This window comes from Sphingobacterium detergens (genome assembly GCF_003610355.1).
GTDB lineage: Bacteria > Bacteroidota > Bacteroidia > Sphingobacteriales > Sphingobacteriaceae > Sphingobacterium > Sphingobacterium detergens.
Genome location: NZ_RAPY01000001.1, coordinates 2,606,556 through 2,664,226, shown reverse-complemented (window position 1 = coordinate 2,664,226; position 57,671 = coordinate 2,606,556). Strand labels below are relative to the sequence as shown.

50 protein-coding genes and 1 riboswitch (2 of these 51 cut by a window edge) are annotated in these 57,671 nt (G+C 42.5%); of the genes, 23 read left to right on the top strand and 27 right to left on the bottom strand.

Annotated features, from left to right (window positions below; all coding sequences use genetic code 11):
- The 5 genes from DFQ12_RS11410 to DFQ12_RS11390 all read left to right on the top strand — a co-directional run.
- Positions 1–617, top strand: partial view of a solute:sodium symporter family transporter gene (locus tag DFQ12_RS11410; protein ID WP_120259039.1) — the 3' portion only. The gene continues 979 nt to the left of window position 1, outside the view; only the last 617 of its 1,596 coding nucleotides appear in the window; the start codon falls outside the window, past its left edge; it ends in the stop codon at positions 615–617.
- 21 nt (positions 618–638) lie between these two features.
- The gene (locus DFQ12_RS11405; RefSeq protein ID WP_167457245.1) at positions 639–2,879 is read left to right on the top strand and encodes a glycoside hydrolase family 95 protein; all 2,241 of its coding nucleotides are present in this window, start codon (positions 639–641) and stop codon (positions 2,877–2,879) included.
- 12 nt (positions 2,880–2,891) lie between these two features.
- Entirely contained in the window at positions 2,892–5,090 is a 2,199-nt protein-coding gene (locus tag DFQ12_RS11400; protein ID WP_244211717.1) for an alpha-galactosidase, read from the top strand.
- A 97-nt stretch (positions 5,091–5,187) separates the two neighbouring features.
- Positions 5,188–7,173 carry a sialate O-acetylesterase gene (locus DFQ12_RS11395; protein WP_120259037.1) on the top strand — a complete coding sequence of 662 codons (1,986 nt, stop codon included), beginning with the start codon at positions 5,188–5,190 and terminating at the stop codon, positions 7,171–7,173.
- Between the two features lie 6 nt (positions 7,174–7,179).
- A complete protein-coding gene (locus DFQ12_RS11390) occupies positions 7,180–9,531 on the top strand; it encodes a glycoside hydrolase family 95 protein (protein WP_120259036.1) in 2,352 nt (783 codons plus the stop codon).
- Positions 9,532–9,691: 160 nt separating this feature from the next.
- Here DFQ12_RS11390 and DFQ12_RS11385 read toward each other — a convergent pair whose 3' ends face one another.
- The gene (locus DFQ12_RS11385) at positions 9,692–9,958 is read right to left on the bottom strand and encodes a 5-oxoprolinase (protein WP_120259035.1); all 267 of its coding nucleotides are present in this window, start codon (positions 9,956–9,958) and stop codon (positions 9,692–9,694) included.
- 67 nt (positions 9,959–10,025) lie between these two features.
- Positions 10,026–10,119, bottom strand: a riboswitch (SAM-I-IV-variant riboswitch).
- A gap of 210 nt (positions 10,120–10,329) precedes the next feature.
- Here DFQ12_RS11385 and DFQ12_RS11380 point away from each other — a divergent pair.
- Positions 10,330–11,094: a DUF3050 domain-containing protein gene (locus DFQ12_RS11380; RefSeq protein WP_120259034.1), complete on the top strand. Its 765-nt coding sequence runs from the start codon at positions 10,330–10,332 to the stop codon at positions 11,092–11,094.
- A 60-nt stretch (positions 11,095–11,154) separates the two neighbouring features.
- On the opposite strand, the gene DFQ12_RS11375 is transcribed toward DFQ12_RS11380, so the two are convergent.
- The 3 genes from DFQ12_RS11375 to DFQ12_RS11365 all read right to left on the bottom strand — a co-directional run bounded on the left by DFQ12_RS11375 (position 11,155) and on the right by DFQ12_RS11365 (position 14,383).
- Complete coding sequence (locus DFQ12_RS11375; protein ID WP_167457244.1) at positions 11,155–12,624, bottom strand: N-acetylmuramoyl-L-alanine amidase; 1,470 nt, start codon at positions 12,622–12,624, stop codon at positions 11,155–11,157.
- Positions 12,617–12,988, bottom strand: a complete 372-nt coding sequence (locus tag DFQ12_RS11370) for a BlaI/MecI/CopY family transcriptional regulator (RefSeq protein ID WP_120259032.1) — start codon at positions 12,986–12,988, stop codon at positions 12,617–12,619. Before DFQ12_RS11370 ends, DFQ12_RS11375 begins: the two co-directional genes overlap by 8 nt.
- Positions 12,989–13,090: 102 nt before the next feature.
- Positions 13,091–14,383 carry a serine hydrolase domain-containing protein gene (locus DFQ12_RS11365; RefSeq protein ID WP_120259031.1) on the bottom strand — a complete coding sequence of 431 codons (1,293 nt, stop codon included), beginning with the start codon at positions 14,381–14,383 and terminating at the stop codon, positions 13,091–13,093.
- A gap of 172 nt (positions 14,384–14,555) precedes the next feature.
- On the opposite strand from DFQ12_RS11365, the gene DFQ12_RS11360 reads away from it, so the two are divergent.
- From DFQ12_RS11360 to DFQ12_RS11350, 3 genes are read left to right on the top strand one after another with little or no spacing between them, the layout of a single operon-like run.
- Positions 14,556–15,938, top strand: coding sequence for a TolC family protein (locus DFQ12_RS11360; protein ID WP_167457243.1), 1,383 nt, complete (start codon positions 14,556–14,558; stop codon positions 15,936–15,938).
- Positions 15,938–16,996: an HlyD family secretion protein gene (locus DFQ12_RS11355; RefSeq protein ID WP_120259029.1), complete on the top strand. Its 1,059-nt coding sequence runs from the start codon at positions 15,938–15,940 to the stop codon at positions 16,994–16,996. Before DFQ12_RS11360 ends, DFQ12_RS11355 begins: the two co-directional genes overlap by 1 nt.
- A 2-nt stretch (positions 16,997–16,998) precedes the next feature.
- Positions 16,999–18,576, top strand: coding sequence for an MFS transporter (locus DFQ12_RS11350; protein WP_120259028.1), 1,578 nt, complete (start codon positions 16,999–17,001; stop codon positions 18,574–18,576).
- 5 nt (positions 18,577–18,581) lie between these two features.
- On the opposite strand, the gene DFQ12_RS11345 is transcribed toward DFQ12_RS11350, so the two are convergent.
- The 5 genes from DFQ12_RS11345 to DFQ12_RS11325 form a co-directional block, all read right to left on the bottom strand.
- Entirely contained in the window at positions 18,582–19,865 is a 1,284-nt protein-coding gene (locus DFQ12_RS11345; RefSeq protein WP_120259027.1) for a TolC family protein, read from the bottom strand.
- Between the two features lie 67 nt (positions 19,866–19,932).
- Positions 19,933–23,058: an efflux RND transporter permease subunit gene (locus tag DFQ12_RS11340; protein ID WP_120259026.1), complete on the bottom strand. Its 3,126-nt coding sequence runs from the start codon at positions 23,056–23,058 to the stop codon at positions 19,933–19,935.
- Positions 23,059–23,083: 25 nt separating this feature from the next.
- Entirely contained in the window at positions 23,084–24,229 is a 1,146-nt protein-coding gene (locus DFQ12_RS11335) for an efflux RND transporter periplasmic adaptor subunit (RefSeq protein WP_120259025.1), read from the bottom strand.
- A 162-nt stretch (positions 24,230–24,391) separates the two neighbouring features.
- Positions 24,392–25,768: a HAMP domain-containing sensor histidine kinase gene (locus DFQ12_RS11330; protein WP_120259024.1), complete on the bottom strand. Its 1,377-nt coding sequence runs from the start codon at positions 25,766–25,768 to the stop codon at positions 24,392–24,394.
- Positions 25,768–26,448 carry a response regulator transcription factor gene (locus DFQ12_RS11325; RefSeq protein WP_120259023.1) on the bottom strand — a complete coding sequence of 227 codons (681 nt, stop codon included), beginning with the start codon at positions 26,446–26,448 and terminating at the stop codon, positions 25,768–25,770. Before DFQ12_RS11325 ends, DFQ12_RS11330 begins: the two co-directional genes overlap by 1 nt.
- 224 nt (positions 26,449–26,672) lie before the next feature.
- On the opposite strand from DFQ12_RS11325, the gene DFQ12_RS11320 reads away from it, so the two are divergent.
- Positions 26,673–27,197, top strand: coding sequence for a DinB family protein (locus tag DFQ12_RS11320; RefSeq protein WP_120259022.1), 525 nt, complete (start codon positions 26,673–26,675; stop codon positions 27,195–27,197).
- 63 nt (positions 27,198–27,260) lie between these two features.
- Here DFQ12_RS11320 and DFQ12_RS11315 read toward each other — a convergent pair whose 3' ends face one another.
- A complete protein-coding gene (locus tag DFQ12_RS11315; RefSeq protein WP_120259021.1) occupies positions 27,261–27,953 on the bottom strand; it encodes an HAD family hydrolase in 693 nt (230 codons plus the stop codon).
- Positions 27,954–28,220: 267 nt separating this feature from the next.
- On the opposite strand from DFQ12_RS11315, the gene DFQ12_RS11310 reads away from it, so the two are divergent.
- From DFQ12_RS11310 to DFQ12_RS11295, 4 genes are all read left to right on the top strand, one after another.
- Positions 28,221–28,787 carry a Crp/Fnr family transcriptional regulator gene (locus DFQ12_RS11310; RefSeq protein WP_120259020.1) on the top strand — a complete coding sequence of 189 codons (567 nt, stop codon included), beginning with the start codon at positions 28,221–28,223 and terminating at the stop codon, positions 28,785–28,787.
- 224 nt (positions 28,788–29,011) lie between these two features.
- Entirely contained in the window at positions 29,012–30,520 is a 1,509-nt protein-coding gene (locus DFQ12_RS11305; protein WP_120259019.1) for a sensor histidine kinase, read from the top strand.
- A gap of 190 nt (positions 30,521–30,710) precedes the next feature.
- Positions 30,711–31,385: a LytR/AlgR family response regulator transcription factor gene (locus DFQ12_RS11300; protein WP_120259018.1), complete on the top strand. Its 675-nt coding sequence runs from the start codon at positions 30,711–30,713 to the stop codon at positions 31,383–31,385.
- Between the two features lie 96 nt (positions 31,386–31,481).
- Positions 31,482–32,543, top strand: a complete 1,062-nt coding sequence (locus DFQ12_RS11295; protein WP_167457242.1) for a serine hydrolase domain-containing protein — start codon at positions 31,482–31,484, stop codon at positions 32,541–32,543.
- Between the two features lie 74 nt (positions 32,544–32,617).
- Here DFQ12_RS11295 and DFQ12_RS11290 read toward each other — a convergent pair whose 3' ends face one another.
- From DFQ12_RS11290 to DFQ12_RS11280, 3 genes are all read right to left on the bottom strand, one after another.
- Positions 32,618–34,558 (bottom strand): oleate hydratase, encoded by a 1,941-nt coding sequence (locus tag DFQ12_RS11290; protein ID WP_120259318.1) that lies wholly within the window; start codon positions 34,556–34,558, stop codon positions 32,618–32,620.
- Between the two features lie 96 nt (positions 34,559–34,654).
- The gene (locus tag DFQ12_RS11285) at positions 34,655–35,551 is read right to left on the bottom strand and encodes a helix-turn-helix domain-containing protein (RefSeq protein WP_120259016.1); all 897 of its coding nucleotides are present in this window, start codon (positions 35,549–35,551) and stop codon (positions 34,655–34,657) included.
- Positions 35,552–35,603: 52 nt separating this feature from the next.
- Positions 35,604–36,095, bottom strand: a complete 492-nt coding sequence (locus tag DFQ12_RS11280) for a GNAT family N-acetyltransferase (RefSeq protein WP_120259015.1) — start codon at positions 36,093–36,095, stop codon at positions 35,604–35,606.
- A 212-nt stretch (positions 36,096–36,307) separates the two neighbouring features.
- On the opposite strand from DFQ12_RS11280, the gene DFQ12_RS11275 reads away from it, so the two are divergent.
- The gene (locus tag DFQ12_RS11275; protein ID WP_120259317.1) at positions 36,308–36,757 is read left to right on the top strand and encodes a VOC family protein; all 450 of its coding nucleotides are present in this window, start codon (positions 36,308–36,310) and stop codon (positions 36,755–36,757) included.
- An 82-nt stretch (positions 36,758–36,839) separates the two neighbouring features.
- On the opposite strand, the gene DFQ12_RS11270 is transcribed toward DFQ12_RS11275, so the two are convergent.
- The 5 genes from DFQ12_RS11270 to DFQ12_RS11250 all read right to left on the bottom strand — a co-directional run bounded on the left by DFQ12_RS11270 (position 36,840) and on the right by DFQ12_RS11250 (position 40,569).
- Positions 36,840–37,202 (bottom strand): DUF4180 domain-containing protein, encoded by a 363-nt coding sequence (locus DFQ12_RS11270; RefSeq protein ID WP_120259014.1) that lies wholly within the window; start codon positions 37,200–37,202, stop codon positions 36,840–36,842.
- 51 nt (positions 37,203–37,253) lie between these two features.
- The gene (locus DFQ12_RS11265) at positions 37,254–38,177 is read right to left on the bottom strand and encodes a Dyp-type peroxidase (protein ID WP_120259013.1); all 924 of its coding nucleotides are present in this window, start codon (positions 38,175–38,177) and stop codon (positions 37,254–37,256) included.
- A gap of 71 nt (positions 38,178–38,248) precedes the next feature.
- On the bottom strand, positions 38,249–39,064 hold the full coding sequence (locus tag DFQ12_RS11260; protein ID WP_120259012.1) for an alpha/beta fold hydrolase: 816 nt from the start codon (positions 39,062–39,064) through the stop codon (positions 38,249–38,251).
- Between the two features lie 10 nt (positions 39,065–39,074).
- Complete coding sequence (locus DFQ12_RS11255; protein ID WP_120259011.1) at positions 39,075–39,860, bottom strand: class I SAM-dependent methyltransferase; 786 nt, start codon at positions 39,858–39,860, stop codon at positions 39,075–39,077.
- 151 nt (positions 39,861–40,011) lie between these two features.
- Positions 40,012–40,569: a YdcF family protein gene (locus tag DFQ12_RS11250; protein WP_208642506.1), complete on the bottom strand. Its 558-nt coding sequence runs from the start codon at positions 40,567–40,569 to the stop codon at positions 40,012–40,014.
- 235 nt (positions 40,570–40,804) lie between these two features.
- Between DFQ12_RS11250 and DFQ12_RS11245 the strand changes: the two genes are divergently transcribed.
- Entirely contained in the window at positions 40,805–41,638 is an 834-nt protein-coding gene (locus tag DFQ12_RS11245; protein ID WP_147420389.1) for a YgdI/YgdR family lipoprotein, read from the top strand.
- Between the two features lie 57 nt (positions 41,639–41,695).
- Positions 41,696–42,733: a linear amide C-N hydrolase gene (locus tag DFQ12_RS11240; protein WP_120259009.1), complete on the top strand. Its 1,038-nt coding sequence runs from the start codon at positions 41,696–41,698 to the stop codon at positions 42,731–42,733.
- Positions 42,734–42,879: 146 nt separating this feature from the next.
- Here the strand turns inward: DFQ12_RS11240 and DFQ12_RS11235 are convergent, their stop codons facing one another.
- From DFQ12_RS11235 to DFQ12_RS11225, 3 genes are read right to left on the bottom strand one after another with little or no spacing between them, the layout of a single operon-like run.
- Positions 42,880–43,977 (bottom strand): efflux RND transporter periplasmic adaptor subunit, encoded by a 1,098-nt coding sequence (locus DFQ12_RS11235; protein ID WP_120259008.1) that lies wholly within the window; start codon positions 43,975–43,977, stop codon positions 42,880–42,882.
- The gene (locus DFQ12_RS11230) at positions 43,974–47,264 is read right to left on the bottom strand and encodes an efflux RND transporter permease subunit (protein ID WP_120259007.1); all 3,291 of its coding nucleotides are present in this window, start codon (positions 47,262–47,264) and stop codon (positions 43,974–43,976) included. The genes DFQ12_RS11235 and DFQ12_RS11230 overlap by 4 nt, the downstream gene beginning before the upstream one ends.
- A gap of 10 nt (positions 47,265–47,274) precedes the next feature.
- A complete protein-coding gene (locus DFQ12_RS11225; RefSeq protein WP_120259006.1) occupies positions 47,275–48,663 on the bottom strand; it encodes a TolC family protein in 1,389 nt (462 codons plus the stop codon).
- A gap of 171 nt (positions 48,664–48,834) precedes the next feature.
- Between DFQ12_RS11225 and DFQ12_RS11220 the strand changes: the two genes are divergently transcribed.
- Both DFQ12_RS11220 and DFQ12_RS11215 read left to right on the top strand, forming a co-directional pair.
- Positions 48,835–49,845 (top strand): sensor histidine kinase, encoded by a 1,011-nt coding sequence (locus DFQ12_RS11220; RefSeq protein WP_120259005.1) that lies wholly within the window; start codon positions 48,835–48,837, stop codon positions 49,843–49,845.
- 2 nt (positions 49,846–49,847) lie between these two features.
- On the top strand, positions 49,848–50,543 hold the full coding sequence (locus tag DFQ12_RS11215) for a LytR/AlgR family response regulator transcription factor (protein WP_120259004.1): 696 nt from the start codon (positions 49,848–49,850) through the stop codon (positions 50,541–50,543).
- 2 nt (positions 50,544–50,545) lie between these two features.
- Here the strand turns inward: DFQ12_RS11215 and DFQ12_RS11210 are convergent, their stop codons facing one another.
- Positions 50,546–51,016 (bottom strand): OsmC family protein, encoded by a 471-nt coding sequence (locus DFQ12_RS11210; protein ID WP_120259003.1) that lies wholly within the window; start codon positions 51,014–51,016, stop codon positions 50,546–50,548.
- Between the two features lie 370 nt (positions 51,017–51,386).
- Here DFQ12_RS11210 and lpdA point away from each other — a divergent pair, with 370 nt between their 5' ends.
- On the top strand, positions 51,387–52,790 hold the full coding sequence (lpdA, locus tag DFQ12_RS11205; protein WP_120259002.1) for a dihydrolipoyl dehydrogenase: 1,404 nt from the start codon (positions 51,387–51,389) through the stop codon (positions 52,788–52,790).
- A 123-nt stretch (positions 52,791–52,913) separates the two neighbouring features.
- A complete protein-coding gene (locus DFQ12_RS11200) occupies positions 52,914–53,483 on the top strand; it encodes a Crp/Fnr family transcriptional regulator (RefSeq protein ID WP_120259001.1) in 570 nt (189 codons plus the stop codon).
- Between the two features lie 7 nt (positions 53,484–53,490).
- Here DFQ12_RS11200 and DFQ12_RS11195 read toward each other — a convergent pair whose 3' ends face one another.
- Positions 53,491–54,387 (bottom strand): LysR family transcriptional regulator, encoded by an 897-nt coding sequence (locus DFQ12_RS11195; RefSeq protein WP_120259000.1) that lies wholly within the window; start codon positions 54,385–54,387, stop codon positions 53,491–53,493.
- 97 nt (positions 54,388–54,484) lie between these two features.
- Here DFQ12_RS11195 and DFQ12_RS11190 point away from each other — a divergent pair, with 97 nt between their 5' ends.
- Both DFQ12_RS11190 and DFQ12_RS11185 read left to right on the top strand, forming a co-directional pair.
- Positions 54,485–55,096, top strand: coding sequence for an NAD(P)H-dependent oxidoreductase (locus DFQ12_RS11190; protein WP_120258999.1), 612 nt, complete (start codon positions 54,485–54,487; stop codon positions 55,094–55,096).
- Positions 55,093–55,383 carry a putative quinol monooxygenase gene (locus DFQ12_RS11185; protein ID WP_120258998.1) on the top strand — a complete coding sequence of 97 codons (291 nt, stop codon included), beginning with the start codon at positions 55,093–55,095 and terminating at the stop codon, positions 55,381–55,383. The genes DFQ12_RS11190 and DFQ12_RS11185 overlap by 4 nt, the downstream gene beginning before the upstream one ends.
- 116 nt (positions 55,384–55,499) lie before the next feature.
- Here DFQ12_RS11185 and DFQ12_RS11180 read toward each other — a convergent pair whose 3' ends face one another.
- The 4 genes from DFQ12_RS11180 to DFQ12_RS11165 form a co-directional block, all read right to left on the bottom strand.
- Complete coding sequence (locus DFQ12_RS11180) at positions 55,500–55,817, bottom strand: hypothetical protein (protein WP_120258997.1); 318 nt, start codon at positions 55,815–55,817, stop codon at positions 55,500–55,502.
- Positions 55,818–56,159: 342 nt separating this feature from the next.
- On the bottom strand, positions 56,160–56,891 hold the full coding sequence (locus DFQ12_RS11175) for a glutamine amidotransferase-related protein (protein WP_120258996.1): 732 nt from the start codon (positions 56,889–56,891) through the stop codon (positions 56,160–56,162).
- Positions 56,892–56,902: 11 nt separating this feature from the next.
- The gene (locus DFQ12_RS11170) at positions 56,903–57,637 is read right to left on the bottom strand and encodes a YggS family pyridoxal phosphate-dependent enzyme (protein WP_120258995.1); all 735 of its coding nucleotides are present in this window, start codon (positions 57,635–57,637) and stop codon (positions 56,903–56,905) included.
- A gap of 9 nt (positions 57,638–57,646) precedes the next feature.
- On the bottom strand, positions 57,647–57,671 hold the 3' end of the coding sequence (locus DFQ12_RS11165; RefSeq protein ID WP_120258994.1) for a GNAT family N-acetyltransferase. The gene runs 515 nt beyond the window's last position; the window shows 25 of its 540 coding nt (coding positions 516–540); its start codon lies off the right edge, out of view; it ends in the stop codon at positions 57,647–57,649.

Sequence of the window (57,671 nt, the reverse complement as noted above, 5' to 3'; positions counted from 1 at the left end):
TTGGCTTTTCCTTGGCATTGGTCTTTGGTGCTGCAATGACTACCTATACTGCCGGCCTTCAGAGCTGTGGTAGCTTATTCATTTTTAATATCTACAAGCCTTATTTGGAATATAAGAAAAGAGACCTTAATGAAAAAGAACTGGTCAGAAAAGGGAAACTGTTTGAATTGATCATCTCTATCTCGGCCATGTTTATTGCACCTTTTATTCTCTTTGCTCACGATGGTTTTTATACGTACTTACAAACGGTATCGGGGCTGTTCAATATGCCGATCTTCACCATTATGATCTTGGGGATTCTCTCCCGCCGTGTAACACCAAGGATGGCACAAATTGGCTTGTTCCTGTATATGTTTAGTTATTTTCTGCTGGTGTTTGTATGGAAGACAGAACTACACTATCTGCACCTATTCGCACTACTATTTATCGCTGTTGCGCTGGTCATCTGGTGTGGAAGTAAATTGAGCCAGCCAAACTACCTATCGGTCTATCAATTTGAGTTTTCAGGTCAGGACAAAGGTAGTTATTGGAAGGGGAGGTATGGGGTCGGCACCTTTCTCATTCTATTGATGATTGTCATCTATTTTGTTTTTTCACCATTGGGCATCGCTCAATAAATTGTATAAGTCGCTATGTTAATGCACAGAAAAATTAAATACCTCATCTTTACATGCTTGACCCTTTGCTCAGCCACAAGCTATGCACAACGCTATTACCTCTGGGATAATAAGCCCGCTACGGACTGGATGACCGAAGCTTACCCCATCGGAAATGGACGAATTGGCGCCATGATCTTTGCTGGAGTAAATCAAGAACATATTCAATTTAATGAAAATAGCCTATGGACTGGTGATGAACAGGAAACGGGCGCTTATCAGGCTTTCGGTGATCTTTTTGTTCGCTTTGATTCCGATGTTAACAAGTCTTTTACAGCTTATAGCCGGAAATTGAATTTGGATAAGGGGCTGCATGAAACCGCCTATCAGCAGGATGGACAGCAGATCAATCGACGGTATTTTGCCAGTCAGCCGGATCAGGTCATGGTATTTGACTATACAAACAGTAGAAAAGGGAAACTGAATGCCGTAATTGCACTTCAGGATACACATGGACAGACCGTACAAGTGGAAGATGGCCATTTGCGGTTTCAGGGTAAGCTAGCCAATGGCATGCAGTATGCTGCCCAGGTGCAGGTACAGGTGGTCGGTGGCTCACTTTCCGAAACAAAAGATGAAAAAGGACAGGCTGTCCTTACGGTAAAATCTGCTGATAGAATCGTTCTGCTGCTGAGTGCGGCAACAGATTATGCCAATACGCGGGCAACAAAATGGAAGTCGGCTGAAAATCCAGTACACGCCAATGAACGTTATCTGAACCAAGCGAGAAAATATGGCGTAGATAAACTATTGGCAAGGCACGTCGCAGATTATACGGCACTGTTCAACCGGGTGGATCTGGATCTTGACCATAGTCAGTTGGATGGCAAACAGACAACAAAAATGTTGTTGGAAGCGTATAAAAAACAGCCGATCCCGGCGCTAGAAGCCTTGCTGTACCAGTATGGACGCTATCTTTTAATCAGCTCCTCCCGAAAAGGTGGCCTGCCAGCAAATTTACAGGGACTCTGGAACAACAGCAACAATCCGCCATGGCGCTCGGACTACCATTCCAATATCAATGTGCAGATGAACTATTGGCCTGCCGAAGTGGCCAATCTGAGTGAATCGGCCTGGCCTTACCTCGATTATATCAATAGCATGCGCGAGGTAAAGAAAGTAAATACACAAAAGGAATTTCCGGGCGTACGGGGCTGGACCGTAAAGACCGAAAATAATATCTTCGGTGGCGAGAGTTTTCTTTGGAACACCCCTGGAAGTGCTTGGTATGCGCAGGCCCTGTGGGAACATTATGCCTTTAATAAGGATGGGAAGTATCTACGCGAGTTTGCATATCCAATTTTAAAAGAAGTAAGTGAATTTTGGGATGATCGTCTGGTACGAAGACCGGACGGAACTGTGGTGGCACCACAGGGTTGGTCGCCAGAACATGGCCCCACGGAGGATGCCGTGAGCTATGACCATCAGATTATTTACGATCTCTTTAACAACTACATCCAGGCAAGCACAGTTTTAAATATTGACGCTGACTATCGTAAACATATTACGGCACTTCGCGATGCATTGCTCAAACCCAAGATTGGTCAATGGGGGCAGTTGCAGGAATGGGAAACCGATCGTGATGATCCACAGGACAAACATCGCCATGTATCGCATTTGTTTGGCCTATATCCCGGCAATCAATTCTCGGTTTTGAAAACACCGGAACTTGCCAAGGCTGCACGAGTCACCCTGACCGCACGTGGCGACGAATCTACCGGTTGGTCCATGGCCTGGAAGGTTGCCTTTTGGGCGAGATTACAGGATGGAAATCATGCCTATAAGATTTTAACGAATTTCATTAACCTCGTCGGCGGAGAGGGCATCGATTATAACAATGGAGGCGGAGTGTATGCCAACTTGCTCTGTGCGCATCCACCCTTTCAGATTGACGGCAACCTCGGTTATGTGGCTGCCCTGAGTGAAATGTTGCTACAATCGCAAACTGATGTTCTGGAATTACTTCCTGCCTTGCCCGATCGTTGGTCTGCCGGGACAGTCAAAGGACTCAAAGCCCGGGGCAATGTACAGCTAGATAAGATGGAATGGAATAACAGAAGTATTACGCAGCTCGTCCTTTCTTCGCCAAAGGATCAAACAATTCAGGTATTAAGTCCTTCCAGATTAGAAGGTCTTGCATTGCAAGAGCAAGTCAATGGCAAATACCTTTACAAGATTCAACTGAAAGCAAACAAAATAGTCAAGTTCGTTAACAAATCCTAAATCTATTTATATATGCCAACCCATCATTTTAAACATGTTGTACTCGGGCTCTTGATGACTCAAGGGCTTGTCCATCTGGATGTGCAGGCGCAGTCCAAACAGATTCCCATTGAAACCAGATCAAATGCGCTTGTATTGGAGTACGATTCCACGAAAACACTGAAAATGCTCTATTACGGTGAAAAATTGAGTGATTCAAAAGAGTATGCGACCATTGCAAGCGGTTATAGACAATTGACAGACTATAGTGGCCTATCCAATGCGGCTTATACCCCTTCAGGTTCAAAAAATCTACTGGAACCTGCCATTAGTCTTGTCCATGCCGATGGTAATCGCTCCCTGGACTTGCGCTATGAAAAGCATGCGGTGAAAGACCTGGATGCCAATGTTAAACAGCTTGATATCACGCTGAAAGATCCAGTATATGATATTTACGTCGTGTTACACTACAAATCATTTTCGAATGAAAATATCATTGAGCAGTGGGCAACTATCCAGAATAAAGAAAAAAAAGTTGTTACCCTCGAAAAGTTTGCTTCGGCCAACCTGACCCTGCGCTCAAAAGCGTATTGGTTGCGGCAGTATCATGGCGACTGGGCAAAAGAAATGCAGGTGGAAGAGACCCCATTGACGCACGGCATCAAAGTGTTGGACAGTAAACTCGGAACACGCGCAAACTTATTCCAACCGCCTTCCTTTATGGTGTCATTGGGCAAGGCGGCATCCGAAGATGAAGGAACCGTCCTGATGGCAAGCCTTGGGTATAGCGGAAATTTTAAGGTGGATTTTGAAGTCGACTACCTCAATAACTTACGTATTATCGCCGGAATAAATAATTATGCTTCCAATGTGAAACTGGCCAGCAACCAAGAGTTTACAACGCCCAAATTGATTTATACCTTATCGACGAAGGGAAAAGGAGAGGCTTCCCGGAACTTGCACAACTGGGCTCGTAAATATCAGTTGTTGGATGGAAATGGCGAACGCCTGACTTTACTTAATAATTGGGAGGCGACCTACTTTGATTTTAATGAGCAAAAATTGAAAGGACTGCTTCAGGATACCAAGAAACTAGGAGTAGACCTTTTTTTATTGGATGATGGCTGGTTTGGAAATAAATATCCGCGTAATAGTGATCACTCGAGCTTGGGAGATTGGCAACCTAACCGCACAAAATTGCCCAATGGTATTGCGACGCTTGTGGAAGAAGCGACTAAACAAGGTGTTAAATTTGGTATCTGGGTAGAACCCGAAATGGTCAGCCCCAAATCCGAACTCTACGAGCAACATCCGGATTGGGTCGTTAAACAGCCGCAGCGTGAAGAACATTACTTCCGCAATCAGCTAATCCTGGATCTGACAAATCCCAAGGTGCAGGATTTTGTTTTTCATATCTTGGACGACCTGTTTACCAAAAATCCGGCATTGGCATACATTAAATGGGACTGTAATGCGGTGATATACAATGCACATTCCGCATTTCTGAAAGATCAGGGCGCCTTTTATATTTCGTATGTCGAAGGCCTTTATAAGGTGTTGGAACGTATTCGTGCGAAGTATCCAAAGGTGCCGATGATGTTATGTTCGGGTGGCGGTGGCCGCGTGGACTATGCAGCGCTTCGGTACTTTACCGAATTCTGGCCTTCGGATAATACAGATCCCCTGGAACGTATTTTTATGCAGTACGAATATTCGTACTTTTTTCCGGCAATTAGTACCTCAAACCATGTGACAGACTGGGGAAAACAGTCCCTCAAATTCCGTACGGATGTAGCCATGATGGGCAAACTGGGTTTTGATATTGTGGTGAGTCACCTGAATGAGCAGGATCTGTTATTCTCCCAGCAGGCGGTAAAGAATTACGAGGCGCTTAAAGCAACAATCTGGCATGGGGATCAGTATCGTTTGGCCGATCCGCGTGAAGGTGACTTTGCCGCCCTGAGCTATGTGAATAGCAAAAAAACAGAAGCTGTCATCTTCAACTATCTGGTCAATAACCGTTATGGCATAGGTTCAACGGATCCAGTGCGTTTAAAAGGACTAGATGCCCAAAAACAATACCGGGTGGAGGAGATCAACTTGTATCCGAGAACCAAGTCGAGCTTAGGCCAGGGACAAACCTATTCGGGCGATTACCTGATGAAAGTCGGCGTGAATCCTGATCTGAATAGCAACCGTACCAGCGTTTTGCTGAAGATCTCGGCACTTTAAAAAAATAACTGTGGCACATCCGAAGCTCCGATTCCAACAGTCTGGACTTCGGATGCGCCAAATTTATAAACCCAATTGAGCAATAAACTCAAAAATCATGATAAAACCTAAACAGTATAAGAGGACTCTTCTGGCCCTGCTACTCAGCGTTGCCAGTGGATTTTCTACCCTACAGGCCAAAGTACAGCTGCCTGCCTTTATTGGCGATAATATGGTACTGCAGCAGAAAGAAAAGGTCAAGATCTGGGGAACCAGTACCGCAGTAGGCAAGGAACTTAGCGTAAACAGCAGCTGGAATAACAAAAACTATCAGGTAGAAGTCGATCAACAGGGGAGATGGCAAGTCTTCTTGGAGACACCGAAATACGGTGGACCCTACCAAATTACAATCAATGATGGGGATCAATTGATCCTAAATAATATTTTGATCGGTGAAGTCTGGTTCTGTTCGGGGCAATCAAATATGGAAATGCCCCTGGCGGGTTGGGGTAAGATCAATAACTTCGAGCAGGAAATCAAAGCAGCCAACTTCCCCAATATTCGCATTTTGCAGATTCCAAAAGCAACGGCCAATCAACCTAGTACAGCAGTTAAGGTGGAGTCTGGTGGATGGAATCCTGTAACGCCACAAAGTATTCCAGAGTTTTCGGCGACGGCCTATTTTTTTGCACGTGAGATCTACGAGAAAACAGGAATCCCCATCGGTTTGATCCATTCTTCCTGGGGCGGAACAATTATTGAAGCCTGGATGAGCCGAGAGGCACTTACACCGTTTTCAATCTATACGGCGGCCATCGAAAAAATCCAACGCCCAGATGCAGAGGAAGTCTATGCGAAGGATTTGGCAGAATGGAATCGCGTCGCCGAACAGCAGGATCAGGTGAAGACAGCAACGCAGGGCGAGTGGTTTGCGCCACAATTGGATAAAAGTACCTGGTCTACGATTACAATTCCCAGCTTTTTTGACCAAAACCTGTTTCCGGGTATGGACGGTGTCGTTTATTTTGGCAAAGACGTCGCGCTGCCGGCACATTGGCAGGGTAAACCCCTCAAGTTGATTTTGGGAGCGATAGACGATAATGATATCACCTATGTCAATGGCACAAAGGTGGGCGAAACTGTCGGTTACAACCAGATTCGGAAATATACTGTGCCTGCAGCGGCAAACAATGGCGGCCTGTTGCATATTGCCGTTCGGGTATTTGATGGCGCTGGAGACGGAGGAATATATGGCGGTACAGAACAGCCACGACTGGAAGGACCGAATGGGGAGCAGATTTCTCTCGTTGGAGACTGGAAATGCAAAGTAGGTTATGATCTGACTAAGCTGCCCGCAAAGCCTAACGCGATGGAGGGCCCCAATAGACCGACTGTACTCTACAATGCTATGGTTAAACCTTTTGTGGATCTTAAAATAAAAGGAGCTATTTGGTATCAGGGAGAAAGTAATGCTGATTCAAAAGATGCACCTTACGAGCAACTGTTGCCAGCGCTGATTCAGGATTGGCGCCAACAGTGGAACAACGAAAAGATGCCTTTTTATTTTGTGCAATTGGCAAATTATAAGGAGAAGAAGTCGGCACCGCAATCTTCTTCCTGGGCGAGATTACGAGAGGCGCAGCGGCAAACGCTCAAACTGCCTTACACAGGTATGGCTGTTATTGCTGATATCGGTGATGCAGTGGATATTCATCCAAAAAATAAACAGGATGTCGGTAGAAGGCTAGGCTGGATTGCAACAGCGCAGCTTTATGGAAAGAAGATCCCTTATTCGGGGCCTGTCCTCGAACATTGGATCACAAAGGGAACAGAGATGCAGCTCAGCTTTAACCCCATGGGCAAAAAACTGGTGCTGAAAGATGCGGATAAACTGAAAGGTAGTTTTACCATTGCTGGCGCAGATCAGGTCTTTTACCCCGCTGAGGTCAAACAGGTGGGAAATAAGCTGATCGTATCTGCCAAAGAAGTGCTGTCGCCGGTGGCAGTGCGTTACGGCTGGGCCGATAACCCAGACCTGACTTTGTATAATGACGCCGGGATACCCGGATCTCCCTTCCGAACTGATGACTGGACAAAAAACTAAGGGGACATGAATAGATCATCAAAAATAAACCTTCGGAAAGGTAAGTTACTTTACACGCTAATGGTTTTCTTTTTTTCAGGCAAGTTATTTGGGCAAGTGCAGGGGGGCAAACTTTGGTATCGACAGCCGGCAAAGCAATGGGAGGAGACCTTGCCCCTAGGTAACGGAAAGATCGGTATGATGCCCGACGGTGGCTTAATAAATGAACATATTGTACTCAACGATATTACACTATGGTCGGGAAGCCCTCAGGATGCCAATAATTATGAAGCCAGTAGGTACTTGGATAGCATTCGAAACCTGATCAAAAACGGGAAAAATGACCTCGCTCAGGGATTGATTGACCAACATTTTATCTGTAAAGGCCCGGGATCGGGTGGTAAGCAATGGGGCTGTTATCAAGTTCTTGGCAATTTGACGCTTGCATTTGATGGAAAAACAGCTATTGCTGCGGTACAAAACTATCGCCGCGAGCTGGATATTGAAAATGCCCTGGTAAAAACGAGCTATGAGCTCAAAGGCGTAAAATATAAACGGGAATATTGGACAAGCTTTGCAGACGATGTGGGCGTTATTCGTTTACAGAGCAGCAAAAAAGGGCAGATAAACCTAGCAATCAAGATCGACCGTCCCGAAAGGGCGACTGCTACGACCAAAGATGGCGAGCTCATTTTGATGGGACAATTGGATAATGGTGTGGACGGTAAAGGTATGCAGTTTAAAACACGTGTCCGGGCGCAAGTTAAAGGTGGAAAACAGCTTGTACAAGGGCAATCTATTGTTATCCAACAGGCTGACGAAGTACTGATTTATGTGGCGACAGATACCGATTTTAAAGGCAAGGATTTTGAGCGTACAACAACCGAAACTTTAACAAAGGCTTTAAAAAAATCCTATGCCAAGCTATATGCCGAACATCTACAAAACTATTCAACAAAGTTCAACCGTTTGTCGCTCAGTCTTGGCCGCTCGAAAGATAATTTACCGACTGACCAACGTTTGATGGCTTTCGGTAAAGAACCGGATCAGGATCCGGGGCTGGCAGCCTTATTTTATCAGTATGGTCGCTACCTTAGTATTAGCAGTACGCGTTTAGGTCTGCTGCCGCCGAATTTACAAGGGCTATGGGCAAATCAGATTCAGACACCCTGGAATGGGGATTATCACCTGGATATCAATGTGCAAATGAACCATTGGCACCTGGGAGCGGCCAATTTGGGTGAACTCAATGAACCGTTGGTGAGTCTTGTGGAAGGCCTTATGGCGCCGGGAGCAAAGACCGCGAAAGCATACTATAACGCTCCGGGCTGGGTGGCCCATGTGATCACCAACGTGTGGGGCTATACCGAACCGGGGGAATCCGCTTCTTGGGGCATTGCAAATGCAGGCTCGGGCTGGCTGTGCAATAATCTGTGGGAACATTACCTTTATAGCGAAGATATGGACTATCTGCGACGGATATACCCAATACTCTATGGCGCGGCACAATTTTACGCCAGCGCCCTGACTGAATACCCCGGTAAAGGTTGGCTGTTGACTTCGCCATCGGTATCTCCCGAAAATTCCTTTAAGCTTCCTAATGGCCACCAGGCAAACGTCACAATGGGACCAACGATAGATAATCAGATCGTACGTGAATTATTTGAAAATGTCATCCATGCAGCAGCATTGTTAGGCAAACAATCGGATCCTTTTTTAACGAAGGTTTCAGCGCAATTGAAACGCTTAGCACCGGCAGTGCAGCTAGCCAAAGATGGCCGTATCATGGAATGGATCGAAGATTATGAAGAAGTTGATCCGCAGCATCGGCATATCTCGCATTTGTATGGTTTGTATCCAGGCTATCTGATCCGTTATGACGAACATCCAGACTGGCAGCTAGCCGCTAAAAAGAGTCTGAATGTACGAGGAGATGATGGCCCGAGCTGGGCCATTGCCCATAAACTACTGTTTTGGGCCAGATTGCATGAAGGCGAACGGGCCTATAAATTATTTCGGCAGCTAATGACCCCACGTGTCGATACACATATCAATTATGGCGCTGGGGGCGGTGTTTATGCAAATTTGTTAACTGCCGGGCCACCTTTCCAGATTGATGGTAATTTTGGTGGAGCAGCTGGTATCGCTGAGATGCTGGTGCAGTCGCATAAGGACAGTGTGTATCTCCTGCCAGCAATCCCTGAAGCCTGGAAAAAAGAAGGTCAGGTCAGGGGAATGCGCATCAAAGGAAATCATACCATAGACATGGAATGGAAAGATGGTAAAATACTGAATTATCAGATTTATTCACCCAAATCACAACAACTTCAGGTATGTATAGATCATAACTGGGTCGCCTATCATACAAAAGAAAAATAAAAGGATCCCTAGTCTGCAATTTTTGCAGGCCGGGGATCCTTTTGTCTTAAAAATCTCATTGCATAAACATGTGTTATTCACAATTACATGTAAATATGAAAAACAGAAAAGACAAGACGGTAGTCGGTGCTTCTACGCTGAAAGTGCTATGACTGCTGTCTTAAGATTGCAATGGAATCAATACATTGTGTTCCAAACGTACAGGGACATGCTTCACTGAGGTAAAACCGTCTTCCTTGGAAATGATGTTGGATAGATCCAGTCCTCTTTTGGAGAAAGTACTGAGCAGCGCTGTCCGAAAGGTCGCTTTGGCCGAGCCCCAACCCTGTCCCAAGATTGTATCGTTATTGAGCTGTATTAGTTCGTCTGTGGAATAGTAGCTGAATTTTTCCAGTAAGTGTTGGTAAAGATTTGTTGTTGTAGCCATACAATTTAAAAATTTAAAGGATTAAACCATAAACTGTATCCAGATCTTGTTGGGAAAAATAATCGTTGTATAACGTTTATTTTGGTCGAAACCCGTATTAATTTACCACCGCGGTGTCTACACTCGGTTGGTATTGCATCATGCAATTCTGAATACTCTACAAATATAGTAGATTATTTTTTAATATTAAAAATATTTTTGTTTTTTTGGTAATTGGGTGTGGATAAGAAGACTAAGGCCGGCAAAAGTGAGTTTGGGTTTTTGGCTGTGGTTTGGTTATGAAGTGGATAGCTTGCCCGATAATTTATCATGTTACTGTAATCTCGTCGAAAATACTTTAAAAAACAGAGATAAGACAATACTTTTGCGGCATGAATAGAATTGCGGAAATTAACGAATACATTGCTGCCGAACGCGAGGTATTATTGCAACACTCCTTGTATCCTAAAATCAAAACGATCAAGAATCTACGTTCTTTTACCGAAGGGCATGTGTACGCTGTATGGGATTTTATGTCTTTATTAAAAGCTTTGCAGATTAAATTGACCTGTACAACTTTGCCTTGGTTTGCAAGTGAGCATCCTTCGACACGCTATCTGATTAACGAAATTGTATTAGCGGAAGAATCCGACGAATATATTGATGGTCGCCGTTTGAGCCATTTTGAAATGTATCTGGACGCAATGAGTGAAATGGGGGCAGACCTGCACCTGGTTAACAAGTTTATCGTGAACGCCAAGAAATCCAAAAGTATTTTTGATGCCATTGCATTGACAACCTTGGATAAAAGGATCAAAGATTTTCTGAATTTTACTTTCGAATTGATCGAAGAAGGGGAGGTACATAAAATTGCTGCCGCTTTCACATTTGGTCGTGAGGATCTTATCCCGGGTATGTTTACCTCCATTTTGCAGGAGCTGAAAACCAACTTCCCTGAATCGAGCTTAGATAATTTTATCTACTATTTCCAACGTCATATTGATTTGGACGGTGATGAGCATGGCCCTTTGGCAATGCAGATGATCAGCGATCTGGCCAAAGAGGATGATGAGAAGTGGGAAGAAATGAAAATAGTCAGTAAAGAGGCGCTTCAAAAGCGCATTGAACTCTGGAACGCAATAGAAGATTCCCTATAGGGAATCTTCTATTGTTTGGCTTCTTTGTAAAAAGAATTGATCTGATAATTTTACGGAAAACTATTCCGACAGAGACGTTTTTAGGGCTTGGGTAAAAGCGCTGATAAATTGTGGATCCAATGTGTTGGAAAAGGTATTCATATTCCCTAAGCTAACAATGAGCGCTGGTATTTTTGCTCCCCGTAAGATCGCATGATTATGGCTTTCAACCGGTTTTTGCGTGCTTAATCCTTGATTTTTTAAATTTTGTGTGAGACGGAACGCAAGTTCTCGGCTTTGATTCTGTATCTTGGGTAGTTCAGCAGCTTTTGGATACCGTAGACCGATTGGCTGCTTAGCGTTTGAAGGATCAATGTCAAAATGAATAGAAATTAACGCGTCACCAGTAAAGGCCGCACGGTCTTTGAGCATCATAAATTCGTCTTTCGAATGGGTCAATACAACCTGAAAACCTTCTTTTTCAAGTTCATTTTGAATCATCTTACAAGCCTGCAAAGTGAGATCTTTCTCTTTGAGGCCCTTGCTGTTGGTGGCACCACTATCTTTGCCACCATGTCCCGGATCCAGAACAATGGTCTTTGCGCTATTTTTGACAGCGCTAGTAGTGGAGATCTTTTCTTTCGGAGGATTAATAAAAGAAAAAGAGACAATTAACACGAATATACAAGGAACAAACAGCAGATACTGATAACCTTTCGTGCGTGGTGATAGATTTCGCATCAACCTGTCGATGCGTTCTACCAATTCATTTTGGTTTTTTAAAATTCTACTTTGCATATAATCTAATTGTTGATTTTGTTGTGTCATATTCAGCAGGAAGCTCGCATAATTGGTCTTTCCATAGTATTCAGCCACCGCTATATCGACCTGAAATTCATGTAGGCGATGCAGTTCTTTCCGAACCCAATAAATGGCGGGGTTTATCCAGAAGATGCAGCACATCAGCTCGATGTATAATTTGTCCCAGGCATGTCCTTTTAAAATATGCTGTGCCTCGTGGGCAAAGATGAGCTTGCCTTCGGGACTTTCAAGTGCGCTTTTATCCATAACGATATAATGAAAGATCGAACAATTATTGAAGCGATTAAACGGCGGGATTACTTTAATTCCCTGATGCTCCTGAAAATTCATCTTCTTTAAACAGCATACGAGCTTTAAGCTGTGATAAACTAATCGTGTCAGAAAGAAGATGGCGATCAATAAGTAAGCATAAGCAAGTATTTTTTTAAACTCCATTCGGTCCCATAGATTGAGCTGTTCTTCGGGTTCGCTCAAAAAAGGGACATTGGAATAACCCAGCTGCTCTGGCGACTGTATTTCCTGATTTGAATTTGTTTTGGAATCGATTAATTTGACATAATCAGTCTTAAATTTAAGAAGAGGAGCCAGCGCACAAAAGCTCACCAACGCAATAAGCAAAAGCCGGTTCCAACGAAAAAATGAAAGCTGCCGAAAAGCCAGGACAAAGAGCGAGACTAAAATAAGTAAACTGATATTGGCCTCTATGCTATAGGAAAATAGGTTATTCATCTTCTTTACTTTTATTGATAATTTCCTTGATTTTCTCGATGTCTGTTTCGCTGATTTTTTGTTCCTTGACAATGAATGATACCAGATTTTCGACAGAATCATCAAAATACTTGTTCATGACACGCGAAAAGAAAAACTTTCGGTATTGCATCTTGGAGATCAGCGGATAATATTGGTAAGTCTTTCCATAGGAATTGAAACCCACATACCCTTTTTTCTCTAAAATCCGTACAATGGATGATATGGTATTATAAGGCGTTGTTTGTGTCGGATCCATATATTCAATAATATCTTTGACAAAAGCCTGCTTTAATTTCCATACAGCATGCATAACTTCTTCTTCTTTTTTTGTTAATTCTTCCATAGTTATAAAGCTATAACTTATTTTTCAGTTAATCAACTTATTTTTCAGTTTTAAAACTGAGAAATAAGTTGATTAACTATAATGTGTTGATTATTAGTGATTTTATTTTTTTAATAGGTAGTCGGCCACCGCCTGATAAGCGGGTAGGGAGTATCCATCGTTGGCTGAATTAGATGCCAGGGGATGAGAGGCAAATCGGACGATAACCATTTCTGCTTTGGGATCGATATAGACGGTCTGTCCATGGACGCCACGTGCACAGAAGGCTCCATCGACATTATGGCTTACCCACCACATGTTTTTATAACTCCACTGCTTTAGATTGGTATAACCGGCTTTTGCGAAAGCAGCCTGGCTTCCGCCAGAGCGGATGGATTCAATTACTTCCTTCGCGAGGATCTGTTTTCCGTTAAAATAACCCTTATTGCGCACCATCTCACCAAACATGGCCATGTCGCGGAGGTTGGTCGTGAGTCCTCCGCCCGCAAAGCATATTCCAGCACCATCAATCAGATAGTAGGCATCAAAATTGGTTCCCAAGGGCTGCCAAATTTTTTCGGAAAGGACTTGTGACAAGGGCTTGTTTAATACCCGAGAAATTATCCAGCCCATAACGTCTGTATTGACTGTTTTATAGCCGAATGCGTCTCCATGTTGACCTTTTTTCTTAACCGTCTTTAAGTAATCAAAGTAGTTTGCCGGTTCATCAGGACTTCGTTGGAAGTGGAAGGGATCTCCTGCTTTGGAGAAGGCCCATATTTCTGCTTTGGGGTCAGCATAGTCCTCACTGAACTCCAGGCCTGTTGTCATGTCCAGTACCTGACGTATTGTTGCATCGCCAAAGGCGGAATGTGCAAGTTCGGGAATGTAATCCCGGCAGTATTTGTTTTCATCCAAAACGCCTTCAGCAATCAGTTGAGCAGCTAGCGTGCCGGTTAATGTTTTGCTGACGGACATAGCAGCATGCCTGCCATTCTGGGTCAATGCACCAAAATATTTTTCGTAGATAATACGCCCTTTATGAAGAATAAGGATACCATCAGTATAATTTTTTAAAAGAGATTCCGCCCAACTGATAGACTTTTCATCTCCAAGAGGTTGAAAACTCAAGGCATCAATGGCAGAATCCTCAGCAGTGGAAAAAGAATAACGGTTGATGGGGTCGGAAGGGACGACTTTCGACGGAAAGAATTCACGCATATGGCAAACACTGTAACGCAATGCCGGAAACTTAAAAAATGTACCGTCCAATGCTGAAATAATTCGATCCTGTGGTGGCGGAAATCCCGTCATCCATCCCAGTTTGCTGGGATCAGAATCCACTGCGGATGGAAATTCTTGTGCCTGGCTCATTTGTATCAGAAGTAATGGAAGTAATAAGATGGCTTTTTTCATAATCAATTTGGCATGTAAACGATATAAGCGCGATAGCTACTGTGAATAGTATATAGGTATAATAAGCAAAGCGATCTTATTGTTTTCTTTCTTGCCTCTGTTTTTGGCAGATTTTGATCTTTTATTTGAAATTGATCAAAAAATGTCTTTTTTACATAACATATTGGCGTTTGTGAAGAAATTCATTTTCCAATTAGTGTCTAAGTTTGCAACGCAAAAAAATAACAGAAAGACATTGAACTTTTTTTCGCCGTATTGGGCAAAAGCAATGGGCACCATCGTGGTACTTGTATGCTCGGTTTTAGAAACGCAGGCCCAGGACTCGCTACGCACCTCACTCGCTGATCTGATCAGTAAGTCGTTGCAAAACAGTAAGTATATCGAACAGTCGCATTTGCAATTACAGGAAAAAGGAATAGCCCTGCGGCAGCAACGGATGGAATTGCTTCCGAAAATCGGTGTCAGGGCTTCTGCTAGTTATGCGAGCAATATGCCGGTCTACGATCAAGGGATATTTGCCAAACCATCACAACACGATGTTATCCATTATCTGTATGATACCGGACTCGATTTCTACCTGAACCTCTACAACGGCCATCGGGATCTTATGAAAATCGAATCAAAAAAGCTCGAAATGGAACTTGCCAACATTGATTGGAAAAGTTCCACGGCACAGATCAAGCTGGAGATCTGTAACTTGTTTCTGGATCTGGATTTAGCCTATCGCAATAAATTGCTGATCGAGCAGGATATCAAAGATCAGCGGACACAATTGAAAGAGATCGAACACCGTTATACAGCCGGTGTTGTGCTGCATAGTGATGTCTTAAGGATTTCCCTCGAATTGTCCAAGCGTGAACTGCTTTTGATACAGATCGCTAATGATATCAAGATCATCAACCAAAAATTGCAGCTGATCGCTGGTATACGACAGGAAATTATCCCGATGTGTGCCACGATGGAAAGTCATCCGCTGAACTATGCAGAAATCGTTGCCGTTGCCAAACAACAAGCTTTTATACTGCTGAAATCCGAACAGGAAGTTGCGTTGAAAAAACTAAGTATCAAACAGGCGAAGTCAAACTACCTGCCCGCACTAGGCCTGACCAATACATTTACTTTTGCGAATCCACAGGTATTTCTATATCCATATAATGGGAGCTGGTACAATTTAAATATCGTAGGACTTAAATTGAACATCCCAATATCTGCATTGTACCTCAATAAAAATATTGTCCGGGGAGCTCAAGTCGCACTAAAGCGAGAGGAGGTCAAACACCATCATGAGGAGGAAGTGGTGGAAAATGAACTGTTGCAGGCTTATCTGGATTATAATCTAGCACTGGAACAACAGGCTGTCTGCCAAAAAAATCTAACGCTGGCCAAAGAAAATGCCCGTATTATAAAAAATAGGTATTTCAAGTCTTCGGCGCTGATTACGGATCTATTGGATGCAGATATGCAATGCCTCAAGACAAATTTTGATCTGGAATCCGCCCGGATCGCGATACAGAAACATTATTATTTTATTGAATTTTTGAAGGGTACTATCTAATGAAACCTAAATCAGGCCGGTCAATGACCGATGTACAATTGACCAGAATCACCAATTGGTTGGCTGGGATTGCTTTGTTGGCACTTTTATTATGGGGCGGAAGGATACTCTGGCTGCGCATCCGGTATACCTATACCAATGATGCACAAGTGACCCAGTATATTAATCCCATTATCTCCCGTGTGGGTGGTTACATTGTTTCGGTTCACTTTAAAGATCATCAATCGGTCAAGCGCGGCGATACCTTACTACTAATCGACAATCGGGAATACAAATATGAAGCTGAGCAAGCTTCGGCTTCGATAAACAAAGAAAATGCGGAAATCAGTGTGCTGGGCAGCCAAAAGGAAATATTGCAGGCCGAACATGAATCGTTGGAAAAATCCATTGCTGCTGCCGAAGCGCGGATGACGAAGCAGCAACTGGAATACGATCGCTATAAGTTTCTGTTTGATGAAAAATCTGCTACGGCGCAGCAACTGGAAGATATAAAAGCCACACTGGAGGTGTACAAAAGTGAACTTGCCGCATTACAGCATAAGTTGGAGGCATCGCGGGATCGGGTGAATGATGTTGATGTGAAAAAGGGGGTGATCAATGCGGAGAAAGCACGGTTGTCAGCTGCAGCAAACCGAAAGCATCTTGATGTAGGATATACCGTAATCCGGGCTCCCTATGATGGTCGGGTAGGGAAACGTAGCATTGAAAAGGGACAGATGGTAAATCCGGGCGAGGTGTTGGGATTTATTGTCAATGCAGAGACACCAACTTGGGTGACAGCCAACTTTAAGGAAACGCAATTGCGTTATCTCAACCTTGGTGGGCGTGTAGAGGTTGTTGCGGATGCCTACCCGGATGAAACATTCTATGGAAAGATAATTTCTATTTCGCCAGCAACAGGATCTTCTTTTTCATTGCTTCCACCGGACAATGCGACTGGTAATTTTGTGAAGATCGTACAGCGGGTTCCAGTTCGTATCGAACTGGATAGGGATAAGGGAACTGCAAAATTACTCTCAGGAATGAATGTCAATGTTTCGGTCTCAAAAAATCAATAACAGTGAAAGGGATCTTCAAAGACTGGGTACCTGAATGGCTGATTAAGCTGATTTTATTCAGCGGATTGATGCCAAGCATGGTCTTGTTTTTTCTGCCCGGTGCCAATGTCAATGTCACCGCGGGGTTCTACGGTGCACAGCCCAGTGATGTTCAATTCCTCATTATTCTTTTCTATGCGGGATTTGTCGGATTCTACGTCCTGGAACGTCGCTTTTTTCAGTATTTCCCGGTCAAACAGTACTACATCATTTTCAATCTCTTACAGCTGCTCAATTGTTACCTGATGTATCGCATTAACGAGATCAGTTGGATATATGGCTTACGCTTTTTTCAGGGCATGCTGTTCGCATCGGCTGTCAATCTCTCCATATCCATGATATTTTCCCGACTGAAAACGGAAAGGGCCAAGGAGGGAAGTTATGCCATATTTTTTGGTATGCTGCTCTGTAGCTCGCCTTTCAATACGTTTGTGACAGCGGAATTTATAGATTCATTTAACTTTGATGAACTTTACCTGTATGCTGCCTTATCTTTTGTACCGGGGCTACTACTGATCATCGTCACAATGAAACCCATCCGGCATAATCGACCGTACCCTTTATTTTCCCTGGACTGGGCCAGTTTTGTCCTTTACAGCTTGACTGTGATAAGCTTCGGTTATCTGATGGTCTATGGGCAGGAACTTTATTGGTTTTCGGACAGTTCTATGCTGATCGTATTGCTCGGTGGAATTTTATTGTTGGGTCTGTTTATCATGAGGCAGAAAGCAATCAAACGTGTTTATATTGAGCTGTCCATCTTTGGAAATAGAAAATTCCTGTTCGGAATCTTGGTCCTGTATATGATGTATATCGAACGGTTTTCGCTGGCGATCTCCAATCAGTATTTTCTACAGGTCATCCGCCTGGATCCCATTCACCTTTCCTATATTCAATGGTTTAATATCCTCGGGATTGTATGTGGTGTTATGTTATCCTTCTACTGGTTATTAAAACGGTGCACAGTGAAATGGATCTGGATTGTTGGCTACTGTTGCCTGCTGGCCTTTCACCAATATATGTTTTTTTCATTTGAAAGTGAGGGCAATGAAGATCACTTCTGGTTGCCGTTGGTATTGCATGGGCTAGGTGTCGGTCTGATCATGGTGCCAACAATCTTATTTGTGATTGCCAGTGTACGCCCTCATCTGGGAGCTTCAGCGGCGGCAGCTTGTTTGGCCGTCCGTTACCTGGGCTATACCAGTAGTATCGGTCTGCAGAATTTCTTTAAATTATTTGAACATGCCCAGCACCGGGAGGTTTTTCGGGATCAGCTGCAATCAGGCAATCTGATATTTGAAGACTATATTCAGCGGGAATCTCACAGGGTATTGCAACATGGATTACAATACAAGGAGCATGCCGCGGGATTGAAGCTCATCAGCGAGCGGGTTAATATACAGTCTTTCGTCCGGTATGGCATGGACTACTATGAATTGATGTCCATAATCAGTATCAGCATCTTGCTGCTGATACTGATTTCCCCTTCCTTGAAAAGCATGTATAAGAAGCTTAAAAAGAATCAGATTTCACCGGTATAACGGTGTCACAATTGATCAATATCCCAAGTGGCTGCAGCACGTTGTAATTCCACCAATGCGACCGCATAATTGTAGCGCGCTTCATTGTAAGCAAGTTGGGTGTCATTGTAGGAGCGTTGTGCGTTGATCACTTCCAGCAGGGCGGTTTCGCCCCGATTGTAACTGTAGATCTTTCCTTCCAGGATTGCTTTTGCTTCGAGCAGCATCGTATTATTAAATTGCAGTACCTGTTTTTGAGTGGCTTTATATTGCATATAAGCTTGATTCACCTCAGTCTGGATGCGTAATGCTGCATCTTGATAGATCAATTCGTCTTGCTCAATTTTGAACTGAGCAGATTTCAGCTCGCCTTTATTAAAATTGGAAAATTTTAGTGGTATGGCTAGGCCGGCATTGATGGCATTAAACTGTGGTGTCGGTGCGGTTTCATTTCTGGCCTCACCATTGTAGGTAAAGCCGATGGAAATACCGAGATCTAACACACGGTTTGCCTTTGCCAGCTGGAGCAGACTATGGGAGAGCTGTTTGTTTTGTAGCGCAGCCTTAAGATCAGCACGCTCTCGTACTGCGGTTGATAGCAATGTACTTAATGAAAAGTTGCGATCAAAAGAAACATCAGATCCTTGTGGTAGCCAAAGAATGGGGCTCTTATCCCCCATAAGCAGTGATAACCCTGCTAGGGAGGAATTGGCTGTCGCTTCGGCTGCCGAAAGCGTATTGCGCATATGGGCGGCTTCCAATTTTGACTGGCGGTAGTCAATTTGTGGAATAGCGCCTAGTTGATAACGTATACTGTCTGAGCTGGCGAGCTGAGCGAGTTGTTGATAGGAACTGCGATAGGTTGCTGCCAATTGCTGGTTGTACCTTGCTGATAAAAAAGCAAGGGTGGCATCGGCACGTAGATTTCGGAAATAGTCTTCGAATAAGAGACGGGTGGTTTCGGCCTCATCCTTTGCAACCTGGCGACGTGCCTGCCGTTTTGCCCCCAATTCTACCGTCCAGCTCAATCCGGCGGTATAACCTCGCCCGAGTTGTTTGATTCTTTCGCTATTGTCAAAGAGCCCTACGGTGAATTCGGGATCGGGGAAGATACCGGCACTGATGATATTCGCCTCGGCGATTGAAAGGTTGAACTTTTCAGCGGCGTAACCGAGGTTGTTCTTTCCAACCTGGGCAATAAAGCTGCTGTAGTCCAAATTTTTGTGGGTAAAAGTTGAGTCTATTGTTTGTGCAGCAGCATTTCCAATGAGCAGCATAAAGGAAAGAAGAAGTCTGATCTGTGTTTTCATCGAAATTTTATCTTGATCATTCTGTTTAAAGCAGCTGTATTGCTTTAAACAGAATGTGGTTTTGATTTTAGGAATTTGTCTCCGCTTGTATGTGATCGGTTGATGGTCCGGACCCACTGCTGTGTTTCCTTCTTCTTTCCATCAGATAATACAAGGGTGGAAGCATAAACAGTGTCAGCAGGGTAGAAAAGAGTAAACCATAGACGATCACGGTGGCCAGAGGCCGTTGAACATCTGATCCGATACCTGTCGCCAATGATGCTGGAAGTAGGCCAAGTATAGCCACCGTCGCGGTCATCAGTACAGGGCGGAATCGACTGAAAGCGCCTTCAATGACAGCTTTTTCTAAGGCCATTCCATTTTTTCGTAGCACATTGAACTGGGAAAGCATCAATACACCATTTTGTATGGCAACACCAAAAAGAGCGATAAAACCCACTGCCGAAGATACATTTAGGGTCATACTCCGTATATTGAGCGCAAGCATTCCACCAAAGAGTGCCAGCGGTACAATGCCGATAAGTAAGCCGGCCTGTCCAAAAGAACCGAAGGTGCTATACAGCAGGATAAATATAATCGCCAGTGTCAGGGGGACGATGACCGCCAGTCGGCTGTAGGCGCGATGCTGATTTTCAAATTGACCACCCCATTGCAGTCTGATTTTCTGTGGATCGTATTTCAGCTTCTGCACGATTGCCTGCTGGGCTTTGGTCAGGAAAGTACCTAAATCTTGCCCCCGTACATTCAATCTGACGGTCAGCTGGCGGCTATTGCGTTCGCGTGAAATGGTACTTTCTCCGGTATTGAGTTTGACCGTGGCGACTTGCGACAAGGGGATGCGTGTGCCATTATCGGGATACAACATCAGATTGCCGATCTTTTCCGGCGAGTTTCGCTCGTTCTCAGCATACTGACAGGTGATATCGTATACTTTAATCCCCTGATAGACCTGAGATACAGCTTTGCCACCAACTGCAATTTGAATCAGGTCGGTGACATCCGAAATATTCAATCCATATTGTGCAATTTTGTCGCGGTCAACGATGATCTGCAACTGTGGGAGTGGCGGCTCCTGGTCAATGGCCAGGTCAACAGCGCCTTCCACTCCTTTAAGTGTGGTCATGAGGTCTTCGGCAACACGCCGGGTTTCTTTCAGATCATCCCCAAAAAGTTTGACCACGAGTTCGCTATGTGCTCCCGCGATTTTGTCCATGACACCATCGATCATCGGTTGTGAGAAAGCTACATTATAGCCCGGCATTTGGGCATATTCTGCGGCCAGTTCATTGACGAGATCTGTTTTGGTTTTTCCCCATTTCCATGTTTTGTATGGCTTCAAACCCACACTGACTTCGAAGTGTGAAGGGGTCCAGGCGTCGGTACCATCATCATTTCGTCCGGCCTGTACCATGACATAGGAGATCTCTTCGTACTTCAAGGTACGCGCACGCAGGCTGTCGCTCATTTCTTTGGATTTCTCTACCGTGATGCCTGGAGGGAGGGAGACCTGTAACCAGATCGAACCTTCGTCAAGTGTAGGCAAAAAATCTTTACCCACGGATGCTGTCAGTAGTCCTGTCGCTAAAAGAACAAGGCCGAGGGGAACAAACACTCGTCTGGGACGCAGCATTATTTTTTTGATCCGCTGATGGTAAAGCGCCGTTAATTTTTCCAGCCATCTATTGTGATAAACTTTTTGTGGTTTGCGGTAGATGAGGTACGCCAGTCCGGGAATCAACAGCAAGGATACCGCTAGAGCCCCCAATAGCGCATAACCAACGGTATAGGCCATCGGTGTAAACAGTTTCTTTTCTACCCGTTCGAAAGCGAAAAGAGGAAGATAGGCTGTGATAATAATGATGGTGGCAAAGAAAATTGGTTTGGCCACTTCAGCAATTTTCGTTGTTAAGGTCTGCTCGACCAATGGAGCATCGGGTTTTTCTTCCCTTTTTTTCAGAATGGTTTCGAGCATAACAATGGCACCATCCACGATAATTCCGAAATCTATCGCCCCTAGCGATAATAGATTAGCAGGTATATCTGTAAAATGCATCAATATAAAGGCGATCAACAACGAGAGTGGAATGGTGATGGCAACCAATAGAGCACCACGCCAGCTCCCCAGAAAAAGAATCAGTACGAGGATAACCAGCACCATACCTTCAAGCAGCGTTTTGGATACGGTATGCAGGGTGTTGTCGACCAGGCTCGTGCGATCCAGGACCACGTGTATTTTGACATCTTTCGGAAGGATTTTACTGTTAAGTTCCTCGACCGCCGCATTTACACCGGCCAATACCTTGGAGGGATTCTCATGCTTTAATAGCAGTACAATGCCTTCAATATTATCTGAATAGTCTACTCCACGTTTGTCACTGTAGCCCAAGGCGCCTTTACGCGCGAGGTTGCCAAGCTTTACCTGTCCAAGATCCCGCATGTAGATACGGTTTCCATTGACCGATTTGACAACGATATTGCCGAGGTCGTCCAGCGATTTGACAAGGCCGATACCTCGGATCACATAGGATTGGTCGCCACGGTTCATCATGCTTCCTCCTGCATTGGCATTGTTGGCCTCGATCTTTGCGGTTACTTCGCCTAGAGAAACTTCATATTGATCGAGTTTTTTAGGGTCCAGTTCGACCTGAAACTGTGTTGTGATGCCCCCGAAATTGGTTACATCGGCTACTCCCGCCACCTGTTTGATTTTAGGGATAATGACAAAGTTTTGGAGTTCGGTCAATTTCCGTAGATCCTGGGTATTGCTTTCGAGAATATAACGAAAGATTTCTCCTGTCGGCGAGGTAAGTGGATCTAATCCGGGTACTGCCCCGTAGGGGAGACTGAGATCTGCCAGGCGTTCCTGTATACGGGCCCTGGCCCAGTAGTCGTCAACACCATCTTTAAACACGATGGTGACCATGGATAGTCCAAAGGTGGTTTTGCTACGCATGACTTCCATTCCGGGTAATCCGTTGATGGTCTGTTCAATGGGAATTGTTATCTGTTGCTCCATTTCCTCGGCGGCCAGGCCCGGCACCTGAGTGACAATTTGTGAGGACACGTCTGCGATATCGGGATAAGCCTCAACTGAAAGCTGTTTCCAAGCATAATACCCGAAAAATGCAATAAGGAGAAAAGCAGCTGCAATAACCCATCTCTTGGCGATGATCTGGCTAACAAGTTGTTTCATTGTAATACGATTTTTGGATAAAGATTTAGTTGCTTGCTAGTAGATAAAATGCGCCCTCACCGATGATCTGTTCACCGTTGGACAGACCCTGTATAATCTGAATCTGCTCATTTTCGGTGACACCGGTCTGTACATATCGCCTCATAAATGTGTGCGGTGCTAGCTGTACCCAGACAAAGCTTTTATCATTAAATTGGAGTACAGCTTTCGCGGGAATAAATATACTGGCAGCAGCTAGCTGTTCAAATTGCGTATTGACATACATACCGGGTTTGAGCAGCCGATCTTTATTGTCGCATTCAACCAGCACTTCGATATTGCGATTTGCTTCGTCGACAAACTGATTGATATGGACAATCTTTCCTTGCAATCTTTTTGTGGGCTGGTTGTCAATTTGCACTTCGACACTGCGGATCTGATCTATGGCACCGAGGTCTTTTTCCTTGATATAGGCCGAAACCCATACTTTTGACAGTTCGGCAATCCGGAGTAAAGCTGGAGCGTCTTCTTTATTGTATTGGCCAAGGACAATGGTATTGCTGAGGATTTCACCATGGATGGGTGAACGGACGAGCAGGGGCTGACCTAGCACGACCTGCGCCGGGTTGTTGTCATATATTTTTAAAGATGCTGTCGCATTATTGAGCGTCGTCTTGCTAATGGCAAAATTGGTTTCCGCTTCTTCAAGTTCTTTTTGTGTACCGACACCGTGGCTAAGCAGATCTTTTTGACGTTTTAAAACATTTGCTGCCAGGGCATAGGTTTGTTTGGCCTCAAGGTATGTTCGTTGTGCATCGAAATAATCCGAAGAACTGATTGAAAATAAGGCTGTATTGACCGCTACTTTCTGCCCCAGGCTCACGTAGGATCTGACAACCCGCCCCGCAAAGGGCATGGGGATTTCAACATAACTATTGGGGATGATTTTGACCATAGCGGCGGTGCTGAATGTCAACTGATGCGGTTGCTGGACGACGGCGGTACACTTGATCTTGGACAGCAGTGGCGCATGTGCGTTGATCGTCAGGGTGTCACCTGCGAAATGCAGGGCCGAGGAATCGTCCGAAGGTACAGCGGAGCGTTGAGTGCATGCTTGCATGATCGTGAGGGCAGCGATCCAGCCCATGAATCTAAGGGGATGGATAGGAATTTTGATAGCGCGGTTAACCATTGTTTTTAGTTTCTAAAAGCCATCTTCTACCCATTCAAGAACTGTTCAGTGAATGGGCGGTTGATGACCGGCGTTTCTGTTTCTAAAAAATTATGGTGCAAAGCTATCCATGCCTCTGCTGGAAGGCAGTTAGAGAGGCTTTAGAAAAATATTAGAATTTTATTAGAGTGCTGATGGATGGGGTAGATTGATCTGGAATACACTACCGATACCTTTCGTTGAGCGGACAAGAATTTCGCCTTGATGCAGTAGAATAATCTTTTTGGTCAGTGAGAGACCGATGCCATTCCCTTCACTGTAAGCTTTGTTGTTGCCGCGATAGAAAGGGGTAAATATGCGTTCAAGATCCTGAGGCTCGATTCCTATGCCGTCATCTTTAAATTCTAGTTGTATAGACGTTCCACTGGATTTAATCGCTATGGAACATTTTTGGTTATCGGAAAACTTACAGGCGTTTTCAATTAAATTTACAAAAGCGACCTGGAGGAGGTATTCATTGCCGACAATCGAAATCATCTGCTCGTCTTCCAGAGCGGGATCAATAAAAATGTCGAGTTTATAATCGGGATTGGCCTGCAAAATCTGCTGGCAGGCGTCAAGCAGGATTTCATCGACACGTAGTGCTTTGAAGGAAATCTCTGAACTATCGTAACTCGCCTTGGCAAAATCCAGTAGACTATTAAACAGTTTTTTAAGTTTCTGGGCGTCGTTTAGCGTGTTGTCAATGATAACCTTGTATTCAGCGGTGCTTCGGTCTTTATTCGTGGAAATTTCGAGTTCGGTAATCATTGCTGCCAAAGGCGTACGCAGTTCGTGGGAAATATTGGAGACAAAGTGCTTTTGGCCATCAAAGGAGTTTTCAAGACGGTTCAGCATATCGTTAAAGGTGTTTGCCAGTTCGGATAGCTCATCTTTATTACCTGTGCTCTGAAGTCTTGCATCCAAGCTATTGGCCGATATGTTTTTGACTTTTTGCGTCATGGCCTGAATCGGACGGAATACTTTTTTTGAGAAAAATATTCCGGCGGCATAGCTTAAAAAGACCGCAAAAATAAAAACAATAATGATGGTCGATAACAGATTTTGAAGTTTATTGTAACCATACTGATCATAAGCGGCAGCAGTGATGATGAAATTCGCGTTGTTGTATGCATAGGTAATGCCGATCACCTGCCATTTGTCCTGATAAAAGCCAATTTCCTTTTTTTTGACAACATCCCGCAACATAGCCGGCGTCTCCTTGACAAAATCAATGTCTACGGCATCATGGTACAATAGCTTAAAACGGGTGTCATAGATGGCTACTTCAACCTCGTTGAGAATTTTTCGGTTGTTGTGGTAGATATCTTGCAGTGTTTTTCTGTCTACCTGTGCATTTAAAAACAGATTTGCTTTGGTGTAGGCTTCTTTTTTGAGGAGGGCATAAAATTCATTCTCCCGATTCTCTACGGCCGAATAATAAACCGTGCAGGCAAATACCATCAGGATGGTCGCTGTGACGACTGTAAAAAGTATGGTAATTCGCGTTCTGATCTGCATTAGTCCTGTTTTAAAATAAAGCCCATCCCAGATTTGGTGTGGATATATTTTTTATCAAAATCCTTGTCTACTTTTTTTCGGAGGTAATTGATATAGACATCAATAAAATTCGTGCCGGTATCGAAATGGGTTTCCCAAACTTTTTCGGCAATCTCCATTCTTGACAATACACGTTCGGGGTGCAGTAGCAGGTAGTGGAGTAGTTTGAATTCTTTGGGTGTCAGATTGATATCGATATTGTTGCGTCTGACATTTTTGGTATGCAGATTCATTTCCAGATCCGCATAGCGCAGGATGGTTCCTGTAGTGCTGTCCTGTTTCTGATAGCGTTTGAGCAGCACCCGTATCCGCGCCAATAGCTCCCGCATTTCGAAAGGTTTGACTAGATAATCGTCCGCCCCAGCATCAAAACCTTCGATTTTGTCATCTGTGGTACCGAGTGCGGTAAGCATGATGATGGGCAGGTCGGGTTTGATATGGCGGATTTCCTTACAGAGATCAAGTCCGTCCATCTTGGGTAATACGATATCGGTAATAATCAGATCGAAATCGTGCTGCAGGGCCATTTTCTTTCCTGAAATACCATCATAGGCAATGTCGGTCTGAAATTCGTTTTCATCCAGCCCGCGTTTTATTAGTCCCGCGACACGGACATCATCTTCGACTAAAAGAATCTTCATACAACAGCGAAAGATTATTCGTTAATACTTCAACCTCAATATTGACTTCGACCAAAGCGTATGGACGGTATAGGACAAAGTTATCAAATTTACCTTGGTTTCACTATTTAACGGCTGCTCTTTTCAATAAGTTCATATTCTTGCCATACGACAAGAGTAGCATGCGCTAAATCAGCTAACTTTGATGAATAACCAGGTGCCTGGCACCTATAGATCAATGAGCAATGGATAAACCAAAATCAGCAAAATTAGAAGTCATTATTCCTGCGTATCGGATGCACAGTCAAAGTTTTATCAATGTTTTGGATGGTATTACGGAGGAGCACGCACGTCAACGTATCAACGGGCAGACCAACCACATGGTGTGGATGGCCGGTAACTTTGTCAATGTACGTTATGGGATTGCATACATTTTGGGCCTTCAGGAGGAAGATCCCTACCACGACTTATTTTTTATGGGTAAAACATTGGATGAACAATTTAACTACCCAAGTTTAAAAGAATTGAAAGATAGTTTCTATGCCATTTCCCCAAAAGTCTATCAGCGTCTGTTGGAAGTAGACGATGCGCAATTGGCGGAGATTTTCAAAATTGATATGAACGTTCCTTTTGTCGAGGAGAACAAACTCAATTTTATAGGGATGTGCATTGGACGGCAGGATTATCTCTGCGGTCAGATGGCATTGATGCGACGTATACTCGGTTATCCGAGTATGAAATATGAAATGGACGAGCAGATGACCTATTAAGCGTCAAACAGCATAAGCTAGTGTTTTGTAGACAATGTGCTAGCTTACGCTGTTCAAATGCCTTTAGCCCAGATGTGTCAGGATCTCATCGACTCGTTGAAGGGCAATAAAGCGTTCGTGTTCTAAATTAACCTCATGCTGTTCATGTGTCCAGGTCACATGATAGGGAATATGAACACCAAACCCGCCGAGCTCGAGTACCGGAAGGATATCGGATTTGAGGGAATTGCCCAGCATCATAAAGCGATCAGGTGCGCAATCCAGATGCTTGAGTAACTTACGATAGTCTTTTTCTCTTTTATCGCTCATGATTTCGATATGGTGAAAATTGTCTTCCAGTCCCGAATTTTTTAACTTCCGTTCCTGATCCAAGAGATCACCCTTGGTCGCAACGACCAGTCTGTAATTGCCCTTTAGCTGGGTCAGCGTTTCAGTCACACCGGGAAGCAATTCAATGGGCTTCTGCAAGAGTTCATGTCCGATCGCTATAATTTGATTAATGATCTCAACGGGCAGCCTGTTTTCCGAGATTCGATTGGCGGTCTCAATCATACACAACATAAAGCCTTTGATCCCATAGCCGTATAAGTGCAGATTCTTCATCTCGGTAGCGAAGAGCTCCTGTGAGACGGTATGTTGTGGAAGGTAGTTTTCTAAAAGCAGGCAAAATTGTCTTTCTGCTTCCTGAAAATAGGATTCATTGGCCCAGAGGGTATCGTCGGCATCAAAAGCGATGGTTGTTATCTTATTTTTCATTTGTATCATTAGTTGTTCATCAATTATTTTCAATGGTCTTCATGAGCTCGTTTACTCATTAAGTTGGTATTTTAAGGTATTCGTGAGCTCGCTGCGCTCGGTTCACGCTGCCTTCGGCGCATAAGTATTCAAGAGTTCATCTAACCCACTCACATCGAAGAGTCGTCTTGAATAAATCATGCTGTTTTTAAATCTACTTTTGTAATTTTATGAAGCTAATTTCTCAAAAGGAAATCATTATTAAAAGGACATTTGTCCCGGATCATTATGTTAAGAACAAATCAATCATTTTTGGATCGTACGATAACACTTTACGCTCAGCAGCAGCGTCAGGAAGATATTGTGGTCAGAAAGTATACTAAGGGGCAAAACTTATATGATCAGGGGACAGCATCCACCAAGGTTATGGTTATCAGTGAAGGGATAGCCAAGTGTTATTTTACCGAGGCCAATGACAAGGAGTATATCGTTGAATTTCTTTCGGTCGGGGAAATCGTTGGGGAGATCGAAAGCATTCGTCATATTCCCAGTCTGTGTAGTATACAGGCCATGACCGATGTGACGGTCTATGCATTTTCCAAAACGTATTTTAGGGAGCTATTGGAAAGAGATATCACATGGAGCAATATGTTGCTGGATGTGATGGCACAACGTATTGTGCATACCTCGAGCCGGGCATCTTACCAGCAGTTATACAGTCTGGAACATAGTTTACATCGTTTATTGGAAATCCAATCCCAGCAGGATATTGCGATCAAGAAAGAGGATATGGCTGCCTATCTCGGTATTTCGGTCAGAAGCCTCAATCGGGAACTTAAGAAATTCCTAGAATAATTACCCATCCCATTTTTTAGGGCATTCGTCACATTTTTTCTATTTAACTTTTCATTTCTATTAGTATTGTATCATCAAAACCAATCGTAGATGAAATATCCATGTTGGAAAGGCACAAACAATGCGAAGAAAAACTGGATATTCCATTTGACCATTTAACAACAAAATGTGAAGCATTCATGAATACCATTAAATGCAAACACAAATGAATAATTGATTACATTATGAAACTAAAAGATTTTCGAAAAGTAGAATTCTGGTTAGCAACGCTGCTTTTTATTATATTCAGCTATAACCTTGTATCAGACACCAATCAAAGGAATGATGGTGGTATCCATGAACAATTCATTACCGTAGGCATAAGCTATTCCTATTTCTTTAACTTTTTTGTGCCCAAGTTCCTTTATATTTTAGCGGTCTATCTAAGTTTTTTGGCGCTGAATTTTATACTGATCCCCGCAATTATTGATAGGAAACGCGAAGCATTCAATTACTCCCTGATCGTTCTGCTGATAGCTGTCGTTAGCCTTGTTCTAGGTATTGCTAAGACATATAGTCATACCTATGAGTTGTTGGCCTATAAGACAATTCAACAGGGATATAATAGCCTGTTTTTTGATGCATTTAATAAGACGGCATTAATGGTCATCCTTATTTCGGTCTATACCTGCGTGAAGTATTTTATAGCCTATCTGCTCAAAAATATGGATGGAAATGTCACAGGACAAAGACAGATGAAAATAGATCTCGCTTTAGGGATCAGCTTTTGGTTTGTAGGATTATTTTTATGGATTATATCCAGATCAAATTTTCAGCTTACGATTCTCTGGACCATGGTGGTGCTCTCTGCAGTTGGTATTGTGATTTATTCGCTTTACTACCTATTGCCTGAACTGTATAGGCAGCAAAAGAAATTTAGTAGCTATTTTTGGCACATCTTTGTCATTAGTTTGGTCCTCATGTTACCCTTATGTATTTTGGCGTTGTTCTTCTTCAATCGGACCTCCGAAGTAATTTTTATCGTAGCGTTGTTTCATCTACCTACACAGTTATTGGTCAGTATTCCACTTTCATGGTTTTTGTATAGAAAACGTGTTTTACAAAATTCTGAGTTGACCTCACTACGTACCGAACTGGGTAAATCGGATGCTAATCTCAACTTCTTAAAGTCACAGATCAATCCACATTTCCTGTTTAACGCATTAAATACATTGTATGGTACCGCTTTGCAGGAAAAAGCCGAACGGACAGGGGAGGGCATCCAGCGGTTGGGTGACATGATGCGGTTTATGCTTCATGAGAACACACAGGATAAGATTTCGCTGATCCGAGAGGTCGAATACCTGAATAATTATATCGCATTGCAAACTCTTCGGACCTCACAATCTGCCGATATTAAGATCGAAACGTTGATTGAAGAGCAGTTTGAAAATCACCAAATTACCCCGATGTTGCTTATTCCTTTTGTTGAGAATGCGTTCAAACATGGTATTAGTTTACAGAAACCCTCGTATATCAAAATTTCCTTACAGGTCAGGGGGAATGTGCTATTCTTTGATGTCAGTAACAGTATCAATCTCAAAAATGACAATGATCCTGAAAAGTTAAAAAGCGGCGTGGGGCTTGACAATGTACGGAAACGCCTATTGCTGTTGTATAAGGACAGGCATGAGCTGATCATTCGTGAAAATGCACAGGAATTTTTTATCCATTTGACCTTACATATTGACTAGGTAAAAATAGGGAACAGATAGATCCCTTTTGGAAAGAGCTGCTACGAAATGCCAAGGACAAAGCGGAATATTACCCACAATATTTTATATTTGATAAAACAGGAAAATTGGTCGTTGAAAAAGCGCTTCGACCGAGTCATGGACAGCAGCTTTACGAGCAGCTTGACAAGATTTTAAACCAATAATTTGTATGATAGCCATAGCGATAGATGATGAGCCGTTGGCGTTGGAGGTCATTAGCCATCACACGTCAAAAGTTCCCTTTATTGAATTGAGAGAAACATTCACAGATGCATTTATGGCAATCAGTTATTTACAGCGGCAACATGTTGATCTGATTTTTCTGGATATTAAGATGCCTGATATTTCAGGTATCGAGTTTCTGAAAAGCCTGAGTACGGTTCCCATGATTATTTTTACAACCGCTTATTCCGAACATGCTTTGCTGAGCTTTGAACTTGACGCAATTGATTATCTGTTAAAGCCTTTTTCCATGGCTCGATTTCTAAAGGCCTGCAACAAAGCACATGAATTGTACCATCTGAGATCTGCAAAGGCTGAGACCAACAAGGGCTATTTTTTTGTAAAAGATGGCTATGAACATGTAAAGATCGAATTTGAAGATATACACTATATCGAAGCTTCCGGTAACTATACGCAAATACATCTGTCGGATAAACTGATTAGCTCAAGGATCACCATCAGTGAGCTCAGCGAATTGCTGCCAAAGTCTGATTTTGTGCGTTGCCACAGGGCATTTATTGTTGCAAAAGGCAAAATGACAAAGTTTGATCGCGCCCAGATCTGGATAGCTGACAGAATAATACCTATTGGTACCACCTATACAGATCTTAAATTGTATTAATACACAAAAATAAAAGCAATGCAGCACTATAGTATCATGTACCTAAAACTCGTTTTATTTTTTATGTGTGTAACTAGCTATGCGACGGGACAAAATATGGAGAAATCTTTATTAGATAAAACGCTTTCCAGCTATTATTCTAAGGAAAATGAACCTGGGATAGCTGTTGCGATTAGTCAGCATGGACAGATCCGTTACCACTATGCAGTCGGAATAGCGGATCTAAAAACGAAACAAAAGATCACAGAAAAGACCCATTTTCGGATGGCCTCTGTCAGTAAGCAGGTGACAGCGCAAGCTATTTGCAGTTTATTTGCTCAGGGAAAGCTAAAATCAACGAATCAATTGGGACTTTTCTTTGACGATTTGCCCTTGGCTTTGCAGGGTATTACCGTCGCTCAATTACTCCAACACCGTTCGGGAATAATGGATTATGAGGCATTGATACCAAGTGATCGAACAGCACAGGTTTCGGATAAAGATGTGCTGGATTATATCCGGCAGACCGATACTGTTTATTTTCCCTCGGGGAGTCAATTCAGGTACAGCAATACGGGCTATTGCCTGTTGGCTTTGATTGTGGAAAAGGTGGCAAAGGAGTCTTTTGCGGCATTTGTAAAAAAGCATTTGTTTCTGCCGAATGGTATCCGTGATGGAATCGTTTATACTGTTGATTCAAATATCCCCAACCGGGCTTTCGGTTATCATCCTAAGGGGGATACCTTTGTTTTTGCCGATCAGAGTGTGACCAGTGCGACTCAAGGTGATGGCGGAGTTTATCTATCGGCTTTGGAGTACCATCAATGGGCCAATTATTTGCTTCACAAGCGTTTTCCCGAAGCTGTTATACAGGATTTTCTGGAAACAGAACGCCTTCCGGTAAAAGATGGTGTTTCCTACAATTTAGGCTGGTTTATCTATCCTTTGGAGGGAAATAGGCTGTTCTTCCATTCGGGAGAATCAACGGGCTTCCATAATATTGTTTATTTAGATCAGCAGAAAGACCTTGTTATCACTTTATTTAGCAATCGTGATGATCTATTGATTGCGGATGCATTTGACGCGCTGCTTGCTGTACTTAAACTGCCTAAGCCCATGAATCCAAGTGCCCAAAACAAATCTGTTTTTGGCTGGCTAAATGCAGTATATGCGAATTAGCATGTCTGCGGATTGAAAATAAAATCGCCTATGTCTTTTCTAAAGACATAGGCGATTTGGCGTGGGGATTAGAATTAACCCTTAATTCCTTTTAACCAATCTCTGAATTTACCGAACTGCTCGGCCAAAAATGATTCATGATCTTCATTTTCTTCATCTCCTCCCGGAAGAATATGTTCAAAATAAGATCCTTTCAGGATTTTACGCAATAGTCCTTCGCCGATGAACGGCTTATCATCATTGAGTGTCCGTGCGGCTTTCAACAAATGACGGATATCATATTGTAAAGGATTGATATCAGGCACTTGCTTGTTGAGATTCAAGAGCTCATATACAGCTATACGTGCAGTTCTGACAGAGCTTTCCATGGTAAATACGACATCGTTGTTGGTTTCGACGAACTGTCCAACGAGACCTAGATTTTTACAGCCATTTGGAACGACTCTTGGGCGATCGCCTTTAGCACGAGGCATAAACATCGATGTGATATAGGGCATAAATGTCGTGCGAACGATGGTATTTTTGATGACATCATCCAATTGATCAATGATTCCCAGATGATGACATAGTTCGGCCAAAATTTCATCTCCGGTACATTCAGGCATAGTCTTTTTAATATAATTTCCTTGTTTGTCCATAAATAGGGCATAAACCCAAAGTACAAGGACATCGTCGGGCTGGCCAGGGAAGTGTGGCTGTCTGTTACAGGTAAAGCTCATCAACCAGTTGGAGTCTGTAATTGTAATAATACCGCCGGTGACTGTTTTTCCTGAATAGGGATCATTGACCGAATAGCCCTTTAATTTTTCTATCAAAGCCGAGGGTTTACAGGTCAGGGTAGCAGATTCCCAGGCTGACTTTTCAATGTTGCTGCAGAATTTTTCGGGTTTACCAAAAATAGCTGATTTAGCAGCCAAATTTTTCCAGAGTTTCCAGCCGGCACTCTGTCCACTGGTACTGTTGTCTATACCGATGATTGGTGCTTTGGTATTATCACCATAGAAGGTGTCTTCGGTCATTGAACCGGTCGTGACAATGACAAAGTCATTTGGACCTAGTGGGATACGTACTTCCTGACCATCTTGTTCGGTAATGATACCCGCAACGGTTTTTCCTTCGGTGTTGTTTTGTATGTCAAGATCTTTGACCAGTACATTAAACTGGATCTTAACACCTTTATCTTGTAACACCTTGCGTAATGGGGTGACAAAGGTATCGTATTGATTGTATTTAGGAAATACAAGGGAAGAAAGGTCGTTTAATCCATCAATTGCATGAAGGAAGCGATGCATGTACAGTTTCAATTCCAATAAGCTATGCCAGTTTTCAAAAGCAAACATGGTCCGCCAAAAGGTCCAGAAATTACTGCTCAGGAAAGATTCGCTGAAATAATCTTCAATTGTCAGGTCATCCAATTCTTCTTTCTTTTTCAGCAGGAGTTTGATAATTGCAAGTTGATCTTTTTTGGCCAACCCAAATTTGCTAAAATCTTTGATTTCACCAAGATTATGGATAAGTCTTGCTTTTGAATAGTTGGAATCGTTGTCGTTGATCAATCTATATTCGTCAAGTACACTGTAGGGAGCTGGCATTTCCAATGCTGGAATATCCTGAAACATATCCCATAGATTTTCGTAAGTCATGTCCATTTCACGTCCACCACGGATGACATAACCATCCTTGGCATTGCCGGCACCATCCAGGGATCCGCCTTCGATATGTAACTGCTCCAGGAAGGTGATATTTTCCGCAGGGACATGTCCATCACGGATGAAATAGTATGCCGCAGACATACCCGCAATCCCGCTACCGACAATATAGATTTTGCTGTCTTTGTAGGATTTGTTCGGTATACCTTTATTGCGTTGGTAATTTCCTATCTGATCTGAAAAAGGCATTGCCTTTTTAGGCGTGTTACGTTGTTGTTCTGTGCTTGAATCCGGTTCATGATTTACATTTCCATATTCAGCAGATGCATTTAATACTTTGTCGAATTTTGAGGTGATTTCTTTCATGATTCTTATTGTTTTTAATTCTTGAGTAAAGTTAGCCATACTCCTTAGATCATTTATGCCCTCAAATTCGCTATTGTTCTACCGAATTTCCTTTTTTTACATATTTTGTCTTTTTCGATATTCAGAAGGCGATAACATGGAGTACTTTTTGAAAAAACGGCCAAATGCAGAGATCGAATTGAAGCCTATGGCGTAGGCGATGTCGGAAATGGTCTTCTCCGGATTTCCGAGTAGGGCATACGCTTCTTTGAGCAAATTTTCGTCTATGATTTCATGTGGCGTCTTTCCAGATGCCTTCTTAACAATACTAATCAGGTATTTGTTTGAAATAAATAACCGATCGGCGTAATATTTCACATCTTTGGATTGGCTGCAGTGTTGCTGTACCAGATCCGTAAACTTAAAGTAGAGGCTATTGGCCTCCTGAATTGTTTCAACTGCATGTTGGTCCTCCACGGCGAGCACATCGGCTATTTCTAGCAGCAGGTTAAATATAATGGTGCGAATAATGTCGGGGGTAAAACGTGTCGCCCTGAGGGTTACCTCTCTTAAATATTCTAGGAGCCTTAATAATTTTCCGGCGAGTTTTTCTGCCTCGGGTATAATTGCGAATGTCGCATTGTTGAATAGTCCCAGTTTTTCTATAAAAAATGGGTTGGCAATGTTTTTAAGTAGAAACAACTTGTCAAAGAAAAGTAGTTTCATTCTGAAATCCTTGCTGACCGCTGTAAATTTGATGATGGTGGAAGGTGCTGAAACAAGTAGGCTATGCTGTGCTAGTGTATATTCTTGATTATCAATTTCTACTGTAATCGTTCCGGCCGTGCAAATGCAAATGGCGTAAAAATCAATACGGAAGGAATTTCTGGGGTATTCGAAAAGGGGATTGCCAGATGAGATGTAGTAAGGGCGATTGCAATCTACACCAAAGAAAGATAAAGTGTCTTGTAGGCTGTCGTGTGTATTTGGATTGATCTTGATACTAAACTTCATAGGGGGATTGTCATGTGCAATAGATCCTATTCTTTCGGTTGGATAAAATAGGTTATGTGCGTTTTAAAATAAGCTTTTCTGTAGCAACCTCATCTTCGATACCAACAAAGTAGCTTTGGAACCCAAACTTTGTCAGTAATTGTCTGGAGGCAGCATTATCGGGGTCAATGATGCCGATCACATCCTTATTGGCGTCGATGCTTTTGGCCATGGCCAGCAGAGATTCACAGATTTTGGTACCGAGACCTTTACGCCAAAACTCCTTTTTAAGCAAATAACCGATTTCAAATACGGTTGGATCTTTTTTATAGTTGACCAATTTGCAGTCGCCCAAAAATAATTGGCTATCGGAATCTATCACCATAAAATAGCCCAATAATGGATCTGTATTGATTTCGAGAATTGAAGCGAATTTTTTCTCGGCCTGCTCAGCTGTCAATCCCTTGCCTGAAATATATTTCATGATCTCATCGTCTTTGGTAAGTTCTCTAAAAAGAGCGAAATCTTCGGCTGTGTATTTTTTTAATTCTAGTGTGTTGTACATGGCTAATGTGTCTTCTACACAAGATAAGGTTGTTTTTCTATTAAATCAAAAGTTGGACTTCAAATAATCATTTTTCTGTCTTATTTCTGATTTTGCCAATTGGGAGATCGGAATTTAACTTAAATTGTCATAGAGGAATAAATACATCGGTTCATACCAACAAAAGTTTGGAATGATGTATGGAAACCGGATCACATTTAACTATTGAAACAATGAAGATAACAGGATTATATGAAACGCATATCCAGGTACGTAATCTGGAGGAGTCTGTCAATTTTTATACGAAGGTGCTTGGTCTGCGGATTGCACATCGTGATCCCAATCGACCTATCGTCTTTTTGTGGGTCGGTACAGGTAAGGAATATATGCTGGGACTCTGGCAGGAGGAAGCAAATTTTCAACCGCGGCATTTTGCTTTTAGAGCCAGTAAAGAAGATATCTTGAATTACGCAGTAGACTATCTCAAAGAAAGGGATTTGCAGCCTTACAATTTTTTGAAAGATGGTGTAGAAAAACCAATGGTATTTGCCTGGATGCCGGCATTGGCAATTTATTTTAACGATCCAGATGGAAATCAATTGGAATTTATTGCCCTATTGGAAGGCGAGGGGAGGCCAGAACTGGGGGTAATGTCCTACGAGGGTTGGTTGCAGCAGGAATAAAAAATAAGCGGTTATTTTATTAGCCGCTTATTTTTTATGAAAGGAGGTTGACTGGCCGCCTTGAATGGATCGAGCTGTACCGTTAACCCTTTGATAGTCTAGTAATGGCCTCATCCCGCGTAGCAACAAAGTTGATCTTACGGCCTTTATTACTTTCGTAAATAAAATCATTCAGACTTTTGCTATTATAGATGGAAAAGTCACCAACAATAGCAACGTCAAAATCGTACTGCGTATATTTTTGAAGAATTTCCCCCGCCAACTTCGTTTTAAGTTCAAAAAAATCAGCCGAAATATTTTCTTGGTATAAGATTGCTTTGTATGCTTCCTGTGCGCCACAGTCTACCATGATCTGTAAACCATCATCGAGATTGTTGATGAGGATAGCAGTGTCTTTTACTTCAGCGATATTTCTATCGTTTACTTGGATAACGTCGATTTGCATAGTCGTAATATATTGAGTGGTAATGATTGTCTTTAAGCCCTAAAGATTGCTCTATCCGGCAAAATCTTTCAGCATATCAATAGAAGGGCAGAAATATAATGTGCCACTCTGAGCTGTACTAAAGTCCAGAATACGGTCATAATTACCATCTGGTTCACCTATAAACATTCGTTTTAGCATTTGTATCACGGTGCTAAATCTACTGGCATAAGCAATAAAATAGGTGCCCATTTGATTATTGGCGATATTACCAAAAGGCATATTGTCCCTAACGATTTTGAGATCATCGCCTACATTGGCTAAGGCCGAATGCGAATTGGCCGGTTTTACGTCATCCGACATTTCAATATCATTGGTTTTACTTCGGCCAATAACTTTTTCCTGTTCGGATACCGGTAAGGCCCGCCAGCTGTTCATGTCGTGAATGTATTTTTGAATAAAAAGATAGCTGCCACCTTGATAGGCTTGATCTTCATCTCCAATAATACCAAAGAAAGCACGGTCTTCACCTGTCGGGTTTTCGGTGCCGTCGACAAAACCTAGAATGCTTCTTCCATCCCAATAACGAAAGCCGTGGATTTCTTCCTTGCAGTCAGCAACTGCTGCCAGTACATCGGAAATTTCGGCTGCCATGTCAATACAATAGCTTTGCTCTTCAGCGCGAATATGAAAATGGAGATCACCCGGGGTAGCGACAGCGACATGTTTTTGACCTACGATGGGCTCAAAAGGAACCAATTCTTTAGGTAATGGCTCTTGTAGTGCCAATTTTTTCCAGGCATGATAACTGATCCCCATGACAATACTCGCTTTTATACCAGTAGAACGTACCTGAGCCGAATTATTCAGATTGACGACCAGGGCACAGATCCGTTCAAACACCGGTTTCAGCTCTTTATTTTCCTGAAAATTCCATACCATGAAAACGGTATTGTTGCTGGGTGAATCGATAACATTCTGCGCTTGATTGTTCATAAAATATTGTGTTGATTGGACATTGACAATAATACTAAGCTACAAATAAATTTATTTCCAAACAGATCAAATTATTCTGTTGAGGTTGTTTTTTTGTATAATGACTGGATTTCTTCGATCACTAAAGCCGGATTATCGTAAAAGATGTGATGTTGTGCGTTCGGCTCCAAGATATACTTTCTGTTGTCCTTTTCGTCTGCAAACTTTTTTAATGCGGCAACAAACTTACTTCTATCGGGTTCTTCAAAAGGGCTAATGCCTGAGCCAATAATTGTCATTGGAATGGTCGCATGTGGCGCTACTTCATGCAAAATAGCTGTTGAATTCTCGTAATTCATCGTTAAATGATAGAATCCCAAGCTCTCTTTTTTGATCTCTTGAAGTCGGTCGGCATATTCTATCTTTAATGATTTTCCGCGCTCCATTGTCATAAAATAAGGCGAGACAATGTCTATCATCACCGCACCAAGTACTTGCCCCTTGTTTTCATCGGCAAATTTCAGCGTATAATTACCCCCAAAAGAATGTGCAACAAAGAAATATTGTTCGTTATACCCCAATTTATTCAGCGCCCTTTTTAGATCAGCGACTTCAGTCGATAGATTGACATTTACGGTATCTATACCACTTTTTCCGAAACCCGCCCGATCGTAGGTGATTAATGGTGCACCTAATCTAGCTGATAATGGAGCCAATAGTTTCTGCCATACAGAGGCATCGTTTCCAGCTCCTGATTCAAAAATGATGGGAATTCCTTTTCCAGCTGTAATATTAAAATGTAAACTATGCTGACCAACACTGATTGTCGTATCTTTCGATTGTGCAAACAGGTCAAACGTGGAGAGTAACAGGGAAATAGAAAAGAAAATAGGGTATATACGGATCATATTGAATTTATTAAATTTTAGCTCTTACGTCGTTCATTTTTAAGGTCATTGATAGGGCTTCTGTTTCGATCCAGTTGCTGTAATCTTCAATGGCTTTTAAACGCAGTTCATCTGTAATATATCCTTCTATTACCATTTGTTGCGACTGGGCAACTTTGATCCAGATTCCAAGATTGGTCTGAAAATGATCGTCGCCTTTGGTGTAGATCTGATCGGCGTTTATTGTCTCAATGGCTGTAAATCCCTGTTGTTGGAGTAAAGTGGCGATTTCATCCGCGACACGGTTGTTCATACCTGCATCGGCACGCCATTTCAGAAATGTATGATAAAACTCCTGCATACTGGACGGTGGTGCTGGGTTCCATTCAATTGCGGTATGGTTATAATCCAGGATCGAAAGCTGTCCTCCGGGTTTCAACCAGGATTTGAACCGTTGTAAGGCCGCAGGAATATCACTTAGCCATTGCACTGTTCTTGCAGTCATAATCAGATCAAACTGATGTGGTGGCTCATAAGTGAAAATATTATCACAGACTAGACTAAGATTGGCGCTGTCACCGTATTGTTGATTCCCTATATCAATAAAAGATTGGGTGTTGTCCAAACCGATCACTGCTCCGTCCGCGATAAGTGATGCGGCTTCATTTGTCAGTGTTCCTGTACCACAACCTACATCGAGGATAGCTAAACCGGGTTTTAACAGTGGAAGAATGGTCCGATAGTCATTTGCTAATGTTCGTCTTTCAAATATTTTATTTGCCTGTTGGTCTTTTCTGTCAATAAATTTCTCTTTCATTTGATTGGTTTAGTGTGTCGTAAATATAATTTGCTTTGACGATAAAACAAACTTCTTTTTGATTGAATGGCTCGTGGATGGTTATCAGCTGGGAGATGCGCTCGAATATGAGATACAATAAATGGATTCAAACGGCTCCTTTTTATAAGCGTTATAAGGCCTCTTTGTAGTAGGCAACAAACTCCCGGAAGATGGAATAGCCATCACGCCATTCAAAATAGATAGGACTTGCACTTTCGATATTGACAAATCCCTTTTTTCGAAAGAGCGCTTTTGTTCGTGTCTGATGGAAATATTGGGAGATGGAAATGGCACTTTTATAGTGTAGACTGTCCATGATACGGATACTGTTGACCACTGTTTTTTCGGTATCATTACCATAGTTGTCCACAATAATTTTCTGCGATGGAATATGGTTCAGCACCAGATAGTCTTTCATTTTGTCGCCTTCCCAAAAACCTTCCTTTCCAAAACCACCACTGACAAGGATCATCTGAATCCGGTCTGCCCTATATAGTTGGATACTTTTGTTTAAACGTTCCTGCAGTCTCTCCGAGGGACTGCCGTCGGGGTTGATTTTATTACCGAGGACAATACCGATAGCCGCTTTGGTCTTTTTGTCACGCAGCCCATCGATACAAATCAATATACTTTGGATCAAAAATAAGATAAGTCCAAGTTTCATTCCTGATTTAATGACCTTCAACATGTCCTTTAGCAATTGATTTTTTAGTTAAATGATTCACTGTCGTTGTCGCGACATACTTTGAAAATAAGAAAAAATAAGGTTAAAAACTAAACGTGCTTTGAAAGTGGATAAAATCTTTTGTATAAAGATTTATTCTTTTATATGTGGATTTATTGATGTGTAATCTTTATATTAGTAAGTAATGATTCTAAAGTCATATTAGAGTACTTGTGCTATACGAAAATAACTTGTTTGTATGAAAAAAATAATCAAAATTCTTGCGCCAATTTGTTGCGTGTTTCTACTATCTGCATGCACGTCAAATTATTTAATGACATTTAGCGGTGAAAATCTTAAAAAGGATGAAGAAAATGGCCATTTTTCATTCGATAATGATACGGTTAAAGTTGATTATTCTTTTGCTAGTAGAGAAGGTAAATTATATCTAAAGATAGCGAATAAGCTCGATAAGCCTGTTTTATGGGATCTGAAAAGTTCGGCTTTGGTCATCAATGGCAAAGCTTTAAGTTATGCTGCCGAAAGTACAGCCATCAAAGGGCAAATTGATGGAACTGTTTCTAGCTTTGGAAATAGAAATACAAGCTTATTAAACGAAGATTGGGTACGTGGGTATTTTAGTGGGACAATAGGTTTGCCAAAGGATGTGGTGCTTATTCCTCCACACGCTTATATAGATGGCAGTTACTTTGATCTTCGAAACGATGTGAAGGAAATCACTAAATCATCTAAGAAGAAAAAAGTAAATATGTATGATATGAATGGGGAAAGTTATGCCGTACAGCTGGCCAAATTTGAGCCCGCTGAATCACCATATAACTTACGGAGCTTTCTGAGCTATTCGGTATTGTCCGATGGCAAGGCACTGTCAAAAACGACTGAACAGCAGTTTTATGTAGAACAGCTTTGGCAGACTGGAGCTGTATCGTTAAATAATATTATAGAGATCTATACAAAAAGAGGGGACGTAATGGCTTATAAAGAAAAGAAAGGTCAGAACGTATTGTTGGTTGGGGGAATTGTAGCATTGACGGCAGCTGCGGTAGCTATTGATGATAAAAAAGTAGAGTAAGGAAATTCTAACAGCTACCATATGGTGTTTTTTTATCATGATGTAAACAACTATCTTATGAAGTATCTTTTTTCAATTATCTTAATTATGGTCCTCCTGCATGGAGAGACGGATGCCTGTACCAGGGTGGTTTACAAAGGGCCCGGTCAAACCGTTATTACAGCACGTAGCATGGACTGGAAGGATGATATTGCTGCTAACATTTGGGTATTTCCGCGGGGTATGCAAAGAAGTGGTGAAGTGGGGCCGCAATCGCTGACCTGGACATCACAATATGGTAGTGTGATTGCTAGCGCATGGGATATTGCGACCGTAGATGGACTGAATGAAAAGGGACTGGTCGCCAATGTACTTTGGCTGGTCGAGTCTACTTATCCTAAATTTGATCCCGCCGGAACAAAAAAGGGGGTAGCGATCTCGGCTTGGGCACAATATGTACTTGACAATTTTGCGACGGTAGCTGAGGCGGTGAGGGTGTTGCAGGACGAACCTTTTGTAATTGTGAGTGACTATATTCCGGGAACCGAAAAGTTTACAACCGTACACCTATCCCTTTCGGATGCAACGGGTGACAATGCTATTTTTGAATATATCAATGGAAAATTGGTTATTCACCATAATGCAGCATATACGGTGATGACAAATTCACCCGTATTTGAGGAACAGCTGGCTTTAAACAGATACTGGCAGGGAATCCCGGGGACAATTATGCTTCCGGGTACCAATCGGGCTGCAGATCGTTTTGTGCGTGCTTCGTATTATATCAATGCCATCCCACAAACGGAGGATACACGAACCGCTGTCGCGAGTGTATTTAGCGTCATTCGTAATTGCTCTGTCCCATTTGGTATAAGCTCGGAAACTGAACCTAATATTTCCTCTACCCGATGGCGGTCTGTCGCAGATCAAAAGAATAAAGTTTATTATTTTGAGAATGTGTTGACTCCGGGAACTTTATGGGTGGATCTTACTAAGTTTGATTTGAAAAAGGGTTCCCCTGCAATGAAACTGGATTTAAAACAGGGCATAGCAATTAATGGCATCTCAAATGGACTATTTAAATCTGCCAACGCCTTTAAATTTATGGGTATATAGTCGTGTGAAAATAATAAAAGCCAATAGGGTGTCCGATATTTTTGGACAGCCTATTGGCTTTTAATCTATTCGTATTCCCGAGCATCTCTTTTCAACGATCAATGCGCATGGGCTACGTTTTTATTCTTAGGACAGCTTTCTTGTTTTTATTTAACGGTGGTGCCATCCGCGATTTCTTCATCGGCTTTACTCACAAGCCGCATGGTCGGATTAAGATTGCCAAAGATTTCTACCTGTCCGTCAATGCTACGTCCTTTTTGTACCGGAACACGACTTGTTTTGTTGTCCACAACGGCGATGACAAAACTTCCTTCACCTGAGGTAAAGACTGCGGCTTTGGGAACAACAAAGGTGCTATCCTGAGAAGTCAGGGGCAACTCGACCTCAGCAACCATACCCGGGAGGAGTTTGTTGTTGGTATTGGTAATGTCGATTTCAACTCGTTCAGATCTGAATCTGCTATCCAGCGCGCCTGACTTGCGTGCGATCTTACCTGAAAACTGTTGGCCCGGCAAGGACTTTACGGTAAACTGTAGCGGTTGATCTGCTGCCAGGAAGCCTGCATATTGTTCGGGTACGGCAACAGCCAAACGGAGCTTGCTCTGTTGCTGGATGGTCATGATGGGCATCTCCGAACCTCTGCCCGCTGGTCCGACATAGGCACCCTGATTGACATTACGTGTCGCGATAACGCCATCAAATGGTGCACGTATTTCGAGGTAGTTCAATAGGTTCTGTACCTCCGCATAGGCTGATTTTGCCGCCTGAAATTGGGCGAAATCCGCATTCTTTTTCGCTTCGGCGACCTCGAGATCCAGTCGGGCTACAGTACCTTCGACTTTACTGGTTTCGAACAGTCTATCGTAGGTGCTTTTGGTGGCCATGTAAATCGCTTCCTGCGACTTTAACCTTGATTTTGCGGCTGACAATTGTGAACTCAATTCTGGAGCCTCAAGTACAGCTAACAGCTGTCCGGCCTGAACCCGACTGCCAATGTCAACTTTTAATGCCCGTACGTAGCTGCTCACTTTGGCATAAATTTCCACCTGCTGAAATCCACTGATTTCGCCCGGTATCTGCATTTTGTTCGTTAGTTTCTGTTTGGACGGCGCGAATGTTTCCATTGCTGGGCTTGCCGTTACCGCTGCTGTTTTTTTGCTGTTTTCCTCGGCAGCGGACTGACATCCGGTTAAGTAGGCGAGCAGGCCTACTGCGGATAATATTTTTAGGAGATTGTGTTTCATGATAAAGGTTTTAATGCTGCGATATAATGTTTACTTTCTTCGTCTTCGGGATCTAAGGAGATCGATTGGGTGCTGCTTTTCTCTTGTGCCCAAGCAAATATTAACGGTAAAATCACCAGTACTGCAAAGGTGGAGAAGAGTAAGCCTCCGATAACGGCACGTCCCAATGGGGATACCTGTTCACCGCCTTCACCATGACCGATAGCCATTGGCAACATCCCGACAATCATGGCCAAACTGGTCATAATAATAGGACGTAGACGCAGCGAGGCGGCTTCGCGTGCTGCTGCCAATGCATTTTGATTGTGCTTGCGGATATGCTCTGCATTGGTGATCAATAGCACGGCATTGGCGATGGATACACCCACAGACATAATAATACCCATATAGGATTGCATGTTGAGTGTTGAACCGGTCATTAAGAGCATCAGTAAAGATCCAAGGACAACTGCTGGCACGGTGGTGAGAACAACCATGGATACTTTGAACGACTGAAAGTTGGCAGAAAGCATCAGAAATATCACAATGATTGCTACAGCCAGACCTGCCTGTAGGCTGTTCATGGTTTCATTTAATACTTTTCCCAATCCGATTTGCTCCACCGAAAGACCGCGTGGAAGTTCGCCCAAAGCTTTAATACTACGTTGTACATCATTGGAGGCTGTTTTCAGATCCGTATGGTCGATATTGGCTGTGACGGAAATGTAGGGCATAGCACCTAAGTTGTCATTCTCGCCATAAGTATAAGATGGTGTAATGGTTGCAATGTCGCTCAGTATTGGTCTTGACGAATTTTTTAACAATGGTATTTCTCCAATCTCTTTCTCGTCTTTCATTTTATCAATGGGAACCTGTACTTGGACATTGTAGGATAGCCCCGCCTTTTCATCAATCCAGGTATTTTTCTCCGTATAACGGGAGGACGATGTTGCCGCGATCAGTGATCGGGTTACTTCTGCAAGGTCAATACCTAGCTGAGCGGCACGCACCCGGTCAATATTGATGTCATATGACGGATATTTGATGGATTGCGCCAGCTGTACATCCCTGAAATAGGGAATAGCTTTCAGTTCTTCGATTAATTTACCTGCGTATTTCTCATTATTCTTTTTGTTCTTGCCGGCAATTCGCACCTCGATCGGTGTTGGTGAACCTTGGCTCAGGACTTTATCGGTGAGTTCGATGGGTTCAAAGGAAACTTGGACATCTGGAAGAGCGGCCTTGAGTCGCTTTCTGTATTCATCGCGGAAGCTGTCCATATCGTGCTCGTAATCTTTAAGAGCGATTTGAAAAACTGCTTCATGAGGCCCGGCCATAAATAGGTAGATCGGCGATACAGAAAACTGTCCAGGGTGCTGGCCAATGTATACAGAGGAGATCCCTATATGTTCTTTTCCAACAAGTTTTTCAAGTTCGACCAACGCGCGTTTGGCTTTCTCCTCGGTACGTTCGATGCGGGTTCCTTCAACCGCACGCAGACGCATCTGAAATTGACTTGAATTGACCTTTGGAAATACGTCCTGTCCAATCGTATTGAGTAAAACGAGTACCAGGCTTATGGCACCAACCAGGTAGACGACGGTGATAATTTTCTTCTGTTTGAACAGTCTGTCGATCATTTTCATAAACCGATTTCTGAAGCGTTCAAACAGGCTGATCTTGCCATCGTTGTTAAAATCTTCCCGTTCGACAAGAAGTTTCTTCTGATTCAGGGTATCTTGTTCGGATTCAACGGATAGACCCGTTTCGGCAAATTTTACTTCATCTGCATTCAGTCCTTTTGGATTTATTTTATGTGGACCGGTCTTGTGGTGATCTTTCATAAGCCAGTTGGCCATGATCGGTACAAAAGTCTGTGAAAGTAGGAAGGAGATGATCATGGAGAATCCAATGGACAGGGCTAAGGGTAAGAATAGGGATCCCGGAATACCTGTCATTGTAAATGCTGGCGCAAATACAGCGAGGATACACAATAAAATCAACAGCTTTGGCAGGGCAATTTCCTTACAGGCATCCCAGATTGCCAGTGCTTTGGGTTTGCCCATATCCAGATGCTGGTGTATATTCTCTATCGTAACCGTACTCTCGTCAACGAGGATGCCGATTGCCAGTGCCAATCCACTTAGTGACATTAGATTGATCGTCTGTCCAAATAGTTTCAGGAAGAGTACGCCCGAAATTACAGAGATTGGGATTGTTAGGATAACAATTAAAGCTGCTCTACGGTCGCCCAAAAATAATAAAACCATCAGACCGGTGAGTATTGCTCCGATAGCGCCTTCGGTAATCAAACTTTTGACGGAGTTGATGACATAGACGGATTGGTCGAACTCATAGGATAATTTGACATCCTCGGGCAGGGTATTCTGTATTTTTGGAAGTGCGGCCTTCAGATTTTGTACGACCTCCCAAGTGGAGGCATCACCGGCTTTGGCAATGCTGACGTAGACTGATCGTTTGCCATTGACGAGTGCATAACCTGCCGTAACATCAGCACCATCTTTCACCGTAGCTATATCACCCAGATAGAGATTTTGTACACCGCCTTTAAAAAGGGGGATTTTCTCAAAATCCTTCACATCACGAATGGTGTTGTTGGTGGGTGTAATGTAGTTTTTATCTTTTATACGGACATTTCCGGCAGGCGCGGTCTGGTTATTGAGTTTTAACGCTTCGACGACCTGATCAGGGGTCATGTTGTGACTGCGCATCAGATCGGGATCAACATTGACTTCGATTGTACGTGGACTACCTCCAAATGGTGGCGGGGAAAGTAATCCCGGTATGGAGGTAAAAGAAGCCCGTACATAGACGTTGGCTAGATCCTGTAGTTCGTTGTTAGAACGTTTATCACTGCTGAGTACCAGCTGCCCTACAGGGAGTGAAGATGCGTCAAACCGGATAATAAAGGGTGGTTGTGATCCCGGGGGAAAGGAGGCCTGGATACGATTGGCCAATGCGCTCAATTCGGCTGCAGCCTGAGCCATGTTGGTGTCTTCGTAGTAGGAGATCTTCATTAAGGTCAGCCCCTGGATGTTTTTGGTCTCAATGGATTTGACTCCGTTGGCAAAAAGCAGGATATTGACGTAGTTTTTAGCAAAATAAGACTCCATCTGATCTGGAGAATAACCTCCAAAGGGGTGCGCAATATAAATAACAGGAAGGTTCATTTTGGGTAAAATGTCTACCTTGATCGTGCGTACTGCGCCTATTCCAAATACAATAAGGCCCATAACCAACACAAGGATGGAGATCGGCTTACGTAAGGCAAAACGTATTAAATTCATGCGGTGTTATTTATAGTTCTTTGTTGAAAATATCGAAATCCCCCGCTGCTGCGGCTTTCAGCAAAAGTGATTGCCACAGGTTGATATGGACGATTTCGCGATCTGTTTCGGCTCGATTAAGTGTATATAGGGTCTGGGTGACATCCACAAGTGTTGCCAGACCGTTTTTGTACATAGCCATCTTTTGATTGTAGGCCTGTTGGGCCGCTGATACCTGTCGAGGGGCTTCGATATCGCTCTGTTGTGCTAATCTGATCTTAACGTCGGCGGCATCCAGCTGTGCAACAAATTGTGCTGCGGTGGTTTGATATTCCTCCCGTAAAGCATCGTTGGTATACCGTTGTGCGCTGATTTTTTTGTTGATTCGGGCGATTGAGGTTAAATTCCAATTGATCCCCAAGCCCAAAAGATAGTTTTGTCGGTTGGGGCGGATACCATCCCAGTAGTTTCTTGTAAAGGCTTGGAGGTCTGTCGTGTAATCGCTTTTGAAGCCAGAACCTCTTGCCTGGAAAACACCGAAGGCCGATAAGGTGGGCAGGTATTCCTTGTTTGACAGTCGCAGTTGTTGTTCTCCAACTTCAATCCGGCTTTTGTAATATTGAAGCACGGGGTTGTTGTCCACCAACGTCGGGTCGGTCGTCAGTAGCTGGGTGGGTGTTTTTGTTACGAGTGCAGTGTCAATCTGAAGATCTGTTGCGTTGATCCCCATCAGTACCGTTAATTTGTTGTTTTGCTCCTTCACATTCTCTCGGGCCTGATTCAAACTGATTTTCGCACGGGATACTTCTGCCGAGGCCAAAGTTGAATCGACACCGGGTAAAATCCCGTTCTTGGCTTTGGTAGCCGCAATGTTAAAGAATACCAGAGCGCGGTCAAGGTTTTTCTGTTGATTTTTTTGAAGACGCTGGCTCGCCAGAAGATTCAGATAGGCTGCGGCAATCTTGATCTTATGTTGGAATTGTTCTTGTTGAAGATCAATTTCCAATCGTTTGCTGTCCGCTTTACTCAATTCGATGCGCTCTTTTCTGCGGCCAAAGGTGTAGATATCCCAATTGATGTTGGCAAGATAAAGCGCTCCAAAAGCGGAATTCCAATTTTGCTCCGGAAGCGCCGCACCCGAAGAAGCAACACCGAGTCCACCAAATCCATACAATGGGCCGTTCTGTCCATTGATGGTTCCATAATCTTGTTGCGCTACAACAGTCAAATTAGGCCAGAAGTCGCGTTTTACCTGTTCGTTGGTCTGTAGTGCTGACTGGACATAATACGCCTTTGCCTTAATAATTCCATAATTTGCAAGACCCTGGTCTACGGCATCACGGATGGTAAGCTTTTGTGCAAATGAGGTTGAGGTCGCAAGTGATACAGCCAATGACAACACTAAATTCAATTTCAGCATAGGTTATATATCATTTTATGGAAACGAAGATAAGGCTGGACCTTGTTGTATAGTCCGTTTAAAATGATCTATGGCGTTTAAAAGTGACCAATGTAATTCGTCATTTATTTTTCGGTGGTTGTAAACTTAATACTTTTACTTTGTAACAGATTTTTAACAAAATAAGGGAGTATGAGAAAGGTTCTGGAAAATAAGATCATACAGGAAACCATGTTACTGGTTTTCTCGTTTATCCTCTTTACGCTGAATGACTGGATTCTGATTTTGAGCTGGAAAGGCTTCTTGATGGGGGTGATCTATTTTTTGATCTTATATATCCATGCGCAGGTGAACCGTTTTTTTCTGCTGCCTCTTCTACTTAAAAAGAATAAAGCCACATTGTATGCGCTATCGTCGATCGCAATATTGCTGGTGTTTGCTTTAGTGCTAAAAGAAATAACGGAAAACTTTATTTATAAAAACTGTTTTTTGTATAAAAGTCTCGCACAGAAAACATTCCATTATCAGGTCGGTGTATTATTGGGCTCGTTGATCTGTATTTTGGGAAGTATCCAATTTATTGAATTCTATCGTTTTCAACGATTGAAAACGCGACGGGAACTGCTCTCTAATCAGACACAATTGTCTAATTTGAAAAAACAGCTGAACCCCCATTTTTTGTTCAATACCTTAAATACCATTTATGGCATCAGCCTTAAATTTCCGGAACGTACCTCTGAATTGATTATTAAAGTGTCACAACTGCTGCGTTATCAGATGGAAAGTAGCGACAAGGAATTTGTTTCAATGGATGATGAGATTGATTTTATTTCGAGTTATATCGAATTGGAACGTGAACGGTTGGGCTATCGAACCAAGATTGACTTTGATTATCAGCGTGAAGAAGGTGTTAAGTACCAAATCGCACCAATGCTATTGATCACATTTGTAGAGAATGCCTTTAAACATGGTACCTGTAGTATAGAAGATTGTTACGTAGCAATTTCGATCAGGATTGAAAAAGGGAACTTATATTTGCATGTACGAAATTCAGTTCCCGTGAAAAAACGGAATGTATTTTCGGCAAAAATAGGTTTGGAAAATACGATAGCCCGATTAAAATTGCTCTATCCCAATCGCTATCAGTTAAATACAAATGCAAGTAAAGAGGAGTTTGAGGTGTCTTTAGTTATAAATCTTTAGCCATGGAGAAAAATCGCTGTATTGTGGTTGACGATGAACCAGCTGCACATTATGTATTGGTAAATTATATTGAAAGAAGCGCTGATCTGGAATTGGTCGCTCAATGCTATAATGCCTTTGAAGCACTGGAATATCTGCGTAATAACCGGGTTGATCTGATCTTTCTGGATATTGACATGCCCGAAATTACCGGAATGGAATTCTTGAAAATGTTGGACAATCCACCCAAAACGATTTTGACAACAGCCTATTCGGAGTACGCATTGGAAAGCTATGACTATGGGGTGGTGGACTATTTGTTGAAACCAATATCTTTTCCTCGTTTTATTAAAGCTGTACAGCGCTTTCTATCTTTTAACCAGAGTATAATACCGCAGGAGGAGGAGCCAAAAACAATAAGTATCCGTATGGATGGACGATTGATTGAGGTGAAGCTTTCTCAGATCGATTTTATCCAGAGTTTTGGTAATTACGTAAAAATCGTGACGCCAGCGCAGACTTATCTTACTGCTAGTACCACCCAACAGATCTTAACGCAGGTACCTGCGTCCAAATTTGTCCGCATCCATAAATCGTATATTGCCTCCATCAATAAGGTCAGCAAATATGAACATGGTATGGTGCAGATCAATAATATGAGTCTCCCCGTTGGGATTACTTTCAGAAGAGAATTACAGGAACGCTTAGGGAACAGGTAAAATCATCCTTCAGCACTTACATGGGGCTGATGGAGCACCGGAAAATTTACTGAATTTGCAATAAAACAATATTCATTGGCTTTTTTGTGGAGCGCTATTGCTTTGGCGATCATTTCAGGTCGCTGTACACGGATTGAGGGGCTAAGTATGACCTCTTTAAAAAAGCCCTTGCCACTTTCTTCCTCCATCATTGTTCCTGTGGCATGGTCAATATAAGATTCCACGATAATATTGTTGACCGAACAGAAATGAAGATACCATAGCATGTGGCAGGAGGATAAGGACGCAAGTAAGAGATCTTCGGGATTGTGTTTGTTGGGATCTCCACGAAATGCCGGATCAGAAGACCCTTGGATAATCACTTTGTCCTTTATACTGATCTGGTGACTTCGTTCATAGTTTTTATAATGATCTGTACCACTTCCTAAATTGCCTGTCCATTCAACAGTCGCTTTATATTGATGTTCTTTCATCGACAAATGATGTTTTTATTGCTTATTCCTTGTGAAGTTATAAAATATCAGCGGCATTTTTTGTCATAAATTCCAATTGTCTATGGAGAGGTATCAGAACTGCCAATTCGCTTATATAGTAGTCATTCTTTTCCTTTTTTGGTTAATAATAAAATATACTTAATGGTATTTTATTTTATATATTTGCATCATGTTATTCGTTTTTAAATTTTTAATTGTTTTAATTAGGCTTGTGTAAATTAGGCTTGTGTAGGCTTTTTTTTGATTATTTATATACCAAATAGTATTATTTTTAATAGCAAATATAGGCAGCTCAAAAGGCAGGTGTTAGCGTGATAAATAGGAATTAGGTACAAAAATAATTTGAGATATGGAACAATATGATCTGGTCATTATTGGCTCTGGGCCCGGCGGATATGTTGCCGCGATTCGTGCTGCCCAATTGGGGTATAAAACGGTATTGGTCGAAAAATACAATACATTAGGTGGAACATGTACCAATGTTGGTTGTATTCCGACAAAGGCGATTTTGGACAGTACCCACCATTATCACGATGCTGTACATCATTTTGCGGCACATGGAATTACGGTGGATGGCTTGTCAGTAGACTTTGGACGACTGTATGCGCGTAAGGATCAGGTGGTACTACAGAATACACAGGGGCTTAATTTTCTTATGCGGAAAAATAAGATAACGGTGATTCAGGGTACAGCATCCTTTGTGGATAATTCGACATTAAGCATTGTAAAGAAAGACAATGTGACCGAGCTTATTCAGGGCGATAAGATCATTATCGCCACAGGGTCGAAACCGGCTACTATTCCTGGGGTAGTGATTGATAAGGAAAGAATTATCACGTCAACGGAGGCTTTATCCCTAAAGGCGCAGCCAAAAAACATGGTTATAATTGGTGGTGGTGTGATTGGCGTGGAAATGGCCTCGATATTCAATCGATTGGGAGTTGAAGTTACGATCATCGAATATGCGGATCATCTTCTGGCAAATATGGATCATGAACTTGGGGATGGACTCAAAAAAATCCTGTCAAAGGAAGGTATCCGCATACTGCTTCAACAGGCTGTTTATAAAGCAGAAAATTTGGGCGATGGCACGCAGGTCTCGTTCAAAGATCGATCTGGGCAGGAGCAGGAAATAACGGCAGATTATGTGTTGGTGGCTGTCGGTCGCAAAGCTTATACCGAAGGATTGGGGCTGGAAAATACGGATGTTCAGTTGGATGCTAGGGGAACAATTGTGGTCAATAATCAGTTGCAGACCGCTGTACCCAATATTTATGCTATCGGAGATGTGATCGGTGGGGCGATGTTGGCCCATAAAGCGGAGGAGGAAGCACTATTTGTTGTCGAACAGATCAATGGTCAAAAACCGCATATACATTATGATCGAATACCTGCTGTTGTTTATACCTGGCCTGAAGTCGCATCTGTCGGTTTCAGTGAAGAGGAACTCAAGGCGAAGGGAATGAAATATACTGTTGGGAATTTTCCATTTTCTGCCAATGCCCGTGCACGTGCGGGAATGGACACGCAGGGCTTTGTGAAAGTTTTGGCGGATCCGGTCTATGGTGAGCTGTTGGGTGTGCATGTGCTGGGAGCAAGGGCTGCAGATCTTATTGCACAGGCAGTCGTAGGGCTGGAATATGAAATTACGGCCGATAGTATGGCTAGGATTTCTTACGCCCATCCGACATACTCCGAAGTGATGAAGGAAGCGCATACCATAGCATCAGGACGACCATCGGTCAATATTTAACTGAATTTAAATTTGCAGAAGGTCACTGTCGCTGACTTTCTGCAAACAATAAACAATTGATAGAAACTTTGGTTCGGGGTTAGGGATAAACTATATTTGTTAAATATCAATGAGTATTGTCGCATGGACCAACATATATTAACGGAAAACATCCTGAAACAGATTGATCTTACTAAGGAGGAAATGGACCTTTTCTTTTCCTTTGTCAAAATAAAAAAGGTCAAGAAAAAACAGTTTTTATTGTTGGAAGGGGATGTGAGCCGTTATGCACTATTTGTCGTTTCGGGTTGTCTGCGCAGTTATTGTGTGGATGAAAATGGGTATCAATATATTCAGCAGTTTGCACCCGAAGGTTGGTGGATAGGGGATATGTATAGCCTAGTCACGGGTAAGCCGGGGTATCTTGCCGTTGATGCTGTATTTGATTCTGAAATTGCCATGATCGCAAAAACGGATCTCAATAGATTGTATACGGAGATCCCAAAATTGAATATTTATTTCAGGGTGTTGGCGGAAAACGCCTTGGTATATTACCAGAGCCGTGCCATGGAAAATCTCCGTTTGACTGCAAAGGAGCGTTATGAACGATTTTGCACACGTTATCCTAGCTTGATAGCCTGTCTTCCGCAAAAGCAAGTGGCCGCCTATATTGGCGTGACCCCCGAATTCTTAAGTAAGATGCTGAATCAATAAGGGAAATCTACCATTTTTCCTGCAGCAATGTTTCCAATTTGCTGATTTCCTCTTGGTACATTGTTTTCTTGCGTGTACCAAAATAAAGTGTATTTTCGACTGGAGATTGACCTTCCCAGACTAGTTTTATTTTGCCGGAAGCAATAGCTTCTGCACATAAAAAATCAGGAACAATAGAAAAGCCTTTGTTATTGCTGAGACAACGTATAATGGAACTGATATTGGGTACAATGTAATTGGGGCTGAAATCAGGATGTTCGCCAAAATGTGTTGACCAGAAATTCCTGAGGTGATCCATATCCGCTGCGGTGCTGTACCAGAGCTGTTTTTTTAAGAGCTGCGAAGCTTCCTTAATCTTATTGTCCTGCAATAAAGCTTCCAACTCGGTTGTATCTGTTTGGCAACCTGCGATCAGCACGATACGCTCTTTTGAAAAGGGCTGATAGACTAAATTCTGCTGATTGCCTTTTTGCGGTGTAATAATTAAATCGAGTAGGCCATTGTCCAGATCCTGTTGCATCTGTGGATACTCGCCGAATTTAATAATGAGGTTGAAGGGAAGTTGAGCAATATGTTCCTCAAGTGTGTATTGAAAGGTTTCAAAACACATACCAACACTGATGGTAATACGTTCATCCAGAGCTCGATTGTGAAAATGTTGCTCGCCTATTTCTAACTTTTTAAGCGGATCAATAATATAATTGTATAAAATTTTTCCTTTCTCTGTCGGTACCATCCGACGTGCTGACCGATCGAATAGTTTGTGCCCTGTAAAGGCTTCCAAAGAATTGAGATGTAGACTCACGCCAGGTTGCGAAATAAATAATTCTTGTGCGGCCGCCGAAAGTGTGCCGGTCTCATAAATCGCCTTAAATGTACGAAGCCATTCTAAGTTCCATTTCATATCTATTATTTTAATGATACAAATATACAATTTAAATTATTTGTATTATCTATAAAAATGATAGAAATTTGTGTTATCAATAATAAAAATAATAGAGATGAATATATTTATTATCAATGGCGGACAGGAGTTCGCACACTCAGGTGGTTCTTTTAATACCACAATTACAAATTGGACAGAGCAAACCTTAGTTAAAAATGGATTTGAAATCCGTGTGACCAATGTAAATGATAAATTTGACGCGATGGTCGAAGCTGAAAATTTTAAATGGGCGGATATCATTGTTTATCACTTCCCTGTATGGTGGTTTCAGGTGCCTAACCGTCTAAAGCTTTATATAGATGAAGTGTTTACAGCTGGACACAATAATGGCATCTATCGGAGTGATGGTCGCTCACGTAAGAACCCGGCAATCAATTATGGTACCGGTGGATTGATGCATGGGAAAAAGTATTTTGTAACCTCAAGTTGGAACGCGCCAGATACGGCATTTACGATGGAAGGCGAGTTTTTTGATCAACATTCTGTTGATGAAGGTGTTCTGTTTGGTTTCCATAAGATGAATCAATTTGCTGGATTGGAAAGTATTGGAAGTTTTCATTTCCATGATATGGAGAAAGGCGCAACACAGGAGCGTGTGGATAACTACGAAAAGGAATATAAAGCATATTTGGAAGAGGTATTTTATTTTGAAACTCAGTTATCATGAAGATCTATATAACGGCTATTTTAAAGGCGAATCCGGTATTTCGAATCGAGGTTATGCATACATTGCAGCATATGGTCGAAGAGAGCCGAAAGGAAGCTGCTTGTATGCAGTATGATCTGCATCAGCTGGCTGAAGATGAGAATCAGTTTATCTTTTATGAAATCTGGGAAAGCCAGGCCGGACTTGATGCACATAATCAGCAACCTTATATCCTCGCATTTGGGCGAATGGTCGAGGAGAAGCTGCAAGAGACACCACAGATTTACTTAATGGAAAAAATAGCCTGATTCCATTTTGATAAGGAGGACAAAATTTATAATTTAAACTGGGATCAGACGGGTTTTTATATTAAAAACTGTTGAAATCATTCGTGTTAGCGTTACGGAGTGCTAATCGTTTATTGCTATTTAGTAACACGAATGATTTTATTGGTTCCTTTTTCAACGCCAATAGTAAGGGGATTCCGTTGCTTCAGGCTTTCTTGTAAAAGAGATAACTGATCTTTCCGCTCGTTACCTTTGTTATCCAGCCAAAAAGAAGAAGCCATCATACCAATCTGTATTCTGTAAACTGAATCCTGTTCGGGCACTGCCTGTTCTATCACTTGGTTTTCGTACCAGATTAGATTTTCATCGTTCTTTTTGACCGAACATGAAAATAACAGCAGACCGAAGATTAATAGCGTGGCTGATCTTAAAAAATGCTTAAGTGTAAAATCCATCGACGTTTTGTTTGATAACTAAATCTACAGTTTTTTTTCATCTATATAATTTTTTTTTTAGTTGTGATGAAGCTATCAGATTTATTCATCGAGCGTATGTTTTATACGGTATTCATGAACTCGTTTACTCATTAAATTAGTACTTTAAGGTATTCGTGAGCTCAATCGTTCGGTTCACTCGGTTTGAATAAATCATGATGGTTTCATACCTCGTTCCTAAAATCTGCTAAATCTACTACAGATGATTTGCCGTCGGTCATTTTCAAATCCGTTGTACATGCACTGTAATGTTGGATTGCTATCTATGGCTGAGGAACCGGATTTGGATTGCTTCGATCCGTTCTAAAAATTGTTTTTTGTATGTTGATAGGCAATTTCCAGCTGATCGAGAAACTGAAATAGCTTATTGTTCATCTCGGTATAGTCGTAGCCGCGGATTTGATCTGGAGTCTGCACAAATTTATGTAGTTTGCTTTTGTGTAAAAGATCTTTCTCTGCCTGAATCAGCAATTCGACAACTTCCGCATTGAGTTCCATATGGCACTGAAAGCCATAAACCAGGTCGGTGTACCTTACGATCTGTCGTGGACAACCTGCACTGACCGCAAGAACTTGACTGGCTGGACTGAGCCCCGGCATATCATTATGCCAGTGACCGACAGGTAGAAATTCATCAAAATGCCTAACTTTCGGATCCGCTAAACCATCTTGAGTAAGTTGGATCTCAAAAACGCCTATTTCTTTTTCTGGACTCGGTTCGTAGGTTGCCCCTAGGGCTTCACCGATCAATTGTGATCCTAGACAAACCCCAACAACGGCTTTTCCAGCATGTATACATTGCCTGATTAAGGCAATTTCAGCCTGCGCATCATAATAAGGATATTCCTGTTGAGAGGAATCTGGACTTTGAGGACCACCCATAATAACTAATAAGTCTATCATCGTGCCGTCTTGTGGTAGCGCTTCATATTGATATACCTTGGAGAAACTCGTTTTATGGTGTCTTGCTAATGCCCATTGCAAATAGGCTCCTGGAGCTTCAAAATCTTCATGCTGTATAAAATGTACATTCATAAGCGCTATTTTTAAATCAAATTCTCGTTCCAATAATAACTATCGGGGGTATTTCGCTGTCCGAATATCGCTGTACCTACCCGTACAATAGTAGCGCCTTCGGCAATCGCTATTTCCAGATCCCCACTCATTCCCATGGATAATTCTTGCATCGATACATTCGGAATATCGAGCATAATGATTTGTTGTTGAATCTGTTTGAGCAACTGGAAACACCTACGGACTTGTTCAGCTTCGGCACTTAGGAGGCCGATCGTCATCAATCCTTTTATGTGTAAGCTGTTCAGAGGGGCGATCTGCCTGACGAGGTCAATGACCTGATCTGGGTCAGCGCCATATTTACTTTCTTCGTTAGATGTATTGACCTGAATGAGTATATCTATGGTTTTATTGTCGGCTGTGAGTCGCTGATGGAGTTTTTGAGCTAAATCGAAGCGGTCTACAGAATGTACACAGGAGACATTATATTTGAGGATTTCTTTGATTTTATTGGTCTGTAAGTGTCCAATAAAATGATTGCGATGTGGAATTCCCTTCAGGTCTTCGTATTTCTCCTTTAGTTCCTGCACTTTGTTTTCGGCAATCAAGGTCTGTCCGGCTTGTAAGGCGATTTTAATACGCTCCGCTGTTACGGTTTTTGTTGCGAGCAATAATGTTACTTCTTGTGGATCTCGACCACTACTCTGGCAAGCCTTTTCGATACGTTGCTGTATCATCTTTATATTGTCACTGATAGTCGCATTCATAGTTTGAAATTAATTGTTAATGACACTTTTTTTC

Coding starts and splice junctions, on each gene's coding strand:
- DFQ12_RS11300 (WP_120259018.1), top strand. CDS start 30,711: ATGATAGCCATAGCGATAGATGATGAGCCGTTGGCGTTGGAGGTCATT.
- DFQ12_RS11240 (WP_120259009.1), top strand. CDS start 41,696: ATGAAGTATCTTTTTTCAATTATCTTAATTATGGTCCTCCTGCATGGA.
- DFQ12_RS11190 (WP_120258999.1), top strand. CDS start 54,485: ATGAATATATTTATTATCAATGGCGGACAGGAGTTCGCACACTCAGGT.
- DFQ12_RS11200 (WP_120259001.1), top strand. CDS start 52,914: ATGGACCAACATATATTAACGGAAAACATCCTGAAACAGATTGATCTT.
- DFQ12_RS11330 (WP_120259024.1), bottom strand. CDS start 25,768: ATGCAGATCAGAACGCGAATTACCATACTTTTTACAGTCGTCACAGCG.
- DFQ12_RS11175 (WP_120258996.1), bottom strand. CDS start 56,891: ATGAATGTACATTTTATACAGCATGAAGATTTTGAAGCTCCAGGAGCC.
- DFQ12_RS11215 (WP_120259004.1), top strand. CDS start 49,848: ATGGAGAAAAATCGCTGTATTGTGGTTGACGATGAACCAGCTGCACAT.
- DFQ12_RS11255 (WP_120259011.1), bottom strand. CDS start 39,860: ATGAAAGAGAAATTTATTGACAGAAAAGACCAACAGGCAAATAAAATA.
- DFQ12_RS11310 (WP_120259020.1), top strand. CDS start 28,221: ATGTTAAGAACAAATCAATCATTTTTGGATCGTACGATAACACTTTAC.
- DFQ12_RS11380 (WP_120259034.1), top strand. CDS start 10,330: ATGAATAGAATTGCGGAAATTAACGAATACATTGCTGCCGAACGCGAG.
- DFQ12_RS11230 (WP_120259007.1), bottom strand. CDS start 47,264: ATGAATTTAATACGTTTTGCCTTACGTAAGCCGATCTCCATCCTTGTG.
- DFQ12_RS11265 (WP_120259013.1), bottom strand. CDS start 38,177: ATGAACAATCAAGCGCAGAATGTTATCGATTCACCCAGCAACAATACC.
- DFQ12_RS11195 (WP_120259000.1), bottom strand. CDS start 54,387: ATGAAATGGAACTTAGAATGGCTTCGTACATTTAAGGCGATTTATGAG.
- DFQ12_RS11285 (WP_120259016.1), bottom strand. CDS start 35,551: ATGAAGTTTAGTATCAAGATCAATCCAAATACACACGACAGCCTACAA.
- DFQ12_RS11375 (WP_167457244.1), bottom strand. CDS start 12,624: ATGAATAACCTATTTTCCTATAGCATAGAGGCCAATATCAGTTTACTT.
- DFQ12_RS11260 (WP_120259012.1), bottom strand. CDS start 39,064: ATGATCCGTATATACCCTATTTTCTTTTCTATTTCCCTGTTACTCTCC.
- DFQ12_RS11245 (WP_147420389.1), top strand. CDS start 40,805: ATGAAAAAAATAATCAAAATTCTTGCGCCAATTTGTTGCGTGTTTCTA.
- DFQ12_RS11365 (WP_120259031.1), bottom strand. CDS start 14,383: ATGAAAAAAGCCATCTTATTACTTCCATTACTTCTGATACAAATGAGC.
- DFQ12_RS11355 (WP_120259029.1), top strand. CDS start 15,938: ATGAAACCTAAATCAGGCCGGTCAATGACCGATGTACAATTGACCAGA.
- lpdA (WP_120259002.1), top strand. CDS start 51,387: ATGGAACAATATGATCTGGTCATTATTGGCTCTGGGCCCGGCGGATAT.
- DFQ12_RS11370 (WP_120259032.1), bottom strand. CDS start 12,988: ATGGAAGAATTAACAAAAAAAGAAGAAGAAGTTATGCATGCTGTATGG.
- DFQ12_RS11280 (WP_120259015.1), bottom strand. CDS start 36,095: ATGTACAACACACTAGAATTAAAAAAATACACAGCCGAAGATTTCGCT.
- DFQ12_RS11320 (WP_120259022.1), top strand. CDS start 26,673: ATGGATAAACCAAAATCAGCAAAATTAGAAGTCATTATTCCTGCGTAT.
- DFQ12_RS11345 (WP_120259027.1), bottom strand. CDS start 19,865: ATGAAAACACAGATCAGACTTCTTCTTTCCTTTATGCTGCTCATTGGA.
- DFQ12_RS11395 (WP_120259037.1), top strand. CDS start 5,188: ATGATAAAACCTAAACAGTATAAGAGGACTCTTCTGGCCCTGCTACTC.
- DFQ12_RS11220 (WP_120259005.1), top strand. CDS start 48,835: ATGAGAAAGGTTCTGGAAAATAAGATCATACAGGAAACCATGTTACTG.
- DFQ12_RS11180 (WP_120258997.1), bottom strand. CDS start 55,817: ATGGATTTTACACTTAAGCATTTTTTAAGATCAGCCACGCTATTAATC.
- DFQ12_RS11335 (WP_120259025.1), bottom strand. CDS start 24,229: ATGGTTAACCGCGCTATCAAAATTCCTATCCATCCCCTTAGATTCATG.
- DFQ12_RS11305 (WP_120259019.1), top strand. CDS start 29,012: ATGAAACTAAAAGATTTTCGAAAAGTAGAATTCTGGTTAGCAACGCTG.
- DFQ12_RS11385 (WP_120259035.1), bottom strand. CDS start 9,958: ATGGCTACAACAACAAATCTTTACCAACACTTACTGGAAAAATTCAGC.
- DFQ12_RS11390 (WP_120259036.1), top strand. CDS start 7,180: ATGAATAGATCATCAAAAATAAACCTTCGGAAAGGTAAGTTACTTTAC.
- DFQ12_RS11340 (WP_120259026.1), bottom strand. CDS start 23,058: ATGAAACAACTTGTTAGCCAGATCATCGCCAAGAGATGGGTTATTGCA.
- DFQ12_RS11295 (WP_167457242.1), top strand. CDS start 31,482: ATGGAGAAATCTTTATTAGATAAAACGCTTTCCAGCTATTATTCTAAG.
- DFQ12_RS11210 (WP_120259003.1), bottom strand. CDS start 51,016: ATGAAAGAACATCAATATAAAGCGACTGTTGAATGGACAGGCAATTTA.
- DFQ12_RS11400 (WP_244211717.1), top strand. CDS start 2,892: ATGCCAACCCATCATTTTAAACATGTTGTACTCGGGCTCTTGATGACT.
- DFQ12_RS11235 (WP_120259008.1), bottom strand. CDS start 43,977: ATGAAACACAATCTCCTAAAAATATTATCCGCAGTAGGCCTGCTCGCC.
- DFQ12_RS11250 (WP_208642506.1), bottom strand. CDS start 40,569: ATGTTGAAGGTCATTAAATCAGGAATGAAACTTGGACTTATCTTATTT.
- DFQ12_RS11185 (WP_120258998.1), top strand. CDS start 55,093: ATGAAGATCTATATAACGGCTATTTTAAAGGCGAATCCGGTATTTCGA.
- DFQ12_RS11290 (WP_120259318.1), bottom strand. CDS start 34,558: ATGAAAGAAATCACCTCAAAATTCGACAAAGTATTAAATGCATCTGCT.
- DFQ12_RS11275 (WP_120259317.1), top strand. CDS start 36,308: ATGAAGATAACAGGATTATATGAAACGCATATCCAGGTACGTAATCTG.
- DFQ12_RS11225 (WP_120259006.1), bottom strand. CDS start 48,663: ATGCTGAAATTGAATTTAGTGTTGTCATTGGCTGTATCACTTGCGACC.
- DFQ12_RS11315 (WP_120259021.1), bottom strand. CDS start 27,953: ATGAAAAATAAGATAACAACCATCGCTTTTGATGCCGACGATACCCTC.
- DFQ12_RS11325 (WP_120259023.1), bottom strand. CDS start 26,448: ATGAAGATTCTTTTAGTCGAAGATGATGTCCGTGTCGCGGGACTAATA.
- DFQ12_RS11270 (WP_120259014.1), bottom strand. CDS start 37,202: ATGCAAATCGACGTTATCCAAGTAAACGATAGAAATATCGCTGAAGTA.
- DFQ12_RS11170 (WP_120258995.1), bottom strand. CDS start 57,637: ATGAATGCGACTATCAGTGACAATATAAAGATGATACAGCAACGTATC.
- DFQ12_RS11405 (WP_167457245.1), top strand. CDS start 639: ATGCACAGAAAAATTAAATACCTCATCTTTACATGCTTGACCCTTTGC.